This is a genomic window from Janibacter sp. HTCC2649, assembly GCF_000152705.1.
Taxonomy (GTDB): domain Bacteria; phylum Actinomycetota; class Actinomycetes; order Actinomycetales; family Dermatophilaceae; genus Knoellia.
Map to the genome: position 1 here is coordinate 2,115,799 of NZ_CH672413.1, position 56,773 is coordinate 2,172,571.

54 protein-coding genes and 1 tRNA gene (2 of these 55 running past the window's edge) are annotated in these 56,773 nt (G+C 68.3%); 33 read left to right on the top strand and 22 right to left on the bottom strand.

Translation table 11 applies throughout. The features are described 5' to 3' along the window. On the top strand, window positions 1-105 hold the final stretch of the coding sequence (locus tag JNB_RS10115; RefSeq protein ID WP_009776358.1) for a VOC family protein. 264 nt of this gene lie to the left of the window's left edge; only the last 105 of its 369 coding nucleotides appear in the window; its start codon lies off the left edge, out of view; it ends in the stop codon at window positions 103-105. 95 nt (window positions 106-200) lie between these two features. Continuing rightward, window positions 201-2,111 carry a propionyl-CoA synthetase gene (locus JNB_RS10120; RefSeq protein ID WP_009776359.1) on the top strand — a complete coding sequence of 637 codons (1,911 nt, stop codon included), beginning with the start codon at window positions 201-203 and terminating at the stop codon, window positions 2,109-2,111. Here the strand turns inward: JNB_RS10120 and JNB_RS10125 are convergent. Beyond that, complete coding sequence (locus JNB_RS10125) at window positions 2,108-3,304, bottom strand: MFS transporter (RefSeq protein ID WP_009776360.1); 1,197 nt, start codon at window positions 3,302-3,304, stop codon at window positions 2,108-2,110. The two genes, JNB_RS10120 and JNB_RS10125, sit on opposite strands and share 4 nt — an antisense overlap. 36 nt (window positions 3,305-3,340) lie before the next feature. Here JNB_RS10125 and JNB_RS10130 point away from each other — a divergent pair, with 36 nt between their 5' ends. The 6 genes from JNB_RS10130 to JNB_RS10155 are packed head-to-tail and all read left to right on the top strand — an operon-like array spanning window position 3,341 to window position 6,929. Next, the gene (locus JNB_RS10130) at window positions 3,341-3,913 is read left to right on the top strand and encodes a CGNR zinc finger domain-containing protein (protein WP_009776361.1); all 573 of its coding nucleotides are present in this window, start codon (window positions 3,341-3,343) and stop codon (window positions 3,911-3,913) included. 46 nt (window positions 3,914-3,959) lie between these two features. Further along, window positions 3,960-4,883, top strand: a complete 924-nt coding sequence (locus tag JNB_RS10135; protein ID WP_009776362.1) for an AEC family transporter — start codon at window positions 3,960-3,962, stop codon at window positions 4,881-4,883. A gap of 18 nt (window positions 4,884-4,901) precedes the next feature. Beyond that, on the top strand, window positions 4,902-5,357 hold the full coding sequence (locus tag JNB_RS21515) for a DUF4870 domain-containing protein (protein WP_009776363.1): 456 nt from the start codon (window positions 4,902-4,904) through the stop codon (window positions 5,355-5,357). Window positions 5,358-5,412: 55 nt separating this feature from the next. After that, a complete protein-coding gene (locus JNB_RS10145) occupies window positions 5,413-6,039 on the top strand; it encodes a CDP-alcohol phosphatidyltransferase family protein (protein WP_009776364.1) in 627 nt (208 codons plus the stop codon). Further along, window positions 6,029-6,493: a VTT domain-containing protein gene (locus JNB_RS10150; protein WP_009776365.1), complete on the top strand. Its 465-nt coding sequence runs from the start codon at window positions 6,029-6,031 to the stop codon at window positions 6,491-6,493. Before JNB_RS10145 ends, JNB_RS10150 begins: the two co-directional genes overlap by 11 nt. A gap of 40 nt (window positions 6,494-6,533) precedes the next feature. Beyond that, entirely contained in the window at window positions 6,534-6,929 is a 396-nt protein-coding gene (locus tag JNB_RS10155; protein WP_009776366.1) for a hypothetical protein, read from the top strand. A gap of 90 nt (window positions 6,930-7,019) precedes the next feature. Here JNB_RS10155 and JNB_RS10160 read toward each other — a convergent pair whose 3' ends face one another. The 9 genes from JNB_RS10160 to JNB_RS10200 all read right to left on the bottom strand — a co-directional run bounded on the left by JNB_RS10160 (window position 7,020) and on the right by JNB_RS10200 (window position 17,777). Continuing rightward, window positions 7,020-8,702, bottom strand: a complete 1,683-nt coding sequence (locus tag JNB_RS10160; protein WP_009776367.1) for a helicase HerA-like domain-containing protein — start codon at window positions 8,700-8,702, stop codon at window positions 7,020-7,022. Window positions 8,703-8,775: 73 nt separating this feature from the next. Further along, window positions 8,776-9,240 carry a DUF2231 domain-containing protein gene (locus JNB_RS10165; protein WP_009776368.1) on the bottom strand — a complete coding sequence of 155 codons (465 nt, stop codon included), beginning with the start codon at window positions 9,238-9,240 and terminating at the stop codon, window positions 8,776-8,778. 105 nt (window positions 9,241-9,345) lie between these two features. Continuing rightward, window positions 9,346-10,515: a xylose isomerase gene (gene xylA, locus JNB_RS10170; RefSeq protein WP_009776369.1), complete on the bottom strand. Its 1,170-nt coding sequence runs from the start codon at window positions 10,513-10,515 to the stop codon at window positions 9,346-9,348. Further along, the gene (locus JNB_RS10175; protein WP_040884590.1) at window positions 10,515-11,531 is read right to left on the bottom strand and encodes a sugar phosphate isomerase/epimerase; all 1,017 of its coding nucleotides are present in this window, start codon (window positions 11,529-11,531) and stop codon (window positions 10,515-10,517) included. The genes xylA and JNB_RS10175 overlap by 1 nt, the downstream gene beginning before the upstream one ends. 144 nt (window positions 11,532-11,675) lie before the next feature. Continuing rightward, on the bottom strand, window positions 11,676-12,797 hold the full coding sequence (locus JNB_RS10180) for a sugar phosphate isomerase/epimerase (RefSeq protein WP_009776371.1): 1,122 nt from the start codon (window positions 12,795-12,797) through the stop codon (window positions 11,676-11,678). Between the two features lie 102 nt (window positions 12,798-12,899). Then, the gene (locus tag JNB_RS10185) at window positions 12,900-14,099 is read right to left on the bottom strand and encodes a Gfo/Idh/MocA family protein (protein WP_050766602.1); all 1,200 of its coding nucleotides are present in this window, start codon (window positions 14,097-14,099) and stop codon (window positions 12,900-12,902) included. A gap of 20 nt (window positions 14,100-14,119) precedes the next feature. Then, on the bottom strand, window positions 14,120-15,172 hold the full coding sequence (locus tag JNB_RS10190; RefSeq protein ID WP_009776373.1) for a substrate-binding domain-containing protein: 1,053 nt from the start codon (window positions 15,170-15,172) through the stop codon (window positions 14,120-14,122). A 71-nt stretch (window positions 15,173-15,243) separates the two neighbouring features. After that, window positions 15,244-16,299: an ABC transporter permease gene (locus JNB_RS10195; protein ID WP_009776374.1), complete on the bottom strand. Its 1,056-nt coding sequence runs from the start codon at window positions 16,297-16,299 to the stop codon at window positions 15,244-15,246. Beyond that, window positions 16,296-17,777, bottom strand: coding sequence for a sugar ABC transporter ATP-binding protein (locus JNB_RS10200; protein WP_009776375.1), 1,482 nt, complete (start codon window positions 17,775-17,777; stop codon window positions 16,296-16,298). The genes JNB_RS10195 and JNB_RS10200 overlap by 4 nt, the downstream gene beginning before the upstream one ends. 147 nt (window positions 17,778-17,924) lie before the next feature. Here JNB_RS10200 and JNB_RS10205 point away from each other — a divergent pair, with 147 nt between their 5' ends. Next, on the top strand, window positions 17,925-19,154 hold the full coding sequence (locus JNB_RS10205) for an ROK family transcriptional regulator (RefSeq protein ID WP_009776376.1): 1,230 nt from the start codon (window positions 17,925-17,927) through the stop codon (window positions 19,152-19,154). A gap of 29 nt (window positions 19,155-19,183) precedes the next feature. Here JNB_RS10205 and JNB_RS10210 read toward each other — a convergent pair whose 3' ends face one another. Beyond that, window positions 19,184-20,239 (bottom strand): SIS domain-containing protein, encoded by a 1,056-nt coding sequence (locus JNB_RS10210; RefSeq protein WP_040883688.1) that lies wholly within the window; start codon window positions 20,237-20,239, stop codon window positions 19,184-19,186. A gap of 12 nt (window positions 20,240-20,251) precedes the next feature. After that, on the bottom strand, window positions 20,252-20,572 hold the full coding sequence (locus tag JNB_RS10215; protein WP_009776378.1) for an ABC transporter substrate-binding protein: 321 nt from the start codon (window positions 20,570-20,572) through the stop codon (window positions 20,252-20,254). 490 nt (window positions 20,573-21,062) lie between these two features. On the opposite strand from JNB_RS10215, the gene JNB_RS10220 reads away from it, so the two are divergent. The 12 genes from JNB_RS10220 to JNB_RS10275 all read left to right on the top strand — a co-directional run bounded on the left by JNB_RS10220 (window position 21,063) and on the right by JNB_RS10275 (window position 30,665). Then, window positions 21,063-21,791, top strand: coding sequence for a FadR/GntR family transcriptional regulator (locus tag JNB_RS10220; RefSeq protein WP_009776379.1), 729 nt, complete (start codon window positions 21,063-21,065; stop codon window positions 21,789-21,791). A gap of 119 nt (window positions 21,792-21,910) precedes the next feature. Beyond that, window positions 21,911-22,204: a type II toxin-antitoxin system VapB family antitoxin gene (locus JNB_RS10225; RefSeq protein ID WP_009776380.1), complete on the top strand. Its 294-nt coding sequence runs from the start codon at window positions 21,911-21,913 to the stop codon at window positions 22,202-22,204. 9 nt (window positions 22,205-22,213) lie between these two features. Further along, a complete protein-coding gene (locus JNB_RS10230; RefSeq protein WP_009776381.1) occupies window positions 22,214-22,795 on the top strand; it encodes a LytR C-terminal domain-containing protein in 582 nt (193 codons plus the stop codon). A 2-nt stretch (window positions 22,796-22,797) separates the two neighbouring features. After that, entirely contained in the window at window positions 22,798-23,661 is an 864-nt protein-coding gene (locus JNB_RS10235) for a CHAD domain-containing protein (protein ID WP_158306135.1), read from the top strand. Next, complete coding sequence (locus tag JNB_RS10240; protein ID WP_009776383.1) at window positions 23,658-24,803, top strand: mannosyltransferase family protein; 1,146 nt, start codon at window positions 23,658-23,660, stop codon at window positions 24,801-24,803. The genes JNB_RS10235 and JNB_RS10240 overlap by 4 nt, the downstream gene beginning before the upstream one ends. A 75-nt stretch (window positions 24,804-24,878) precedes the next feature. Next, window positions 24,879-25,616 carry a DUF3105 domain-containing protein gene (locus JNB_RS10245; protein WP_237700642.1) on the top strand — a complete coding sequence of 246 codons (738 nt, stop codon included), beginning with the start codon at window positions 24,879-24,881 and terminating at the stop codon, window positions 25,614-25,616. Then, on the top strand, window positions 25,613-26,266 hold the full coding sequence (locus tag JNB_RS10250; protein WP_009776385.1) for a DUF305 domain-containing protein: 654 nt from the start codon (window positions 25,613-25,615) through the stop codon (window positions 26,264-26,266). Before JNB_RS10245 ends, JNB_RS10250 begins: the two co-directional genes overlap by 4 nt. A gap of 71 nt (window positions 26,267-26,337) precedes the next feature. Beyond that, a tRNA-Ser gene (locus JNB_RS10255) sits at window positions 26,338-26,427 on the top strand. A gap of 385 nt (window positions 26,428-26,812) precedes the next feature. After that, a complete protein-coding gene (locus tag JNB_RS10260) occupies window positions 26,813-27,394 on the top strand; it encodes a nuclear transport factor 2 family protein (protein ID WP_009776386.1) in 582 nt (193 codons plus the stop codon). Window positions 27,395-27,556: 162 nt separating this feature from the next. Beyond that, a complete protein-coding gene (locus JNB_RS10265) occupies window positions 27,557-28,465 on the top strand; it encodes a TIGR03619 family F420-dependent LLM class oxidoreductase (protein WP_009776387.1) in 909 nt (302 codons plus the stop codon). Window positions 28,466-28,482: 17 nt separating this feature from the next. Beyond that, window positions 28,483-30,054 carry an acyl-CoA synthetase gene (locus JNB_RS10270; RefSeq protein WP_237700643.1) on the top strand — a complete coding sequence of 524 codons (1,572 nt, stop codon included), beginning with the start codon at window positions 28,483-28,485 and terminating at the stop codon, window positions 30,052-30,054. After that, on the top strand, window positions 30,051-30,665 hold the full coding sequence (locus tag JNB_RS10275) for a cysteine hydrolase (RefSeq protein ID WP_009776389.1): 615 nt from the start codon (window positions 30,051-30,053) through the stop codon (window positions 30,663-30,665). The genes JNB_RS10270 and JNB_RS10275 overlap by 4 nt, the downstream gene beginning before the upstream one ends. On the opposite strand, the gene JNB_RS10280 is transcribed toward JNB_RS10275, so the two are convergent. The 5 genes from JNB_RS10280 to JNB_RS10300 form a co-directional block, all read right to left on the bottom strand. After that, the gene (locus tag JNB_RS10280; RefSeq protein WP_009776390.1) at window positions 30,628-31,725 is read right to left on the bottom strand and encodes an acyl-CoA dehydrogenase family protein; all 1,098 of its coding nucleotides are present in this window, start codon (window positions 31,723-31,725) and stop codon (window positions 30,628-30,630) included. The two genes, JNB_RS10275 and JNB_RS10280, sit on opposite strands and share 38 nt — an antisense overlap. Continuing rightward, the gene (locus tag JNB_RS10285; RefSeq protein WP_009776391.1) at window positions 31,722-32,864 is read right to left on the bottom strand and encodes an acyl-CoA dehydrogenase family protein; all 1,143 of its coding nucleotides are present in this window, start codon (window positions 32,862-32,864) and stop codon (window positions 31,722-31,724) included. The genes JNB_RS10280 and JNB_RS10285 overlap by 4 nt, the downstream gene beginning before the upstream one ends. Beyond that, a complete protein-coding gene (locus JNB_RS10290) occupies window positions 32,861-33,661 on the bottom strand; it encodes a crotonase/enoyl-CoA hydratase family protein (protein WP_009776392.1) in 801 nt (266 codons plus the stop codon). Before JNB_RS10290 ends, JNB_RS10285 begins: the two co-directional genes overlap by 4 nt. Further along, window positions 33,658-34,833, bottom strand: a complete 1,176-nt coding sequence (locus JNB_RS10295; protein WP_009776393.1) for a thiolase family protein — start codon at window positions 34,831-34,833, stop codon at window positions 33,658-33,660. Before JNB_RS10295 ends, JNB_RS10290 begins: the two co-directional genes overlap by 4 nt. A 459-nt stretch (window positions 34,834-35,292) precedes the next feature. Then, window positions 35,293-35,742, bottom strand: coding sequence for an SRPBCC family protein (locus JNB_RS10300; protein ID WP_040883689.1), 450 nt, complete (start codon window positions 35,740-35,742; stop codon window positions 35,293-35,295). 185 nt (window positions 35,743-35,927) lie between these two features. Here JNB_RS10300 and JNB_RS10305 point away from each other — a divergent pair, with 185 nt between their 5' ends. Together JNB_RS10305 and JNB_RS10310 are read left to right on the top strand one after the other, a co-directional pair. Continuing rightward, a complete protein-coding gene (locus JNB_RS10305) occupies window positions 35,928-37,406 on the top strand; it encodes an aldehyde dehydrogenase family protein (RefSeq protein WP_009776397.1) in 1,479 nt (492 codons plus the stop codon). A 22-nt stretch (window positions 37,407-37,428) separates the two neighbouring features. Further along, a complete protein-coding gene (locus tag JNB_RS10310; RefSeq protein ID WP_009776398.1) occupies window positions 37,429-39,024 on the top strand; it encodes a GMC family oxidoreductase in 1,596 nt (531 codons plus the stop codon). 90 nt (window positions 39,025-39,114) lie between these two features. Here JNB_RS10310 and JNB_RS10315 read toward each other — a convergent pair whose 3' ends face one another. Next, complete coding sequence (locus JNB_RS10315) at window positions 39,115-40,287, bottom strand: amidohydrolase family protein (protein WP_009776399.1); 1,173 nt, start codon at window positions 40,285-40,287, stop codon at window positions 39,115-39,117. Window positions 40,288-40,456: 169 nt separating this feature from the next. On the opposite strand from JNB_RS10315, the gene JNB_RS10320 reads away from it, so the two are divergent. Then, on the top strand, window positions 40,457-40,735 hold the full coding sequence (locus tag JNB_RS10320; protein WP_009776400.1) for a hypothetical protein: 279 nt from the start codon (window positions 40,457-40,459) through the stop codon (window positions 40,733-40,735). 18 nt (window positions 40,736-40,753) lie between these two features. On the opposite strand, the gene JNB_RS10325 is transcribed toward JNB_RS10320, so the two are convergent. After that, window positions 40,754-42,325 (bottom strand): class I adenylate-forming enzyme family protein, encoded by a 1,572-nt coding sequence (locus JNB_RS10325; protein ID WP_009776401.1) that lies wholly within the window; start codon window positions 42,323-42,325, stop codon window positions 40,754-40,756. A 161-nt stretch (window positions 42,326-42,486) separates the two neighbouring features. Between JNB_RS10325 and JNB_RS10330 the strand changes: the two genes are divergently transcribed. From JNB_RS10330 to JNB_RS10370, 9 genes are all read left to right on the top strand, one after another. Then, a complete protein-coding gene (locus JNB_RS10330; protein WP_009776402.1) occupies window positions 42,487-43,713 on the top strand; it encodes a CaiB/BaiF CoA-transferase family protein in 1,227 nt (408 codons plus the stop codon). Window positions 43,714-43,721: 8 nt separating this feature from the next. After that, window positions 43,722-44,591 (top strand): SDR family oxidoreductase, encoded by an 870-nt coding sequence (locus tag JNB_RS10335; protein WP_237700644.1) that lies wholly within the window; start codon window positions 43,722-43,724, stop codon window positions 44,589-44,591. Then, a complete protein-coding gene (locus JNB_RS10340) occupies window positions 44,591-45,499 on the top strand; it encodes a VOC family protein (RefSeq protein WP_009776404.1) in 909 nt (302 codons plus the stop codon). The genes JNB_RS10335 and JNB_RS10340 overlap by 1 nt, the downstream gene beginning before the upstream one ends. Window positions 45,500-45,631: 132 nt before the next feature. Beyond that, entirely contained in the window at window positions 45,632-46,801 is a 1,170-nt protein-coding gene (locus JNB_RS10345; protein WP_009776405.1) for an acyl-CoA dehydrogenase family protein, read from the top strand. Further along, window positions 46,798-47,238, top strand: a complete 441-nt coding sequence (locus JNB_RS10350; RefSeq protein ID WP_009776406.1) for a Zn-ribbon domain-containing OB-fold protein — start codon at window positions 46,798-46,800, stop codon at window positions 47,236-47,238. Before JNB_RS10345 ends, JNB_RS10350 begins: the two co-directional genes overlap by 4 nt. Continuing rightward, window positions 47,235-48,380: a thiolase family protein gene (locus tag JNB_RS10355; protein WP_009776407.1), complete on the top strand. Its 1,146-nt coding sequence runs from the start codon at window positions 47,235-47,237 to the stop codon at window positions 48,378-48,380. The genes JNB_RS10350 and JNB_RS10355 overlap by 4 nt, the downstream gene beginning before the upstream one ends. Before the next feature lie 14 nt (window positions 48,381-48,394). Next, on the top strand, window positions 48,395-49,534 hold the full coding sequence (locus JNB_RS10360) for an acyl-CoA dehydrogenase family protein (protein ID WP_009776408.1): 1,140 nt from the start codon (window positions 48,395-48,397) through the stop codon (window positions 49,532-49,534). Continuing rightward, window positions 49,531-50,691 carry an acetyl-CoA hydrolase/transferase C-terminal domain-containing protein gene (locus tag JNB_RS10365; RefSeq protein WP_009776409.1) on the top strand — a complete coding sequence of 387 codons (1,161 nt, stop codon included), beginning with the start codon at window positions 49,531-49,533 and terminating at the stop codon, window positions 50,689-50,691. The genes JNB_RS10360 and JNB_RS10365 overlap by 4 nt, the downstream gene beginning before the upstream one ends. Before the next feature lie 37 nt (window positions 50,692-50,728). Beyond that, the gene (locus JNB_RS10370; protein ID WP_009776410.1) at window positions 50,729-52,981 is read left to right on the top strand and encodes an acyl-CoA dehydrogenase; all 2,253 of its coding nucleotides are present in this window, start codon (window positions 50,729-50,731) and stop codon (window positions 52,979-52,981) included. 59 nt (window positions 52,982-53,040) lie between these two features. Here the strand turns inward: JNB_RS10370 and JNB_RS10375 are convergent, their stop codons facing one another. The 3 genes in view from JNB_RS10375 to JNB_RS10385 are tightly spaced (each overlapping or abutting the next) and all read right to left on the bottom strand, a layout consistent with a single transcriptional unit that may run on beyond the window. Further along, window positions 53,041-54,486 carry a class I adenylate-forming enzyme family protein gene (locus tag JNB_RS10375; protein WP_009776411.1) on the bottom strand — a complete coding sequence of 482 codons (1,446 nt, stop codon included), beginning with the start codon at window positions 54,484-54,486 and terminating at the stop codon, window positions 53,041-53,043. Beyond that, window positions 54,483-55,595: an acyl-CoA dehydrogenase family protein gene (locus tag JNB_RS10380; RefSeq protein WP_009776412.1), complete on the bottom strand. Its 1,113-nt coding sequence runs from the start codon at window positions 55,593-55,595 to the stop codon at window positions 54,483-54,485. The genes JNB_RS10375 and JNB_RS10380 overlap by 4 nt, the downstream gene beginning before the upstream one ends. Next, a protein-coding gene (locus tag JNB_RS10385; RefSeq protein ID WP_009776413.1) for an acyl-CoA dehydrogenase family protein crosses the window boundary here: on the bottom strand, window positions 55,592-56,773 show its 3' portion. 111 nt of this gene lie beyond the right edge of the window; the window shows 1,182 of its 1,293 coding nt (coding positions 112-1,293); its start codon lies off the right edge, out of view; its stop codon occupies window positions 55,592-55,594. The genes JNB_RS10380 and JNB_RS10385 overlap by 4 nt, the downstream gene beginning before the upstream one ends.

A 56,773-nucleotide genomic window follows, 5' to 3' on the forward strand; every position in this document is an offset into this window, starting at 1 on the left:
CTCGGCGGGACCCTCCCCGACGAGCAGCCCGGAGAGACCTGGCGCGTCCTGCTCGACCCGAGCGGTCACCCCTTCTGCCTCACCAAGGCCGAGAACTGGGGCTGAGCCGCCCACCCATTCGCCGCAGCCTCGACGCCGCTCGGCCAGCCGGTTCACGTGAACCTCTGGCCGAGCGGTCCGCAACGGGCCACGATGGCGAGATGACCCACGACGGCTACGCGGCGGCATACCGGCAATCCCTGGACGACCCGGACACCTTCTGGCGCACGGCCGCCGAACGGATCGAGTGGATCACTCCCCCGACGACGATCCTCGACAGCTCGAACCCGCCGCTCTATCGCTGGTTCACCGGCGCGACGCTCAACACGTGCTTCAACGCGCTCGACCGTCACGTGCGCGACGGCCGCGGCGAGCAGCCCGCACTCATCCACGACAGTCCCGTCACCGGAACCCAGCAGACCATCACGTATGCCGGCCTGCTGGGTCGCGTGGCGACGTTCGCCGGTGCGTTGGCGAGCCTGGGCGTCGGATCAGGCGACCGCGTCGTCATCTACATGCCGATGGTGCCGGAGGCCGTCGTCGCGATGCTCGCGTGTGCCCGGCTCGGGGCCATCCACTCGGTGGTGTTCGGTGGGTTCGCACCGGCCGAGCTGGCGGCGCGCATCGAGGACGCGCAGCCCAAGGTCGTCGTGGCCGCGAGCTGTGGGATCGAGCCGACGCGGGTCGTCGAGTACAAGCCGATGCTCGACGCCGCCCTGGACCGCAGCTCGCACAAGCCGGAGTCGGTCATCGTCTTCCAGCGCGAGCAGGCCCGGGCCGCGGTCGGTGAGCGCGACACCGACTGGGAGGAGATGGACTGGGACGAGCTCGTCTCCGACGCCGAACCCGCTGACTGTGTCGAGGTCGCGGCGACGGATCCGCTCTACGTCCTCTACACCTCCGGCACGACCGGCCGCCCCAAGGGGATCGTCCGCGACAACGGTGGTCACGCCGTCGCCCTGCGCTGGTCGATGGACAACATCTATGGCATCAACCCGGGCGACGTGTGGTTCACCGCGAGTGACGTCGGCTGGGTCGTCGGCCACTCCTACATCGTCTATGCGCCGCTGCTCTCCGGCGCGACCACCGTTCTCTACGAGGGCAAACCGGTCGGCACCCCCGACGCCGGCGCCTTCTGGAGACTCATCGCCGAACACAAGGTGCGGGCCATGTTCACCGCCCCCACGGCATACCGGGCCATCAAACGGGACGACCCGAACGGTGAGCTGATGCGCGAGCACGACCTCTCGTCCCTCGACACGGTCTTCCTCGCGGGCGAGCGGCTCGACCCCGACACCTACGAGTGGGCGACCTCGATGCTCGGCGTGCCCGTCGTGGACAACTGGTGGCAGACCGAGACGGGCTGGCCGATCGCGTCGAACCTGCGCGGGCTCGAACCGATGCCGCTCAAGCCGGGTTCTCCGTCGGTTGCCGTGCCGGGGTATGCCGTGGCGATCCTCGACGAGTCCGGTGCGCCTCTGCCGGCCGGCCAGGAAGGTGCGATCTGCCTCAAGCTGCCGATGCCGCCGGGGACGTTGCCGACGCTGTGGGGCGACGACCAGCGCTACGTCGATGGGTATCTGTCGACATTCCCGGGCTACTACGTGTCGGGTGATGGCGGGCTCGTGGACGAGGACGGCTACCTCTATGTCATGGGGCGGACCGACGACATCCTCAACGTGGCCGGACACCGACTGTCGACGGGCTCGATCGAGGCGGCGCTGGCCGGTCACCCCGACGTCGCCGAGTGCGCGGTCATCGGTGTCGCCGATGAACTCAAGGGACAGGTGCCGCGTGGGCTCGTCGTCCTCAAGGGCGGCATCGATGGGACCGGCGCGGAGGGTGAGCGGATCTGTCGCGAACTCGTCCAGCGGGTCCGTGACGAGGTCGGTGCCGTGGCCGCGCTGCGGCAGGTCGACATCGTCGCCGCGCTGCCCAAGACGCGCTCCGGCAAGATCCTGCGCAAGACGATGCGCGAGCTCGCCGACGGTCGGACGCCGGTGGTGCCGGGCACGATCGAGGATGCCTCCGTGCTCGACACTCTCGCCCCGGTGCTGCGGAAGTCGAACTAGCTCACGTTCGCTCGCGGCCGTGGTGCCCAGAGTGTGCGGGCCGAAAGGTGCTGTGCCACACCGGTGGTCAGCATTGCTGAGGAGGCGACGAGCCAGAACGTCCGCGTTCCTTGGTCCAGCATCAGCCCCATCACGGGTGGCCCGAGAGTCAGGGCGATGCCCCACGTGATGCCGTAGGCGGCGAAGTAAGCGGCCTTCGCTCCGGGCGGAGCCAGCCGCGCCACGAGCGTGTAGGCGTAGCCGAGGAGGAGCGCGTCGCCGAGCGCGACTACCGCGGTCGACAGGGTGTAGCCGATGGTCGTCGGAACGACCCCGGCGATGGCGAGTCCGGCCGTGAGGAGCACGTAGCCGCCGACCATTCGTCGGTGTGGATCGTCGTGGCGTCGCAGGAGTGGTTGAGCCGCGAGGATGACGAGCGCGGCCAACGTCGCGAGCAACCCCGCATCCGAAGGCGGGCGACCCGCAGCGGCGAGAGAGATGGGCAGGGCCATGGGAATGGCGAGGTAGACCGTGGCGAAGCTGGTGCCGGTGGCCATGAGCACGAGAAGGCGGCGATCGGACCGGGGTCGCGAGGGCGCGCCCAGCTCCCGGGCCGGACGCGGGGTGGGCGGCATGGTGGTGGCGACGAGCAGCGCACAGGCCAGTGCAGTGACGGCGTCGATGGCGAACAGCCACTCGAGCCCGAGCCGCCCGACAGTGGCGGCGATGACGCCGGCCACAAGCCCTGCCGCCGACAGGGTCACGCCGAGCAGACCGTAGGCCGACGGCAGGAGGTGGTCGGGCGTGACATCGGCGATGAGGCCCTGACTCGCGGGCTCATAGATCTCGAAGCAGAGCCCGAGCAGGATCGCCCCGGCGAGAGCGACGCCCAGGCCGGGTGCAGCGGCGATGACGAGCTGAGCGGCTGCCGTGCCGATGAGACCGATGATCACGGCGGCCTTCGACCCGACCTCGCCGACCAGTCGCCCACCCAGGAGACGCGAAGGGATGGTCGCGGCCCCGAACGCCCCGACGACCAGACCCGCGACAGTCACGGATGCCCCGTGGTCCTGCACGAGGAGCACCGCGAGGAAGGGCATCGAGAACGCGCCCAGCCGATTGACGAACCGCGCCACCAACAGCACCTTGACCGACCGCGGCAGTCCACCTCCCAGTGAGGCGAGGCGACTGGTGATGGGGCTTTTGTCAGTCATGGCTCCGACGCTAGAGCCAGGGCGTAACCTGTTCAAATGCGTTTTGACAGTCACGTCGTGGACCTGCTCCGGGTGGCGACGAACCTCGTGAACACGCAGACCTGCCGCCACGCCGGAGGTCGCCCTGCGGAGAGCCCGACCGGGGCAGCGTTGCGCCGGGAGCTGGCCACCGTCCTCGTGCGCGAGGGGCGGGAGCCGCGCGTGGAGGAGCGCGACGCGAAGGTCCTGGCCCGGTTCGCGCGCGACGCCCGGCGCGTCTTCGAGGCCGCCGCCGACGAGGATTTCGAGCGGGCCGCGGCTGCGACCAACGAGCTCCTGGCGTGGTCCCGCCCGGCACCCCGACTCGACCAGCACGGCTCGGTCTGGGACCTGCACTTCCACGGACCCACCGACCGCCTCGGCGACGGCTGGGCAGCAGGGTGTGCGGCAGCGCTTGCCCTGGCGATCGGCAGCGAGCGCGCGGGGCGGCTCGGCGTCTGCAGCGCACCCGAATGCGACCGCGTCTATGTCGACCTCTCCAAGAACGGCAGTCGCAGCTTCTGCTCCGTCACCTGCCAGAACCGCGTCAAGAACACCCGCCACCGACTCGTCCGAGCACCCGGCCGCTGACGAGACGGCCACGCACCCCCGGGCCGTGCGGCTCTAGCCTGACCGGGTGCAGGGAGTCTTCACGGGGTTCGCGACGATCGCCGTCGTCATCGGCGTCGGCGCCCTCCTCGCCCACCTGCGCATCCTCGACCTGACCGCCCAGCGGATCCTGTCGCAGGTCGCGTTCTTCGTCGGGTCGCCTGCCCTCATGGTGGTGACCCTGAGTCGGGCCGACGTCCACCAGGTCCTGTCGGCCAACCTCGTCGCCACCGCCGTGGCCGTGCTCGTCCCGCTCTCCATCTATGCCGGGCTCGCCCGGTTTGTCTGGCGGCGACGCCTGGGTGACGCGACCATCGGAGCCCTCTCGGCGGCATACGTGAATGCGGGAAACCTGGGTATCCCGGTGGCGAGCTACGTCCTGGGTGATGCGTCCTACGTCGCGCCGACGCTGCTGCTGCAGCTGCTCGTGCTGCAGCCCATTGCGTTGGCGCTGTTGGATGCTGACGCGTTGGGCCGGTCGCCGTCGTTCGTGCAGCTCCTGACCCGACCGTTCAAGAACCCGCTCACCGTCGGCTCGCTCATCGGGGTGCTGCTGTCGGTCACCGGGTGGACGCTGCCGGACTTCGTCGGCAACCCCCTCGAGCTCCTCGGCAACCTCGCGGTGCCGTCGATGCTCATCGCCTACGGGATCGCGTTGCGGCTCGGCCCCGGCCTCGGCGCCGCCGGATCGGTGAGCGAGCTCGCCACGACGTCGGCGCTCAAGCTCGTCGTCCAACCCGTTGTCGCGTATGCCGTCGCGCATTTCGCGCTCGGAGTCGACGGTCACGCCCTGCTCGCCATCGTCGTCTGCTCGGCCCTGCCCACGGCGCAGAACATCTTCGTCCACGCGACGCGCTACGAACGGGCAACGGTGCTCGCGCGCGACACCATCCTCATCACGACGATGGGTTCGGTGCCGGTGATCCTCGTCGTCGCCGCGCTTCTCGGCTGATCGACCTAATCTGGCCGGATGGGGAACGGTCCTTTCTACCAAGACGCCCTCCGACAGGGGGAGCATCCGCGTGGCGCCCCGGTCCCACGACGTCCGGGAACGTGGCGAACCGACGGACGGGTCATCGCCGGCCTCGTGCACCTCGCGCCGGTGTTCCTCGGCCCGCTGTTCATCGTCTCGCTCGCCATCCATCTCATCTCGCGTGGAGACAAGCGACCTCTCGTGACCAACGCAGCTGGTGGGGTGTGGCGCTTCACCCTCAAGGCTGTCGTGGTGCTGATCCTGGCCGTGTTCGGGCCCCTGCTGGCCGGGCGGACCGACCTCGTGGGACCGGCCGCCGCGACCGTCGTCGGCCTGTGGGCCCTGACCAACCTGCTCGCGGCCGTGTGGACGTGGACGACCGGGCGGACGTTTCGCTACCCACTGGACGGGCTCAGCCTCCGGTCGCGGCGACGAGGATCGCGACGGGGTTGAACCCATGATCCTCATCGGCACTCCCCTGCCGGAGTGAGCGACCTATCCTGAGCCGATGTGGGGATCTGCGCTCTTGGGGGAGCACTCGACTGATGTCGGGATCGGCCATGAACGCCTGTGGACGGGCGCGACCGTCATCACGGCCGTGCGCACGATCGCGTCGGCGGGGGTGGCTGCCTGGGCGGTGCACGACCGCAGCCTCACCCTGCTCGTCGTCGCCCTCGGCATCTACTGGGTCGGCGACATCGCTGACGGGGCGTGGGCGCGACGTCGAGGGTGCGAGACGCGGATCGGTGCCGTGCTCGACATCTTCTCGGACCGGCTCAACGCGGGCGCCTTCTACTTCGGCCTGGCCTGGCTGCAGCCCGAGCTGGCGCCGGCGGTCTTCGTCTACCTCGCCGAGTTCATGGTCGTCGACTGCTTCCTGTCGATCGCGTTCCTGGCGTGGCCGATCCGCAGCCCCAACTACTTCTACGTCGTGGACCGCCAGATCTGGCTGTGGAACTGGTCCAAGCCCGCGAAGGCCGTCAACAGCGCGCTCTTCGCGGTGCTTCTGCTCGTGACCGGCTGGATGTGGGTGGGGCTGGCCGTCGCCGTCGCACTGCTCGCCATGAAGTCCTGGTCGTTGACCCGGTTGATGCGGGTCGGACTACCCGTGCCGGGCACAACGCATGTGGCTTGAGGGCCTGACGACCGCCGGTCTCGGCGTGGCCTCTGCGATCGTGCCGGTCATCAACATCGAGGCACTCATCGTCGTGGCCGCGGCCCAGGACCGGGCACCCACCTGGCTCCTCGTGGCCGCGGCGACGATCGGGCAGATGGCGGGCAAGCTGCTCTGGTACTACGGCGGTCGAGAGCTCGAACGCTTCCCCTTCGTCGCGCGTCGCATGCGCAAGCCCAGGGCGAGCGCGGCGATGGAGAGATGGCGCGCCCGCACGGAGGGCCGACCGTGGTTCATGGCCGGGCTCCTGCTCGTGTCGGCTGCCGCCGGCCTTCCTCCGTATGCCGTGCTCGCCGTGGTCGCCGGCGCCCTGCGGGTGCGGCTGTCGGTCTTCCTCATCACCGGGCTGATCGGACGGGCGTTGAGGTTCTGGGCCGTCATCTCCGGGACGGCCGCAGTCCTCACCTGGTGGTGAGACCGCAACGTCCGCGTGCGAGTCGGGTCATGATGGGGCGATGATCAGCCTCGAACTCGCCCGCCGCCTGGCCCACGACGCGGGAGTCCTGTGGGAGCCCGCGACGGGTGACCGGTTCGTCATCGACACCGCAAACCTCGCCGACGAGGTCTTCTGGATCAGCAACCTGACGATCGAGCCACAGCACTTCGCGGACCAGACCGTCCTCGGTTTCAACGGCACCACCGAGTGGGCGCTCGACTCGGTCAGCCTGGACCAGTCCCTCTGGCTCCCCCGCGAGGACCAGCTGCGCGCGCTGCTCGGCGACCGGCTCGAGTCGCTCCGCCGAGTCGGGGACGGCTGGCAGGTGACGTATGCCGCGGGCGACGGCACGCGGCATACGCTCACGGATTCGGACGTCGAATGTGCCTACGCGAGGGCCCTGCTCACCCTCTGAACAGCAGACTTCGTGTTCGGCGGAGCAGTTGTTGGTGAGACGACCAGCTGGAGCTGGTCGCCTCACCAGGAACTGGTCGTCTCGAGCGGATCAGCGCTTGCGGGTGCCGAAGATCGAGCGGGTGATCTCGCGGCCGAGAACCGTGCCCGCCGAGCGCAGCGCTGACCTGAAGGCACTGGACTTCACGACCTGGCTCACCAGACTCGGGTCCTCCTTGGGCGCAGCGGTCTTCTTGGCTGCGGTGGGGGCCGGCGCCTGCTGCGGGGCTTCGGCTGCCGGTGGTGCCTGGACGCGGGCATTGAGCTTCTCGTAGGCCGACTCGCGATCCGCGACCGCGGCGTACTTCGAGGCAATGGGCGACGCGGCGATCGCGGCATCGAGCACGGCGTCGGACGACGGTGCCATGAGCGACAGCGGTGCACGCATGCGGGTCCACGCCACCGGGGTGGGTGCGCCCTTCTCGGACAGGACCGTGACCACGGCCTCGCCTGTGCCGAGCGAGGTGAGCAGCTCCTCGAGGTCGTAGGCACTGTGCGGGTAGGTGCCGACTGCCGCCTTGAGAGCCTTGGCGTCGTCGGGCGTGAAGGCACGAAGAGCGTGCTGCACCCGGTTGCCGAGCTGGCCGAGCACGCCCGAGGGAACGTCCTTGGGCGACTGCGTCACGAAGAACACGCCCACACCCTTGGAGCGGATGAGGCGGACGGTCTGCTCGATGGCTTCCTGGAAGGACTTGCTCGCGTCGGCGAAGAGCAGGTGCGCCTCGTCGAAGAAGAAGACGAGCTTGGGCTTGTCGATGTCGCCGACCTCGGGCAGGTCGTGGAAGAGGTCCGCGAGCATCCACATGAGGAAGGTCGAGAAGAGCGCCGGCCGATCCTGCACACCCGGCAGCTCGAGGCAGGTGACGAGCCCCTTGCCGTCGGCGGCCGTGCGGATGAGGTCGCTGGTCTCGAACGCCGGCTCACCGAAGAACGCGTCGGCGCCCTGGTCCTCGAAGGCGATGAGCTCGCGCAGGATGACGCCGGCCGTCGCGGACGAGAGGCCACCGAGCGCCTTGAGCTCCGGCTTGCCCTCGTCACTCACGAGGTGGCTGATGACGGCGCGCAGGTCCTTGAGGTCGAGGAGCAGCAGGCCGTTCTTGTCGGCGTAGTGGAAGACGAGTCCGAGGCTCGACTCCTGGGTGTCGTTGAGGCCGAGCACCTTGGAGAGCAGGGTCGGTCCGAAGTCGGTGATGGTCGCGCGGATGGCAATGCCCTTGCCCTGACCACCGAGAGACAAGAACTCGGTCGGGTATGCCGTGGGCTGCCAGTCCTGTCCGACATCCTTGGCTCGCGCTGTGGTCCGGTCGCTGGGCGCTCCGGGGCTGGCCATGCCGGACAGGTCGCCCTTGATGTCTGCGAGGAAGACGGGAACGCCCTGGCCGCTGAGCTGCTCAGCCATCAGCTGGAGCGTCTTGGTCTTGCCGGTACCGGTGGCGCCGGCGACGAGGCCGTGGCGGTTGAGGACGGCGAGGGGGATGCGCACCGGAGTGTCCGGGTGGGCGACGTCGTCGATGACGGCCGCGCCGAAGTCGAGGGCCGGGCCATCGAAGGCGTAGCCGGCGCGGATCTCATCGAGGTGGGCGCTGCTCTCGGCGGGCACCTCCTTCGCGGCCGGAGCCTGCTCTGCTGGGGCCGCGGGTGCCGTCTCCGCAGCGGGAGCAGCCTCCTCCGCGACGGGGGCGGGAGCCGCGGGTGCGTCGGCTGAGGACTGCTCTGGCGTCACGTTCTCGGTCACCCTCGGCACTCTAGTGCGAGCGCACGGCGAGTCGACGGCATACGCCGTCGTGAAGGCACGTGGGCTTGCTCGCTCACGGAGACGTCACCTGGTCGGCCCAGGCGGCACGTGCCCCGGAGTCACCGACGCGATAGACCTGCACCGCGCAGGCCACCGAAGACACGATGGCCAGAGCGGCGACGGCCTTGAACACTGCGGGTCGAATGCTGTCGGCTCCAGAGGCGCGGCGGCGTTCGAGGAGGACCAGAGCGATGGCGAGGATCAGCATCGGGAGGGCGAACCACAGCAGCTGGTCGCCGAGCTCGGCGTGCTCCCCGGGGTCACCGACGCGTCGCTCCAGCGCCTCACCACTCTGGGTGGCGATCGGGATGAGAACGGTCCCCGCCGCCGACACGGCGACGACGAGGTGACCGTAGCGGGTGCGCCAAGCCGGCCGAAGCGCGATGGCGATCGTGGCCAGGACCGCCAGTGGCACGAGCACAGCGACGCCGTGAACCACCAAAGGGTGCACGGGCAGTCCGTTGAAGAGATCGAACACGTGAGTCCTCCGTCAGTCGGGAGACCTCAGTATGGAGGCGGGAACCTGAGCAACCACTGAAGGAGCGCGGGGCATCTGGAGAGCGGGACGGCGAAAGACCTCGCGTCACCGGATCCCGTAGAGGTGCTCGAGAGCGAGCTGGTCGAGGTGCTCGAAGGCCATGCCGCGGGCGGCTGCCTCCTCCGGGTCGAAACTCTCCGCGCGCAGGGCATCGAGGCCCTCGCCCGGCGACAGGGTGGGGGTGGCGAGCTGGTCGAGGCGGGAGGCCTTGAGAGCCGCCTGGACCTCCGGGTCGACACGGAAGGCGCGCGACTTCTCGCGCAGGATCAGGTAGTTGCGCATGCAGCCGGCGGCCGACGCCCACACCCCGTCCATGTCCTCGGTGCGGGGCGGTTTGAAGTCGAAGTGGCGCGGGCCGTCGTAGCCACCCTGCTCAACGGTGTCGACGGTCCAGAAGGCGCCACGGGCGTTGCCGGCCCCGAAGCGGAGGTCCTGGTCGAAGCGGGGACCGTGCTGACCGTTGAGGTCGAGGTGGAAGAGCTTGCCGTGCCACAGCGCCTGGGCGATGCCGTGGGCGTAGTTGAGCCCGGCCATCTCCTCGTGTCCGACCTCGGGGTTGAGGCCGACGAGCTCGGGGTGCTCGAGCTCGTTGATGAAGGCGAGGGCGTGGCCGATGGTCGGGAGCAGGATGTCGCCGCGAGGCTCGTTGGGCTTGGGTTCGAGAGCGAACTTGAGGTCGTAGCCCTGCTCGAGGACATAGGCGCCGAGGACGTCGAAAGCCTCCTTGTAGCGGTCGAGGGCTGACCGGACGTCCTTGGCCGCACCCGACTCCGCGCCCTCGCGCCCACCCCAGGCGACGAACGTCGTGGCACCGAGCTCGACGGCGAGGTCGATGTTGTCGGCGACCTTGCTGATCGCAAAGCGGCGGACGTCGCGGTCGTTGTTGGTGAAGCCACCGTCGCGGAAAACGGGGTGGGAGAACAGGTTTGTCGTCACCATCGGCACGACGAGCCCGGTGTCGGCGAGGGCCTTGCGGAACGGCGCGAGGTGGTCGAGCCGCTCCTGGGTGCTCGCCCCGAAGGGGATGACGTCGTCGTCGTGGAAGGTGATGCCCCAGGCACCAAGGTCAGAGAGTCTGTGGACCGCTTCGGCCGGGTCGAGCGGAGGGCGGACCGCGCCGCCGAAGACGTCGACGCCCTGCCAGCCGACGGTCCACAGGCCGAACGAGAACTTGTCGTCACGGGTGGGCGTGAAGTCGTGGGCGGAGGTGGTCATCAGGCGTTGTCCTTGCTCGAGCTGAAGGCGGCATCAAAGGCGGTTGCGGGTGGTTCGAAGGCGAGCCGGCGCACGAATCCGACGGCTTCGGCTGCTCCCACGAGGCGGTCCATGCCGGCGTCCTCCCACTCGATCGAGATGGGCCCGGCGTAGCCGATCGCTCCGAGGGTGCGGAAGCAGTCCTCCCACGGCACGTCGCCGTGTCCGGTGGAGACGAAGTCCCAGCCGCGGCGGGGGTCGTTCCAGGGCAGGTGCGAGGACAGACGACCGTTGCGGCCGTTGCCGACTCGCATCCGCACGTCCTTGCAGTCGACGTGATAGATCCGGTCCTGGAAGTCCCAGATGAAGGCCGCCGGGTCGAGGTCCTGCCAGACCATGTGCGACGGGTCCCAGTTGAGGCCGAACGCGGGGCGGTGGTCGATGGCCTCGAGCGTGCGCACCGTCGTCCAGTGGTCATAGGCGATCTCGCTCGGGTGCACCTCGTGGGCGAACCGCACACCGACCTCGTCGAAGACGTCGAGGATCGGGTTCCACCGGTCCGCAAAGTCCTGGTAGCCCGCCTCGATCGTCTCCGCCGACACCGGCGGGAACATCGCGACGTACTTCCAGATGGCCGACCCCGTGAAGCCGATGACGACATCGACGCCCAACAGTGCAGCGGCCCGAGCGGTGTCAGCCATGCGAGCCGCAGCCCGCTGCCGCACCCCCTCGGGATCACCGTCGCCCCAGATGTCGGCCGGCAGGATGTCCTGGTGCCGCTGGTCTATGGGATCGTCGCAGACCGCCTGTCCGACAAGGTGATTGGAGATGGCCCAGACACCAAGTCCATGGCGTTCGAGGATCTCGCGACGCCCGGCGACGTAGTCGTCCTCGGCCAGAGCCCGATCGACCTCGAAGTGGTCGCCCCAGCAGGCGATCTCGAGGCCGTCGTACCCCCAGGAGGCGGCCAGACGGCATACCTCCTCGAAGGGCAGGTCGGCCCACTGTCCCGTGAACAGGGTGATCGGTCGTCCCACGATGTCCTCCATGCTCCATCTTTGTCGGGTTCCACGAACGTAGAATCCGGGTCACGTCTCGATTGTCGAAAGTCGGGTCGGAAGCCGGCATCCGGTGCGGTCCGCTGCTGCAACAGTGGACCGCACCGGCACCGGTGACGAGCTCTAGCCGCGAAGTGCGGCCATGTTGGTGTAGCTGACCTGGGCAAGGTCGAGCGACTGTCCCGGGTTGGCAGTGCCCCCGGGCGCGGTGTCCTGCTCCCACATCGCGTTGTGCGAGCCCTTGGCACCGACGCGGCGCAGGAACGTCGAGTAGTCGATGTCGCCCTGTCCGAACGGCGCCATGACGTAGCCGTTGGCCTGGGTGGCGTCCTTCTTGCCGTCCTTGGTGTGGAACAGCGGGAAGCGCTTCGTCTGCGCGGCGACCACGCCGGCCGGATCGAAGATCGAGGCCACCGTGCTTCCGTCCGCAGCTGTGTATGCCGTGTGCTTGTACTGAGCGACGTGGGCCCAGTAGATGTCCATCTCGAGGAAGACATTCTTGGGATCCGTGTTGGCGAGGAAGTACTCGAGGCGGCGGATGCCGGACGACCTCGTCGGCCGACCCTGGTCATCGAGCGGTCCGCTGTCGAGCAGGAAGCTGTAGGCGATGTCGTGGTTGTGCGTGTAGAGCTTGAGCCCGTGACCCCTGGCCCGCTCACCGAGGATGTCCCATCGCTCGGCGGCCGCAGCCCAGTCCGCGACGTAGGCGCTGTTGGTCGGGTCACTGCCCGTGCCGATGTGGCCCATGCCGAGAATGTTGGCCACCTCGCAGGCGTTGTCGAACTGTGCCAGTGACGCTTCGGTGATGGTCGAGGGGATGCTGCCGTGGTTGCCCTCTGCCTCAATTCCGTTGTCGTCCAGCCACGTTCGCAGCAACTGGGCGCCGGCCACGGTGTTGACGTTGCCGCCAGGTGCGTTGGCGTTCTGGTTGAATCCCGCGAACTCCAGCTGGCTGTAGCCGATGCGGCCGAGCTCCTCGATGACGGCCTTGAAGCCGGAGGCGAAGGGCGACGTCGCCGGGTCACGCGAGATGGCGTCGCGAACGGTGTAGAGGATGATGCCGCGCTTGGCGGCCGGGATGAGGACACCATTCGGTCCGGGCGCGGCGCTGGCCGCGGCGGCCAGCGGCACGCTGGAGACGGCTGCGGCTGCGGCCATCCCGGTGGTGGCCGCGAAGAACTGACGTCGGTTGAGACCGAGGCCCTTGGCGAGGGCGAGGGGGTTGGGGTTGTGCTCGGTGTTCATGCTGCTCCTTGGTCACTGCAATGACGGGGGGTGAAGCGGGACGAACTGACGTCTCTCCTTCCAGGGATGGTGGTGGGCGCGGGCCGGGCTGGCTGACAGGAATCAGCTGACAGGGACCGGCTCGATGGGGGTCCAGGTGGCGCCGTTGGCGGCGCTGCTCTCGACGGCTTCGAGGACACACTGGATGGCGAGTCCGTCGGCGAACGAGGGTGTGGGGTCGCGGTCCTCGGCGATCGCCGAGAGGAAGTCCGCGGCCTGGTGGGTGAAGCCGTGCTCGTAGCCGAGCCCGTGGCCCGGTGGCCACCACGCGGCCACGTAGGGGTGGTCGGGTTCGGTGACGATGATGCGGCGGAAGCCGGGCTGGTCGGCGTCGGCTTCGTACATCTCGAGGACGTTCATGTCCTCGAAGTCGAAGGCGATGGTGCCGCGAGTTCCGTTGAACTCCAACCGAATCGAGTTCTTGCGGCCCGTGGCGAAGCGGGTGGCCTCGAACGAGGCCACCGCCCCGCGCGCGAACCGGCCGATGAACACGGTGGCGTCGTCGACGGTCACGGGCCCGGTGCCCGAGCCGACCGTGGCCGACAGACCGCTTGAGCTCGCCGGCAACGGGCGCTCCTTGACGAAGGTCTCGGTGAGCGCGCTGACCCCGGCCACGAGGTCGCCGGTGACGAACTGGGTCAGGTCGATGATGTGCGCGCCGATGTCACCGAGCGCACCCGACCCGGCGCGTTCCTTCTGGAGCCGCCACGTGAGCGGCGACTCCGGATCGACGAGCCAGTCCTGGAGATACTGAGCGCGCACGTGGCGCACCTCCCCGATCCGACCGTCGGCGACGAGCTGGCGCGCGAGCGCGATGGCCGGCACCCGCCGGTACGTGAACCCGACCATGCTGCGTATGCCGTTCTCCCGAGCCTGTTCCGCGGCCTCGGCCATCGTGGCGGCCTCGTCGACAGAGTTGGCCAGGGGCTTCTCGCAGAGGACGTGCTTGCCGGCAGCGAGGGCCGCCAACGCGATCTCGGCGTGGGTGTCACCGGGGGTGCAGATGTCGACGATGTCGACGTCGTCGCGCGCAATGGCTGCGCGCCAGTCGGTCTCGACCGACTCCCAGCCGAAGCGGCGGGCGAGGTCGCCAGCCGCCTCGGCATCGCGGCCGCATACAACGCGCAGTTCCGGCACGACCGAAGGGTCGAAGAAGCTGCGGGCGTTGCGCCAGCCCTGGGAGTGCGCCTTGCCCATGAATGCGTAGCCGATGAGGGCCACGCCGAGCCGTTGAGGCTGCGTCGGGTCAGGTGTCCTGGTCATCTGTCGATCCCCGCGCCGGCTCAGGACTCGAAGCCGAGAGGCAGGTACTTGTCGACGTTGTCCTTGGTGACGACCGGTGCGTTGAGGACGATGCGGCGCGGCACCTCGACCTGGACGAGGTCGGTCATGCCCTTGTTCTGCGCGAGCAGGCGGGCGAGTCGGACACCGTCGGCCGCCTGGGTCGGCGGGTAGATGACGGTCGAGTCCATCTTGCCCTCCTTGATCCAGCGCATGGCGTTCGCGGATCCGGCGCCGCCGATGAAGGCGAACTCCTTGCGGTTGGCGTTGTCGAAGGCGGCCATGACGCCGACACCCTGGTCGTCGTCGTGGTTCCAGATGATGTCGATCTTGGGCGCGGCCTGCAGCAGGTTGGACGCAACGCTCTCGCCGGACGCGACGGTGAACTCGGCGGCCACGCGGTTGTCGACGGTCTGGTTGCACGTCTTCAGGGCGTCGGCGAAGCCCTTGCTGCGGTCCTGTGTCAGGGGTAGGGCATCGATGCCCGCGATCTCCGCGATGACGGGGTTGGTGAGCTTCTTGTCGGCGATGACCGTGCACGCACGGGTGCCAGCGCTCACGCCCATGCCGTAGTTGTCGCCGAGGACGGTGGTGCGTGCCGCGAACGGGCTGGAGAACTCACGGTCGACGTTGACGACGATGATGCCGGCCTGCGTCGCCTTCGTCGCAACCTCGGTGAGTGCCGCACCGTCGGTCGGGAGCAGGACGATCGCGTCGACCTTGTCGTTGATGAAGGTCTCGATCTGCGAGATCTGCAGGCTCGCGTCGTTGGTGCCCTCGGCGAAGCGGAACTCGACGTCGCTGTACTTCTTGGCCTCGGCCTGGGCGGAGGAGTTGATGGCCGCGAGCCAGCCGTGGTCGGAGGCGGGTCCGGAGAAGCCGATGGTGACCTTCTCGCCGGGCTTGGCGTTGTCACCGGCCGGGGCCGCGTTGCTGGCCGAGTCGTTCGAGGTCTCGGGAGTGTTGCTCGTACATCCCGCGGCGACGAGGGCGACGACGCCGAGCGCTGCTGCGGTCCGGACGGGCCGGGTGAGGGTGAGGCGGGAACGGTTCATGAAGTGCTCCTGGGTCGTGCCGAAGGGATGGGAGAGGGTGGATGGACGTGCCGAGGTGATGGGTGAGGTGCCTAGGGACTGGCTCGACGAGAGGCCAGGCGCTGCTGCAGCAGGACGGCGGCGACGATGATCACGCCCTTGGCCACGGCCTGGGTGGAGGTGTCGAGGTTGTTGAGCGTGAAGACGTTGGTGAGCGTCGCGAAGATGAGGACGCCGAGGACGGTGCCGACGATCGTTCCGCGTCCGCCGCTGAGGAGGGTGCCGCCGATGACCACGGCGGCGATGGAGTCGAGCTCGAGCAGCTGCCCGTGCGTCGAGGTGCCGGTCGTCGTCCTGGCCATCAACATGACGGCCGCCAGTCCGCAGGCGAGACCGAGCAACACATACAGGTATGCCGTTTGGCGCTGGACCTTGATCCCCGCCAGTCGCGCTGCCTCCGGGTTGCCTCCGATCGCCAGGGTGCGTCGCCCGAAGGTGGTGCGGTTCAGCAGGATCCAGCCAGCAACGGCGACGGCCGCGAAGATGATGACGAGCACCGGGATGCCGAGGACGCTGCCGCCGAAGAAGTCGATGAACCCTCGGTCACGGATGATCTGGGTCTTGCGCTGGGCGATGATCTCGGCCAGTCCTCGGGCACCTGCGAGCATCGCCAACGTCGCGATGAAGGCGGCCACCTTGCCGTAGGCGATGAGCAGACCGTTGACGAGCCCACACGCGGCGCCCACGAGCAGGGCGGTGCCGACCATGACAATCCAGTGGGTGTTCTCGGCCATGGTCTGGGTGGCGAGAGTCGTCGCCCACACCGACGAGAGCGCGACGATGGCGCCGACGGAGAGATCGATGCCGCCACCGGAGATGACGAAGGTCATCCCGATGCTGACCACTCCGATGACCGAGGCGAACCGCAGGATCGTGAGGATGTTGTCGAAGCTGGCGAACCGGTCGCCGCCCGTCGCGACCCCCACGATGAAGAGCACCGCGAAGGCGATGACCAGGCCGAGGTTGCGGGTGGCCGAGCTCCCCACGAAGCGACTCAGCGCACTGGCCGACGCCGCGGGCGCGGCCGGACTGGCCATCTCCTGGGTGCTGTCGGGGTCGGGAGCAGTTCGGGGTGTGTCGACGCTCATGCGGCGTCTCCTCTCATGATGATGTCGAGCACGCGGTGTTCGTCGAGGTCAGTGGAGGGCCCCTCGTGGAGCACCTGTCCGTCACCGACGACGAGGACTCGGTCGGCGAGACCGAGGACTTCCTCGATCTCGCTCGAGACCACGACCACGGCGACGCCGTCGTCGGCAAGGCGCCGGACGAGGGCATAGATCTCGGAGCGGGCGCCGATGTCGACGCCGCGCGTGGGTTCGTCCAAGAGCAGGACGCGACAGCCGCGCAGCAGCCACCGCGCGAGCACGACCTTCTGCTGGTTGCCGCCGGACAGGGTGCGCACTTCGCGCGTGACGCCGGTCGGACGGAGGTCAAGGTCGGTCGCGAGCTCCTGGGCCGCTCGCCGCTCGCCGCCCTGGTCGAGCCAGCCTGCCTTCGCGAACCGCGTGAGGGTGGCCATGGTGATGTTCGAGGCGACACTGTTGCCGAGCACGAGGGCCTGGCTCTTGCGCTCCTCGGGGCACAGACCGATGCCGGCGTCGACTGCCGCACTGACCGACCCGGACCTCAGGTGCTTGCCGCCCACCGCGATGGTCCCGGCATCTGCCCGACGGGCACCGAAGACGGTCTCGACGATCTCGGACCGCCCGGCGCCGACGAGTCCGGCAAGGCCGAGGACCTCACCGGGCGAAACGGTGAAGCTGACGTCGGTGAACTCGCCGCGGCGGGTCAGGCCGGCGACCTCGAGGAGCGGCTCGCCCTCGGGCACGACGTCCTTGGCCGGGAAGACGTACTCGATCGAACGTCCGGTCATGAGCTTGATGACCTCGGAGGTCGGCGTCTCCTTGGCCGAGAGGCCCGTGGCGACGGTGCGCCCGTCCTTGAGGACGGTGACCCGGTCGCCGATGACCCGGATCTCCTCGAGGCGGTGGGAGATGTAGACGACGGCCACGCCCTGGGCAGTGAGGTCGCGGATCACGTCGAACAGACGCTCCACCTCTCCGCCGTCGAGCACGGCGGAGGGCTCGTCCATGACGATGAGTCGGGCGTCGCGCGACAGCGCACGGGCCATGCTCACGATCTGCTGCCCGGCTGCGGACAGCTGACCCACCTCGGTGGACGGCGAGATCTCGGGGTGACCCAGTCGGGCGAGCAGTGCTGCCGTCTCGGCCCGCGCCACCGACCGCTGGGAGAAGCCGAAGCGCGAGCGCTCCTGGCCCAGGAAGATGTTCTCGGAGACCGTGAGTCCCTCGACGAGATCGAGCTCCTGATAGATGGTCGCGATGCCGCGGTCCATCGCGGCCTGCGGGTGCGCGAGGGTCACGTCCTCGCCGTTCCAGGTGATCGCGCCCTCGTCGGGCTGGTGGACACCGGCGAGCACCTTGATGAGCGTCGACTTGCCGGCACCGTTCTGGCCAAGGAGGCAGTGCACCTCTCCCGGCCGCACGTCGAGGTCGACACCTCCGAGCGCGGTCACACCTGGGAATCGCTTGACGATCCCTGCCATCACCAGAAGAGGTGAGGCGTCATTGCCTCTGATCATGGCGTGGACGCTATTGCCCTTTTGTCGGCGCGTCAAGCAAAAGTTTGTATGCCGTGACATTCTTCCGTTTCTCGGCGTGCCGGAAGTCGTGCGTTGTGCTTCACTACGAACGTGAGTGGACCCACCAGCATCAAGGCACCCGGCAGCACCGGGGCGTCGCCCGCACCCGGCACCGGAGCCCCCGGCGCAGGAGCCCTCCTGCAGCTCATGCGAGACGGCCAACCCCGCACTCGCGCGGAGCTCATCGAGATCACCGGTCTTGCCCGGTCCACCGTCGGCGCACGCGTCGAATCGCTGCTCGCCGCAGGCCTGCTCACGCCTGCGGGTGAGTCACGATCCACTGGCGGACGGCCACCCACGCGGCTCGCCTTCAACCCCGAAGCCGGCTTCGTCCTCGGCGCCGACCTCGGCGCGACACACGTGACCGTCGCCCTCACGGACCTCGGCGGCCGAGTCGTCGCGGAGACCTCCGAGGCGCTCGACATCCGCCAGGGACCTGAGGTCGTCCTCGACGCCGTCGTCGAGATCGGCAAGAGCCTGCTGCGCTCGGCCGGCCACACGAAGCGCCGGCTCGTCGGCGTCGGGCTGGGCCTGCCCGGACCGGTGGAGCACTCGACGGGTCGACCGGCCTCGCCGCCGATCATGCCGGGCTGGGACGGCTACGACGTTCCGGCGCACGTCTCGGCCAAGCTCGGTGGACCCGTTCTCGTCGACAACGACGTCAACATCATGGCTCTGGGCGAGCACGCGACGAGCTATCCCCACGTTGAGCACCTCGTCTTCGTCAAGGTCGCCACCGGCATTGGCGCCGGCATCATCAGCAGCGGCCAGCTCCACCGCGGGGCGCAGGGTTCGGCCGGGGACCTCGGCCACGTCGCGGCCCCCCACGGCGAGGGCATCATCTGCCGCTGCGGCAACGAAGGATGCCTCGAGGCCGTGGCCAGCGGTCCGGCCATCGTCGCGCGGCTCGCCGAGCAGGGCATCGAGGTCAAGGACAGCCGCGCACTGCTCGAGCTGTCCCGCTCCGGCAGCCCCGAGGCCGTCGCCGCGCTCCGTCAGGCAGGCCGCGAGATCGGCGCCGTCCTCGCCTCGATCGTCAGCCTGCTCAACCCGTCGGTGATCGCCATCGGAGGGCTGCTGGCCCAGTCCAACGACGGCTTGCTCGCGGGCATCCGCGAGGTCGTCTACGGACGCTCACTCCCCCTCGCGACCGGCGAGCTCCAGATCGTCGCGGCCCGCACCGGCGACCACGCGGGCGTCATCGGCGCGGCGACGATGGTCATCCAGCACGTGCTGTCCGCCGATGAGGTCGAGCGCCACCTCGCCTCCTGGGCCTCCTGATCGACTTATTGCGCAATACGTCGGGGCTTTCAGGTGGTGCGGGTGACCTTGCTGAGGCCGCGGGGTGCGTCCGGATTCTCGTGCCGGGCGAGCGCCATGGCGTGAGCGAGACGCTGCATCGGGATGATCTCGATGAGCGGGCTGACCTCCTCGGCCACGCGCGGCAGGATGATCGCGGGCTCCTGACCAGCCGACTCGGCGTCACCGACGACGGTGAGGTCGGCGCCGCGGTCACGCAGTCGCTCGAGCACCGGACCCATCGCGCGACCCGCCACGCCGTGCGGCACGAGGGCCAGCACCGGGCGCTCCGAGTCGACCATGGCCAGCGGGCCGTGGAGCAGGTCCGCGCCCGAGAAGGCGTGCGCCGCGAGGTACGACGTCTCCATGAGCTTGAGCGCTGCCTCGCGCGCCGTCGGATAGGCGTAGCCGCGTCCTGTGAGCACGAGCTTCTCGACGAAGCGATAGTGGCCGGCCACCTGGGCGACACCATCGAGCGACACCGCCGCTTCGGCTGCCGCCACCAGGCCCGGGCCATCGACCTGGCGTCGGTCGCTCCAGGCATCGACGAGCAGCCACAGGGTGAGCAGCGTTGCCGTGTAGGTCTTCGTCGCAGCCACAGCCTTCTCGTGGCCGGCACGCACGTCGAGGTGCAGCTCCGCCGCCGCAGCCAGGGGCGAGTCGGGGTTGTTGGTCACCGCGAGGGTGAGGGCTCCCGCACGACCCGCGGCCCGAGTGGATTCCAGAAGGTCGGGAGATCCGCCGGACTGGCTCACCGCGACCCAGAGGACGTCGCGCAGGTCGGGTTCGGCGCCGTAGGCCGTCGTCGTCGACGGTGACGCGAGCCCACACGGAAGTCCGAGGACGATCTCGACGAGGTACTTGAAGTACAGCGCCGCGTGGTCGCTCGTGCCGCGTGCCGCGATGAGGACGAACCGCGGCGCGGTCTCCCGGATCCGGGCTGCGACGACACCCACGTCACCGAGGCCCTCGGCGAGAATCCGGTCGAACACGGCCGGCTGCTCCGCGATCTCGGCTGCCATCAGTGCACCGGGAACCGCTGCGGCAGTGGGCTGTTCGAAAGTCATCATGTCTCCTTGTCAGTACGGCTCGCGGGTGCGGGGGGCCGCATCCCAGAGGGACTCGTACACGTGGTTGTGGGCGGCCATCGCGAACGCCGAGCCCGTGTTGTGCGGGTCCCAGCTGCTGTTGTTGTTGTAACCGATGGCGACGTCGATGTGGTCGAGCGTCTTGGCGTCGCCCTGTCCGGCGTTGCTGCTGGAGGCGGGGCCGCTGCAGGCACTCACCGAAGCGGTCAGGGCTGCGCCGAGTGACAGACCGCCGGTGACCCGCAGAAAGTTACGACGGTTGACGTTGACCTGGCCGAGGCCGGTCGCCGGGGCGGGGGACTTGGTGCTCATTGCGGGGGGACCTCCGGGGCGTTTTGAGGACGTCCATGTCCTCTGGGTCGGTGTGGCACAGGCTCGTCTGACATCTGACGTCTTATGCCGTTGCCGAGACTGTGCCCCAGCCCGTCGGCGCAAAGCAAGGGATTCGGCGAAATCCACCCAGGCAAATTTCCCCCTTGTGCGGAGGTGATCGGGGGAATAACGTACGTCATACGTCAGATGTCGGCTGTCCGCTGCGCCGAACGTCTGGACGCGGAAACCCCACCATCCAGTGGGAACTTCAGGACCAGCGTCTGTACTTCAGCCGGCTTCCCCTGAGCTGGCTCACCGACTCCAAGTCCTGAGGGACGCCGTCGGGCCGGATCCCCCGGCCCGACGGCTCGTCACTCGACCTGCGCACTCGACACACACGACACGACACCAGTTCAGCTAAATGTATGACGTCTGATATCTGACAGCGACTACGCTGGCGGCACATGATCCATGAGAAGAGGGTTTGGGCATGACAACACTTGCAGGGTCCGCACGCACCACCCGGTCCGGACACCGACGTCAAGAGGTCGCGAACGGGATCAAGGACTACATCCTGACCCATCAGCTCAAGCCCGGCGACCCCTTGCCCACGGAGACCGAACTCTGTGACGCCGTCGGGGCGAGCCGCTCAAGCGTGCGCGAGGCCGTCAAGACGCTGAGCGCTCTCGACATCGTCGAGGTCCGCCACGGCCACGGCACCTACGTCGGGCGCATGTCCCTCGCCGCCCTTGTCGAAAGCCTGGCCTTCCGTGGCCTGCTCAGCAGCGAGGACGACCACCTCGTCCTCGGACAGGTCGTCGAAATCCGCCAGACCATCGAGCAGGGTCTGGCGCCCCGCGTGGTGGCCGGCCTCGATGCGGACCAGCTCATCCGACTCCGCGCACTCGCCACCGGCATGGCCGAGGCGGCCGCCCGAGGCGAGGAGTACCTCGAGCTCGACCGCGAGTTCCACCTGCTCCTCATGGAGCCCCTCGGCAACGACCTCATCCAGCAGCTCACCGGAGCGTTCTGGGAGGTCCAGTCGATCGTGACTCCCACTCTCGGGCAGGACCACCGCTCCGCGCTGAGCCTCACCGCAAGCCTGCACATGGCCATCGTCGATGCTGCCGAGGCCCGCGACATCGAGGCCCTCCAGGAAGCAGTCGCCGCCCACTACGCCCCCATTCGCGAGCTCATCCAGAGCGTGCGCAAACCCTGACTTGAGATGCGACGCACAGGCGAGCGGACGGCATACCTGCTCGTCGTCGGCAGGTCACAGTGCGCTCACGACCCGAGAGGCGACGCGCTTCCGGTGACGCGGCCCCATACAGTGGCGGCGTGATCTTCAAGGCCGTCGGCGACACGCGTCCGTACCCCGAACACGGGTACAGCACGCGTCAATGGTCGAACGTGCCCCCGCGCCTCGTCCGTCTCGACGACCTCGTGACGACCAAGCGCACGCTCGACCTGGGGATGCTTCTGTCGGAGGACTCGACCTTCTACGGCGACCTGTTCGCCCACGTCGTCGAGTTCGAGGGGACGCTCTATCTCGAGGACGGACTGCATCGCGCGCTCCGCGCTGCGCTGCACCAGCGACCCACGCTCCACGCGCGCGTCCTGGTCATTGAGTAAGGGCCCCACATGCCGCAACGCGAACTCACCTCCGAGCTGAGGCACCGTCATCAGCAGCGCCGCACGACAGCGACCATCCTCGTCGTCATCCTCATGCTGTTCTTCGCGTTCTGGTACGCCTACTCCTACTACCGCAGCTCCACTGGCGAGGCGGCACCGCGCAGCACCAGTTCCGCGTGCACGCCCTTCAACCCCAAGGTCGCGACCCCCGCGAACACCACGGTCAACGTCTACAACGCCACCACCAAGAAGGGCCTCGCGGCCCGCACCGCCACCGAGCTCAAGCGCCGCGGTTTCACCATCGGCGACGTGTCCAACGACCCGCTGAAGCGCAAGGTCGCTGCCACTGAGGTCCGCTTCGGGCCGTCCGGCAAGTCGCGCGCGCAGCTCCTCGTCCCGCTGGGCGGCAAGGGCACGACCCAGGTCGCCGACAAGCGCAAGAGCGTCACGATCGACCTCGTCCTGGGCACCAGCTTCACCACCCTCGCACCCGCGCCCTCCCCGACGGGCAAGCCGATGTGCGCCTCCCCGAGCACCGTTCCCACCTCCACCCCGTCAGCCTCCCCGTCGGCCTCCTCGTCTGCGCGCTGATCGTGCCGGCTCCTCCGGCGGCGATCGTGCTCACCCGCGACCTGTCGACCACTCAGGCGCTCGACGTCATCGTGCGCTCCTGTGGGCGCCAGGTCCTCGACCAGGTGCATCCCCTGCTCGACACCCGCGACCCGGTGGCCCTGCACGACATGCGGGTGGGGATCCGCCGCCTGCGCGCGGCCCTGTCCCTGCTTCGTCGGCCCCTCGGCGACGGCGAGAAGATCGCCTGGGTGAGCATCGAGACCCGCGACCTCGCCGCACCGCTCGGCCACGCCCGCGACCTCGACGTCGCCGTGCGCGATCACGGCGATCGACTCACCGGCAGTTCCCGACGCAAGCTGCTCGAGCTGCGCGAGGGTGCCTACGACGAGGCGCTCGCGGTCGTGGGTTCGGATCGCTGGCACGACCTCACCGCCCACCTCGACCGGTTCCTCCGCAAGATCCACGACGACGTTCCGGTCGACCCGCCCATCGCCGACGCTGCGGGCGAAGCCCTGGACCGGCGGTTCCGTCGCGTCTCGCGGCGCGGCGCCCTCATCGAGCGATCGCACGCCCCGGAGCGCCACCGGGTGCGCATCGAGGCCAAGAAGCTGCGCTACGGCGCACAGTTCTTTTCCACCCTGTATGCCGTCACGCCCGGTTCCGACTCGGCCGCCGGTTCCGCTGCCGAGGACTTCACCCACTCCGTGGCTGCTCTTCAGGACGCGTTGGGCGACCTGCGCGACATCCAGACGACCCGCCACATCCTTGACCTGGTCGGCGCCACGCCGCCGCACATCGAGACCGCACCCCTGGTCGCCCGCGCCGTCGCCGCGCACGCCGACATCGTTGCCCGCGGCCCCTTCTGGCGACCCCCGCTGCGGTGAGGACCCTCCGCTCGAGCGGCGCGGTCCGAGCCGGCGCAGCCTTCTTCGCGTCGCGGATCCTCCTCGCCCTCACGGTCCTTGTCGTCGCGGGCGCCACCGGCCAGGGCGCCGTCCATCACCAGTGGGCCACGGGAATCTGGTGGCTCGACCGCTTCTCGGTGTGGGACAGCTACCACTTCATCCGCATCGCCACACTGGGCTATCTGCCTCCGGGGCTGGACTGCTGCGACCAGGCCTACTTCCCCGGTTATCCACTGCTCATGGCCGCCGTCGCTCCCCTGACGGGCGGAAACATCACTGCCGCAGGCCTGCTCATCAGCCTCGTGGCGGGAGCCGTCGCCGCCGCTCTCCTGTGGATGCTCGTCGCCGAAGACGCGCGAGGAGGCAAGGTCGCGGCCCGACGGGCGGTCACCCTGCTGGCCCTCGCACCGACCGGCTTCTTCTTCGTCGCCGTCTACACCGAGGCGCTGTTCCTCGCGCTGGCCCTGGGCGCCTGGCTGCTCGCCACGCGCCGCCACTGGTGGTTTGCCGGGATCCTCGCCGCCTTCGCCACGGGCGTGCGCGTCAACGGTCTCTTCCTCGCCGCGGCCCTGGCCGTCATGTATGCCGTCCAGTGGCATCACGACGGCCGCCCCCGACCGCGCCTCGACGTCCTCGCTCTCGGCCTGCCCGCCGTGAGTGTCGCAGCCTTCATGACCCACCTCCACGGTCGCACCGGCTCCTGGGATGCCTGGCGTGAGGCCGAGCACGAAGGCTGGGACCGTGCCACCGCGTGGCCGTGGGAGGGCCTGTCCACGGCTTGGCGGTCGCTGCTCGACAGCCCCGACGCGTGGCTCGCGGCCAGCCGAGCCGCCGACATCGCGGCAGTCCTGCTCGGTGTCGCCCTGTGCATTCTCCTTGCGAGACAGCGCCGTTGGCCAGAACTCACGTACCTCACCCTCACGGTCGGCGTCGTCCTCTGCTCCAACCTTTGGGTCTCCACGCCCCGCTACGCCTTGACCTGGTTCCCCGCCTACCTGGCCATCGCCACGATGCGGGACCACCCGGCATACCGGCGCGTGTATGCCGTGGGGCTGGGACTGTCGGCCGCCCTACTTCTGGGTGCCACGTGGGCCGTCGCGACGCGACACTGGGTGGCCTGACACGGACTCGCGCAGCCGGCATACAGGTGCATGAGTCACAATCTGTCGACATCGATCGATCTTCAGGAGTGTCTCGTGGCCCCGTCCGGCAGTGGCAGCAAGAAGGTGCGCGCCAACCAGCGCAACGCCTCCGACCGCGTTTCGCAGATGCGCAAGGAACAGCAGGCGAAGGACCGTCGTCGGCTCATCGCGATCTGGGGTGCGGCCGCCGTGACCATCGCGATCATCGTCGGCGCGGTGACCTTCGCGGTCATCCACAGCAACGCGAACAAGCCGAACCTGTCGGCCGTGAAGTCCTACAAGTACGACGCGGGCGCGCACACCAAGGACCAGGTCACCTACAAGGAGTCCCCGCCCGTGGGTGGAGAGCACAACCCCGTGTGGCTCAACTGTGGTGTCTACACAACGCCAGTGCCCAAGGAGAACGCCGTCCACTCGATGGAGCACGGCGCCGTGTGGATCACCTACAAGCCGGACCTGTCGGCGGCGGACATTGCGAAGCTCAAGGAGATCACTCCTGACACGTATGCCGTCCTGTCGCCCTACGAGGGCCTGACCTCGCCCGTCGTGATCTCGGCGTGGGGCAAGCAGCTCGCCCTCACTGGTGTGAACGACAACCGGCTCGAGGCCTTCATCAAGGAGTACCGCCAGGGTCCGCAGACGCCGGAGCCCAACGCGCTCTGCACCGGTGGCACTGACGGCACCGACGAGAACGCCACGCCGCAGACCCCGGTCTCGCCGAGCGCCTCGCCTTCGGCCACGCCGTCCACCTCTGTCTCGCCGTCGGCCACTCCCTCGCCGTCGAAGTCGTGACCGACGCTTCCTTGCAGGACCCGACGACCTCGTCCCGTTCACGGGGTGAGGTCGTCGGTCTGTCGGTGCTCCTCGGCGTGATGTGCCTGCTGGCCGGGCTCGTCCTCGGGTGGGCAGTGTTTGGTCGCGGTGGCTTCCCGTTGGACAACTCGGCCGAGGCTGGGTTCTCCCGCGACATGCAGACCCACCACGGGCAGGCAGTCCAGATGTCACTGCTCATCGCCGAGCGCACCGAGGACCCCGCGGTGCGCACCCTGGCCAACGACATCATGACCAGCCAGCAGGGCCAGGCCGGTCGCATGTCCGGTTGGCTCGAGGTGTGGGGGCTGTCCCCCACGGGCTCGGAGCCGGCGATGGCGTGGATGGGCTCTGAGCACCACGGCGCCACGGCTGGCGCGGCCGAGTCCGTGGCCATGCCCGGAATGGCGTCGGCGACCGACATCGCCAACCTCACCGCTGCGCGTGGAGTCGATGCCGACCGGATCTTCCTGTCGCTCATGATCGAGCATCACCGCGGCGGCATCGAGATGGCCGATGCCGTTCTCGCGCGCTCGAAGCGCACCGAGGTCGTGACGTTGGCGGGCGCGATGAAGTCGGCCCAGACGTCCGAGATCGCGGTCATGGAGCAGATGCTCGCCGGCAAGCCCTGACGCTCTGCTCGACTCACCGCCTGGCCGGGCCCGATTTCGCTCCCGCCGCGTCGTTGCGTATTCTGCTTCGCGGTGGTGTGTCCGAGCGGCCTAAGGAGCACGCCTCGAAAGCGTGTGAGGGTGAAAGCCCTCCGTGGGTTCAAATCCCACCGCCACCGCCAACTGGAATTGCCCCGGGAGCTTGCGACCGGGGCTTTTCCTGTTGGCGCGTGGCGAGGGGATGCCGGGAGCGCGGACTCGGGGATGCGACGCAGGAGCAGACGCGATCCGCGCGGCTCCCACCGCCACCGCCGCTGATCAGCTGTTCGCCAGCGTTCGTCATCGTCCAGGCGCGTCCGTTTCGACCACAGCTGACGCGAGGAACACGCTCCCAAAGCGTGCTCCCTGTCGACCCACCGGCCTGCTCAACAGTTGGCCGACGGCGCCACGATAGAGCCGGGCCCTAACGGGAAAGTTGACGATACTGCCACCCCCTTACTTGATCACTTCTGAGCACGATTGCTTCGACTCTTGAGGTATCGGACTGCTACATCTAACGTAAGTGTCATGTACTCACGCGCGGAGATGGAAGAGCAGTTCAGGCACTACTACATGGTCGGTCCTGTGATGGAGGACTGGGTGGGCTGGGCCAACCTCTTCACGGAGGACGCAACCTATTTCGACCACTTCTACGGGTCGTTCACCGGGCCAGACGAGATCGCGCCCTACCTCGAAGGCACCATGGGCGGCTCGCCCTGCGTCTATACCGTCCTCAAGTGGTATGCCATCGACGGCAACCGTGTGGTCTACGAGGCACTCAATCGAGCGGACAACCCGGAGCCGGGCGGTCCGCCGATCGACTTTCCGTCGTTCCAGGTCATCGACTACGCCGGCGACGGCAAGTGGAGCTACGAGGAGGACATCTGGGTCATGGGTGAGATGAAAGCCTTTGCCCAGCGATACGCCGAGGCGGAGTCACGATTTCCGCAGAGTTTGGAGCAGAAGCTCTCTCGCAAGGACTGGGGTCCGTGGGTGGACTGGGCTCGACCCGACGATGGCCACGTGGCTCGTCCCTCGTGGTACGAGAAGGAAGGCTTCGCGCCCTTCACGAGTCTGCGCGACATCGATTTTGGATCCCGCGCGTTCTGATCCGGACGATGCCAGGACCTTGCGTGGCCTGCGACTGAGTTGTGGCGTCAGGCATCGGGCCGAGCCCGCGACCGTGAGCCTTGATCGACTTTTTGACGGAAGTGTCATAAAGTACATATCGCTCACTGATTGAGTGATTTGCGGCACCGACAAGGAGGTCAGGTGAAGTTTGCCTTCGAGTACGTGGTCGACAGCACGGCCGACGGTGGATCCCTTGCGAGTGCGGACGGGCTGGCGACGGTGGTCCGCGCCGCCGAAGGGCTCGGATACTCCGCAGTCGCACTCCCCGAGCACCCTGCCCCCTCCCTGAAGTGGCTCACGCACGGGGGGCACGAGACCTTCGATCCGATGACGGCGCTGGCCTATGTGGCAGCACTGACCACGCGACTGCAGATCATGACCCACCTGCTCGTGGTCCCCTATCGCAACCCCTTCCTTGCCGCGAAAGGTCTTGCCACCCTCGACCGACTCTCCGGCGGCCGTCTTGTTGTCGGGGTCGGTAGCGGCTACCTCGCATCGGAGTTCCTCGCTCTGGGAGTGGACATGGAAGAGCGCAACGCCCTCTTCGAGGAAGGCGTCGAGGTGATGCGCGGTGTCTGGTCGACGAGTCCGTACGACCACGAGGGCGACAACGTCACCGCCCGAGGGGTTGCCGCAGTCCCCGGACCACTCACTCCGGGCGGTCCGCCGATCATCGTCGGCGGCAACAGCGGCCTGAGTCGGCGGCGCGCCGCACGCCTCAACGGCTGGTCTCCCATGCTGCTGTCGGAAGAGGTCGCTGCCTCGACGCGCACCCGCGCCCTCACCTCGATCGCTGACCTGGCCAAAGGAATCTCCGAGGTCCGTCGACTCGCCGAGGACAACGGCAACCCCGGGCCCATCATCTTCAACGCGGCGACACCACACCTCGAATTTCCCAGCACCGGGGGTTCGGTCGAGGAGCACCACGACCACCTCGGCCAGCTTTCAGAGGCCGGGGTGGACCAGTTCCTGGTTCGGCCCTCCCCTCGCGGCACCGACGCGGCCGTGGAGTCCCTCCAGAACTACGCAGCCCTCGTCGGCCTGACCTGACCACCCAAGGAGCCCCCATGCCGCTACCGATGGACCTCACCGTCCTTGCCGATGACCTCGGTGACAAGCCCGCCTACGTCCTCGCGGACACGGGTGAATCCCTGAGCTATCGGGAGCTGGAGGAGAGCTCGAACCGCGTTGCCCACCTTTTCCGCAACCTGGGACTCAGGCGCGGCGATCACGTAGCCATCCTCATGGAGAACCGCCTCGACGCCTTCCCCATCTATTGGGCAGCCCAGCGAACGGGCCTCTACTACACGCCAGTCAACTGGCACCTCACCCGGGACGAGGCGGCATACATCGTCGACAACTGCGAGGCCAAGGTTCTCGTCTCCTCGGTCGACCTCGAGGACATCGCTGCACATGCAGCTGCGACCGCCACGCACCTCGAACAGCGATATGTCGTCGGCGGCGAGGTCGATGGAGTCGACTCCCTCGAGTCGGCGGTGGCAGTCCTCCCCACGACCCCAGTCGAGAACCAGTCCGAGGGCTACTACATGTTCTACAGTTCGGGCACGACCGGGCGGCCCAAGGGGATTCTGCCGGCGATGGCAGATGTGCCGTTCGGCACGGGCCTGACGCTCGACCATCAGTTGCCGACGTTCGGCTTCTCCCACGCGGCGACCTACCTCAACACCGGGCCGCTCTACCACGCGGCGCCCGTCGGTTGGTCGATGGGCACCATCCGCAACGGTGCAACAGCCGTGTTCATGAGTCGGTTCGATCCCGAGCTCACCCTGCGGGTCATCCAGGATCTGGGGGTCACTCATGCGCAGTTCGTGCCGACCATGTTCGTCCGGATGCTCAAGCTCCCCGACGAGGTTCGACAGGCGTACGACGTCTCCTCGCTCATGGTGGCGATTCACGCTGCCGCTCCCTGCCCCATCACGGTCAAGGAAGCGATGATCGACTGGCTGGGGCCCAAGATCGTCGAGTACTACGCGGGCAGTGAGTCCAACTGCTTTTTCGTCATCACCAGCCCCGAATGGTTGGAGCACAGGGGATCCGTGGGCAAGGCCGTCATCGGCACTGCCCACGTGTGCGACGCGCATGGACACGAGTTGCCCTCCGGGGAAATCGGCCAACTCTGGTTCGACGGACCCGACTTCGAATACCACCAGGACCCCGACAAGACAGCGTCGGCGCACGACGCACGCGGGTGGAGCACGCTCGGCGACCTCGGCTGGCTCGATGACGAGGGCTACCTCTATCTCGCGGACCGCCGAACCGACCTCATCATCAGCGGGGGCGTCAACATCTATCCGCGTGAGATCGAGGACGCTCTCGCCCTACACCCCGCTGTCCAGGACATCGCCGTCATCGGTGTTCCCGACGACGAGATGGGCCAGCGCGTCCACGCCATCGTCCAGGTGGCAGATGGCGTCACGCCGGGTGCCGAACTCGCGGCCGACCTCGCGCAAGAGGCATCGAGTCGGATCGCGGGCTTCAAGCTTCCGCGCACGATCGAGTTCGTCGATGACTTCCCGCGGCTCCCCAGCGGCAAGGTCCTTCGTCGGAAACTCATCGCCGACTACTCCCCCGCCCGAGCCCTCACCGTCCCCCGAGCAGCAAAGAAGGTCCAGACATGAGCCCCAGGCCCCGACTGGGAGAGCCCACCCGGACAGCCGTCGTCGTCGTCGAGTGCCAGGAGGGCGTGCTCGGCACGACCTCGGTACTGCCGGACCTCGCCGGCCCGGCCGAGTCTCTCGTTGGGCCCCTGAGTGAGCTGCTCACCTTCGCACGTACTGCTGGCGTCCCGGTCATTCATGCGACGTATGCCGGACCGCTGGGTGGGACGGCCATGGGCACCGCGCCGCTGTGGCGGGCTCTCGCGCCGGTCACCGATGTCTGGGACGACGATCACCCGGGAACCCGGGTCCTCGCCGCGCTGCTCGGTGAGGGTGATCTCGTGCTCCCTCGGCACCATGGCCTCAACCCGGCCAAGGGCACCGAACTCCTCCCTGTCCTGCGTGGCAAGGGTGTCGACACGATCATCCTCACCGGGGTCTCGGTCAACCTGGCCCTGCCGCTGGTCGCCGGCGAGGCGACCGAAGAGGGCTTCCACGTCGTCGTTCCCCGCGATGCCGTCGCGGGCACCCCGACGGACTACGCCGAGCAGGCGCTGCGCCATACCCTCGGAATGCTGGCGGCCCTGACGACGGTCAGTGACCTGAGGGAGCACTGGCAGTCTGGTCGCTGATCAGCGACCAGACGCCACCCGCGGCGGCGGATGTCAGGTCGGTTGGTGAGTTCGTTGCCGCGGCCTCGGCGGACAGCGCGGCGCGGGTGAGCACCGTGTCGAACTCGCCGACCGTGCCGTACTCATTGACCCAAGCCATCGCGGGGACAGTGAGCAGGTGCAATGCATGCTCCTGAGTCGTTCCGATGGCCCCATGCAGTTGGTGGGCTGCGCGCACGACGACCGAGCTGGCGTGGCCGGCGCAGGATCGAGCAGCAGCGATCGACACCGTCAGACCACCACCGGTGAACTGGGTCGCGACCGCTTCGTCAAGTGCGGCCCGGGTAGCCGCGCGCGCCAGGGCGGCCTCGGCTGCGGCATCCGCGAGCCGGTGCTGCACCGCCTGGAACTGGGCCAGGGACCGCCCGAACTGGACGCGTTCACTCGCAAAGTCAACTGTGGCGGAGACCGCGGCATCAAGCGCCCCGCACACCTGGATGGCGCGGATCAGGGACGCCCGATGCCTCAGCGCTTCGACCAGATCCGTGCCGACCTCGAATCGGCGCGAGTTGAGGGTGTCGAGTCCCGAGATCGTGTCCCGGGTTTCACCGGCGAGGTTGCGGCCCGGGTCGAGAGACACCTCACCTGGTGTCACCACCTGGAGGTGGCGAGGTCCCTGGCCCTGCCCTCGAAGGAGAAGAATCTGGTCGGCAACAGCGGCCCAGGGCACGGCGTGAGCTGCGCCATCGGCACCCACGTGGCCGAGCGTCGTGAGACCACCGGGGAGATCGAGCCCCAGCTCCTCGAGCAACCAGCAGGCGAGAAGGTCGTGCTCGGCGAGCGGCAGTTGGAGTCCGTGGGCGGCCACCTGCTCATGGAGGAAAGCCGCGTCGTACCAGTTCGCACCTGACCCGCCCGAGGCCTCGCCGCCGGTCAGCCGGCTCAGTCCGAGGCCCTCGAGCAGTGTCCAGAAGTCACGATCGAGGACTCCCGACTCCCGAGTGGGATCGGGGCGGTGCTTGCGCAGCACCTCGGTGACAAGAGCGACGAACTCGGGGTCGGCCTGTTGTGGCGTGCTCATCGCAGTCCCATTCCTCGGGCGATGACACCGCGCAGGATCTCACTGGTGCCACCGCGAAGTGTGAAGCCCGGCCGCTGGAGCAGGCCCGCGGCGAGCAGGGGGTCACTGTCCGGCAGCCCTCCGCCGAGCTGGGCGGCCTCGACGAGGTCACCCTCAAACGAGGTGCCGAGCACCTTGACGACAGCGGCTGCAGTGTCCGCGCGGTCACCCCGTTCGACAGCGGCGTTGACGGCCATCGACATGTGGTGCAGGCCGCGGAGCCGGGCGAGTGCGCGGCCGATCGCAGGGTCGGCCGGAGTTCCTTCGGGTTGCGCGGCAGCCCTTCTCACCTGGGCGCGAAAGAGCGGGAAGGTGGACAAGAAGCGCTCGGGCCCACTGCGCTCATAGGCGAGCTCCGACGTGACCTGGTGCCACCCTGCGCCCACGTCTCCCAGAACACGGGCATCGGGGACGAAAACGTCATCGAGGTGGACTTCGTTGAAGTGATGCTGCCCGGTCATCGAGACGATCGGTCGCACCTGCACTCCGTCCGAGCGCAATTCGACGATGAGCTGGCTCAGGCCGGCGTGACGCGCACTCGTGTCCAGAGGGCTGGTTCGGGCGAGGACGAAGAACGCCTCTGCCGCGTGCGCGCCGGAGGTCCAGACCTTGGTGCCGGTGACAGACCAGCCACCGTCGACGCGACGGGCGCGGGTGCGGACGCTGGCCAGGTCCGACCCGGAGTCGGGCTCGGACATCCCGATCGCAAAGAAGCACTCCCCCGCTGCGATGCGTGGCAGGTAGTGCTGCTTCTGCTCCTCGGTGCCGAAGCGGAGAAGGCTGGGCGCGGCTTGGCGGTCGGCCACCCAGTGGGCGGCGACCGGCGCACCGGCAGCCAAGAGCTCCTCGGTCACCACGAATCGCTCCACGAAGGTCCTGCCGTGTCCCCCGTAGGCAGCCGGGACGGTCATCCCGACCCAGCCGCGCGCGGCCAGCTCCCGGGAGAAGTCCGGGTCCCAGCCCGTGATCCAGGCGTCGACTCTTGGGGTGAGGGAACCGTCTGCGATGCGGGAGTTGAGGAAGGCGCGGACCTCGTGGCGAAGTTCAGTGAGGGCGGGAGTCTCGGGGACCCCTGCGGGCACGAGATGGTTCACGGTCATTCGCCGATGAACCTGGGACTGCGCTTCGCAAGCATCGCCTCCACGGCTTCCGTGTGGTCCAGGGAACGCTGCGCCAGCGGCTGCAGGGCGGCAGCCAGCTCGAGATTCGAGGCGAGGCTCTGGTGGTCCTGTTCGCGCAGGAGCCGTTTGGCCATGCGCACGGTGGCGGGTGGGTTCGCGGCGATGAGGTCGGCGAGCGCGTGGGCTCGCTCGAGGAGCTGCTCGCCGGGAACCACCTCGGACACCAGCCCCCAGTCCAGCGCGGTGACGGCGTCAATCGACGCACCGGTGAGGGTCAGCTGGGCTGCGCGGGCCGCCCCGATCGCACGGGGCAGGAGCCACGCGCCACCATCACCGGGGATCAGTCCCACCCGCACGAAGCTCTCGGCGAAGGTCGCAGAGTGCGACGCGATGCGGAGGTCGCAGAGGAGTGCCAGGTCGAAGCCGGCGCCGATTGCGGGACCGTTGACCGCGGCGATGAGGGGCACTTCGCACCCGTGCAGGGCCAGGGGGATTTGCTGTATGCCGTGTCGGTAGCCGTTGCGTGCGCGGCTGAGTGGTCCTCCGAAGGGAACCTCGTCACTGCGCACCTGGTTGAGGTTGGCGCCCGCCGAGAAGGCGCTTCCGGCGCCGGTGAGGATCACCGCGCGGACGCCCGGGTCGTGGTCGACGCGGGCGGCGTGGCTGACGATCGCCTCGATGGTGTCACCGTCGGAAACCGGGTTGCGTTGCTCCGGTCGGTTCAGGGTCCAGGTCTCGACGAAGCCCTCGCGTTCGACGAGGACGGGCTCGTTCATGACGTGGGAACCTCGATGACGACGGCCCCGCCCTGCCCGCCACCGGCACACATTGCAGCGACTCCGATGCCTCCCCCTCTGCGGCGCAGTTCGTGAATGAGGGTGGTGAGCATCCGGGCGCCGGTGGCCGCGACGGGGTGCCCGAGGCTGCAGCCGCTGCCGTGGACGTTGACCTTGTCCTCGTCGAGGCCGTGCACGCGGCTGGCAGCGAGGGGGACGGAGGCGAACGCCTCGTTGATCTCCCACAGGTCGACGTCCTGCACCTGCAGCCCGGATCGCTGCAGCACCTTGGGGATGACCTCGACGGCGCCCATTCCGGTCCGCGCCGGGGACACTCCGATTGACGCCCACGCCCGGATCCGGGCGAGGGGCTCCAAGCCGTGGCTCGCGGCATACGCCGCGTCGGCCAGGACGAGGGCGGCAGCAGCGTCGTTGACGCCGCTGGCGTTGCCAGCCGTCACACTGAAACCCTCGATCTCGGGGTGCAAGGGCGCGAGACTTGCCAGACGCTCCAAGGACGTGGTGCGGCGCGGCATCTCATCGACGGCGAAGCTCCCCTTCATCCCATCGACGCCGGTGATGGGCACAGCGACGATCTCGTCGTCAAAAGTGCCGGCATCGATCGCCGCGATCGCGCGCTGGTGGGACCGGAACGCCCAGGCGTCGACGTCCTCGCGGGAGAGTCCGACCTCCTGAGCCGGGGCCCAACCAGTGGTGAGGGTGACATCGTCGGTGACACCCTCGGCATACGGGAAGGTGGGTGGCATGCCCGCGTGGGTCTCGTCCGTGCCGGGAGTGCGCCACGTGAGCTGAGGCATCAGGGAGGATGACATCACGCCTCCCGCCACCACGACCGTGTCCATTCCGGCCGCGATGCTTCCGGCCGCGTTGGCCACCGCGGTCAGGCTCGCGGCGCAGTGCCGGTTGACCGCTTGGCCGGGGACGGCGGTGAGGCCAGCTGCGACAGCAGCGTGCCGGGCGAGGTCGCCGCCTCCGTACATCGACTCGGCGAGGACGATGTCGTCGACGTCCTGGCTGTCGACCTTGGCCCGGTCGATGGCCTCGGTGACGATGAGCCGCGCGAGGTCCTCGGCGGGCACGTCACGCAGGCTTCCCTTGAAGGCGACGCCGATGGGCGTGCGGACGGCGCTGAGGACGACGATGTCGGTCATGGGGGTACCTGACTGTGTGGCGAGACAAGAAGTTGACGATTTCGTCAACTCAGCCTAGATCGGCAGAGAGTGGACGTCAAGGAACGGCGCCGCCACTGATGAGCTCAAGGATCGCCGGCTTCACCAGCTTGCCCATCGGGCTGCGGGGAAGGCCATCGACCAGGTGCAGGACTGGCACGCGCTTGAAGGGCGCCAGTCTGACGTCGTCCTCTGCTGCCGCCAGGTCCTCTCGTGTCGGTGGGTCCAGCGTGCTCGGCCCAAGGGCGATCCGCCGTGCGTCGCGAGACCTCGGTGAGCCAGTCCGGCCTGGGCCTCATCCTCAGGGCGATGTTCGAACGTGCCTGACTCCTCGACCAAGCCCTGAGACACCCGGCCAACCGACACGAGTCGATCGCCGCGAGCGCCACCGTCCTCCATTCCCGGATCGACTGAGCAGCATCAGGGCGTTCGATGCCCGCGTCAGGAGCTGCTCGTTGCCGCAGCTTCCGCTCGCGCCGCCAACGCCTTGAGCATGTCTTTGACCCCCTTGAGGGTGAGCTGATCGACCATGAAGCCGGGCAGCGGCCAACTCACCGTGAGTGCCTGACTGACCGTCACCCGACTTGAGTCCACACCCACGGGATCGGCCGAGAAGGTGAAGTCACTGCTCGTCATGAGGTCGCCCTCAACGAGGTGATATTCGAAGGACGTAGGGGAGGTGTAGGCGTAGCGCACCGTATAGCTCGCCTTTTGGCCCATTGCGGACACGTGCACCTTGGCCAGTGCCGGGCGGCCACCAGCGTCCGTCTCGAGCAGATCGATCCGCTCGATCTCGCGCTGCCACGTGTGGTGGTCGGCGACGTTCAACATGATGTCGATGAGGGCGGCCGGGGTGGCGGCGATCTCGGCGGTGCGTTGAACTGTGGTCACGGGCTTCCTCATCTCGAACGGATTCCTGGCGAAACCGTCATGTTATATCGGCTACAACGCCGACGAGACCCAGGGGTTCAGTTGAACAGCCTTACGTCTCAATCAATCTGCGCCATCCGATCTGGCTGTCGACACAATTGATGCTAGCGTCAAATTCTCGTGATCGGCGAAGAATCGGAGTCAGTATGGATGCAGTGACGGGAGAGTCGCGGCTGCTGATCGACGGGCAGCTCACTCCGGCAGCGAGCGGGGCGACCTATGACAATGTCAACCCCGCCACCGAGCACGTTCTGGGCGACGTGGCCGATGCCGGGAGTGCGGACGTCGAGCGTGCCATCGCGTCAGCGCGTCGCAGCTTCGACGAGGGCCGCTGGGCGACCGACCACGCCTTCCGACGACACTGCCTGCTCCAGCTCCACGAGGCCCTCAACCGCGAGCGTGAGGAGATCCGCTCCGAGATCGTCGCCGAGGTCGGGGCTCCCATCTCGATCACGTATGCCGCGCAGGTCGACTGGCCGCTCGATGACGCGATCCGCTGGCCGGCCGAGCAGATCCCCGACGGCGGGTGGGAGCGCGAGCTGCCCGACAGTGAGGCCTTCGGCATGGACAGCCACCGCGTGCTCTGGAAGGAGCCGGTCGGTGTCGTTGCCGCCATCAGCCCGTGGAACTTCCCTCTCGAGGTCACCCTCGGGAAGGTGGGATCGGCCTTGGCCGCCGGAAACACGGTCGTCGTCAAGGCTGCACCCGACACCCCGTGGAACGCCACCCGTCTCGGCCGGATCGTGGCTGAGGAGACCGACATTCCCGCGGGAGTCCTCAACGTGCTCACGTCGTCTCGGAGTGCCGTCGGCGAGCAGCTGGTCCTCGACGACCGCGTCGACATGATCTCCTTCACCGGGTCAACGGCGGTTGGTCGACGCATCGCCGGACTGGCTGCGCCACGGATGAAGCGCCTCCTGCTCGAGCTCGGTGGCAAGTCGGCCATGATCGTCCTCGACGACGCCGACCTCGAGTCGGTCGTGCCCGGTTCATCCCTGATGTGCATGCACTCCGGTCAGGGCTGTGCGCTGCAGACTCGCCTGCTCGTTCCCCGATCGCGCTATGCCGAAGCCGTGGAACTGGCCACCGAGTCGTTCCGACAGATCGGCATCGGTGATCCCACGGATCCCACCAACATGGGAGGGCCGCTGATCAGTGCCCTGCAACGTGACCGCGTGCTGGGTCTGATCGAGACGGGTCGGAGGGAGGGAGCTCGGGTCACGGTCGGAGGCGGACGGCCCAAGGGCATGGACCGTGGCTACTACGTCGAGGCCACGGTGCTGGCCGACGTGGACAACCGCGCCACCGTCGCCCGCGAGGAGATCTTCGGACCAGTCCTCGTGGTCGTCCCCTTCGACGACGAGGACGACGCGGTGCGCCTGGCCAACGACAACCCCTATGGTCTGTCCGCGGGCGTGTTCTCGGGGGACGGCGCTCGCGCACTGTCCGTGGCTCGCCGATTGCGGGTCGGGAGCGTCATGGTCAACGGCGGCCTGTTCTATGGCGCGGATGCTCCCTATGGCGGGCGTGGCAGTTCTGGCGTGGGGCGCCAGAGCGGTCTCGAGGGCTTGGACCAGTACCTCGAGACCAAGTCGGTCGGCTTCACCGACGACATCCACGAATGACCCCCGGACCAGGAGCGTCTCGATGACCATCCACGACTACATCGTCGTCGGCGCCGGCTCCGCCGGATGCGTGCTCGCCAACCGCCTGAGCGAGGACCCGTCGTGCCGGGTGCTGCTCATCGAGGCCGGAGGCTCGGATCGCAATCCCGTCTTCCACATCCCCAAGGGCTTCGCCTTCACGATCCACAACCCCAAGTGGTCCTACACCTACGAGACGGTGCCCTACGGACCTCTCGGGCAGACGGAGATCTGGTCGCGAGGGCGTGTGCTCGGCGGCTCCAGCGCCATCAACGGGATGGTCTACAACCGCGGATGGGCGCCCGACTGGGACGAGCTCGTCACGCAAGGCAACCCCGGCTGGGGATGGGATGACATCGTCGGCGCGTACCGGGAGATCGAGGACCACGAGCTCGGACCCTCACCGGTCCGTGGTGTGGGCGGCCCCCTCAAGGTCACCATTCCCACCTCCGGGGAGCAGGTCAGTGAGGCCATGATCGGCGCCTCCGAGGCGATCGGACTGCTGCGCGTCGATGACCTCAACGGATCGGACGACGAGCGCGTCGGCTACTCCCCCGCCACCATCCACGGTGGTCGGAGGCAGAGCGCTGCCCGCGCGTTCCTCCGTCCGGCGATGACCCGTCCGAACCTCACCGTCGCCACCAAGTCACAGGTGACGCAGTTGCTCTTCCGCGGCGACGCGGTGATCGGGGTGAAGGCGATCGTCGGGGGCTCCGTCGTCGAGGCGCACGCCGCCAAGGAGGTCATCCTCTGTCTGGGCAACCTCGAGACACCCCGGCTCCTCGAGCTCAGTGGCATCGGTGGCGCGGACGTCCTTCGGGCTGCCGGCGTGGATGTGCGGCTGCAGCGGGAACGTGTCGGCGAGAACGTCCGGGAGCACCGCTACGTCCCTCTCCAGGTCAGGCTCGCCTCCCGCATCGGCTACAACCCTCTGCTCAGCTCGCCGTGGGGGCAGGCCCGATCTGCGCTGAGGTACGCGGTGACCGGAAAGGGGCCCATCGGCACACCGGCATACGACCTCCTCGCCTTCCTCCGGAGCTCGGCGGAAGCCGAACGACCGGACGCGCAGCTCCTGCTCACCCCGTTCGCCATGGGCGCACGCCCCCTCGACATCAGCCTCGAGACCCGGCCAGCACTGTCAATCCTCGGCTACCCCTTGCGGCCGACGAGCCTGGGTTCCAGCCACATCACCGACCGTGACCCCGACGCCCCGCTCAGGGTCGACCCGGGCTATCTGCGCACCCAGCACGACCGCGACGTCACCATCGCCATGTTCCGTCGGATGCGCGACATCGTCGCCCAATCCCCCCTCGCAGAACTCGTGGTGGGCGAGACGCAACCGGGCGAGGCGCTCCAGGATCCTCAGGGGATCATCGACCACGCTCTGATCAGTGGCGGGACGAGCTTCCACGCCGCTGGTGCGTGCGCCATGGGACCCGACGACGACGCCGTGGTCGACGCCGACCTGCGTGTGCGCGGTGTCGAGCGGCTGCGCATTATGGACGCCTCGGTCCTGCCGACCATGGTCGCCGGAAACCTCAACGCGCCGCTCATGGCGATGGGTGTGCTCGCGGCCCGCAGGATCCTCGCCTCGGCCTGACTCCCCCGGGCTCCCACCGACTCCTTCTGTCCTTGGGCATGCGTTGGCCCGGCCCCAGCACGCGGCTGGGACCGGGCCGATGTCGTGGGCTCAGCTGACCCTCGGGAAGCGGAGCATCGTGCGGGCGTTGGTCTCGGTGATCTTGGCGACCTCGTCGTCGGGCACGTTGGCGAGAACTTCGGAGGCTCGCTTGCGGCTGTTGGGCCAGTTCGAGTCCGAGTGCGGGTAGTCGATCTCGAGCATGATCCTGTCGACGCCGACCTTGTGACGGTTCTCGACTCCGAACTCGTCATCGATGAAGCAGCCCCAGAAGTGCTTGCGGAACAGGTCCGAGGGCGGGGTGTCGAAGTCGATGTTCTTCATGTAGTGGCGGTGCCGATCCCACACGAAGTCTGCGCGTTCGAGGATGTAGGGGATCCAACCGATGCCGCCCTCAGCGAGCGAGAACTGCAGCTTGGGGTACTTCTGGAGAATTCCCGAGAACATGAGGTCGACGGCGGACCACATGAGGTTGGACGAGAAGAGGGTGATGGCCACGGCAAAGGGCGCCTCCGGAAGCACCATGTTGTTCGTCGCCTGGGTCTGCATGAAGGAGAAGCCCGGCACGTAGCTGCTGGAGCCGAAGTGGAGCGAGATCGGCATGTCCGTCTCCTCGCACGCCTCCCACAACGGGTTCCAGTGGGCGTTGTGGAAACTGGGCAGACCCAGCGGGACAGGGCTGTCGGGGAAGGTAATGGTTCGCGCACCCATGGCCGCTGTGCGACGGACCTCGGCGACCGCGAGTTCGATGTCCCACGTCGGGAGGATCGCCATCGGAATGAGACGCGCGGGGTCGGTGGCGCACCACTCTTCCACGTTGAAGTCATTCCACGCCTGGACGCACTTGAGGGCCAGGTCCTTGTCCGGTGCGCGGTGGAAGGTGCCACCGGCGAACCCGGGGAAGGAGGGGAAGGCCAGCGTGGCCTCGACACCGTCGGCGTCCATGTCCTTGAGTCGCTCGATCGGGTCATAACACCCCGGGATCATGTCCTCGTAGCGGACGGGGTCCATGCCCCACTCCTCCACCGGCTTCCCGGCGACGGCGTTGAGGCCAATCGTGGGGGCCACCATGCCGTCGTAGTGCCACAGGTGCATGCCGTTCTTCTCGACGATGCGCGGCCCCTTCTCCTGATCGGCCTTGGACAACCGGTCCTGCCACACTTTCGGATGCTCGATGAGGTGGTCGTCGACCGAGATGATCTGGTGGCTTTCCTGAAGCGGCATCCGAAGCTCCCTTGCTTCCCTGCGGTGAGTGTGTTCCTCGCACGATAGCCCGAGTTGACGAAACTGTCACCTCTTTGACTGGTGCTCAAACCCTGGAATCTCTGGCCATCTCGAGGCGCACGGCGTAATGTTCTGACGGAATCGCCAATCCAGTGGAAGGGAACCCGACATGCCCCCGATCACCGACGAGCCGACGCCTGAGCGCGAGGACGAGGACGACCACGACCTCCTGACCTACGGCGAGGTCAGGGTGCGGCTCCACGAGGAGGTCCGGGCCCAGCGCGCGCTGGTGGCGGAGCTGGAGTCCGCGGGTCGGGACGTGACCGCGGCCCAACGCCGGCTCGACGCCCTGGTGGACGCCACCGATCGCAACACCCGCAACCGGATCAACGACGAGAACTTCGAGAAGTTCTTCGGGTATCGAGGGACCGCGAGACGCAACACCTGAACCCGGTTCGCAGGCTTGTCAGATGGCGCCGTGGGTGGCACGCAGCTGAACCTTGTCCACCTTCCCCGTGACCAGCACTGGGAGTGACCCGACGAAGATCACCCGCTTGGGGACCTTGTAGCCGGCGATTCGTGCGCGCACGTGCGCAGTGACCTCCTTGGCGCTCACCTCCGCGACAGCCTCGACGCCTGACCCGCGGACCACGACCGCACACACGGCTTCGCCCCATCGCGGATCGGGAACACCGATGACCGCACAGCCAGCGACGCCCGGATGGGACTCGACCGCCCTCTCGACTTCGGGGCAGTAGACGTTCTCGCCGCCGGAGATCACGATGTCCTTGGTCCGGTCCACCAGATGCAGCAGCCCCTCCTCGTCGAACCTTCCGACGTCGCCCGTGCGGAACCACCCGTCGCGCACCTGGGTCGCCGTCGTGTCCGGGTCCTGCCAGTAGCCGCGAAACATGGCCTCGGTCCGCACGGTGATCTCCCCCGGTGCGCCTTCGGCCACGTCACGGCCTTCGGGGTCGGTCAACCGAACCTCACACTCGGAGAACGGGATTCCAACGCTGGACAGGCGCCGGTGCGTCGTCGGATCGTCAGCGCTCGAGTGCAGTTCCCGAGGCAGACCGGAGGTCATGATCTCGGTCTGCCCGTAGAGGTTGAGGAACCCAGCGTCAGGCATGACCCTCATGGCTGCGCGCAGGGTGGGCAGAGTCATCGGTGCCGCCGAATAGAGAACAGTCCGGACCCCGGCGAGATCGGCCGGCGCGGGGTCGGCGTCCAGCACCGCCTGCACCATCGTCGGTGCGAGGTGAAGGACGGAGACGCGCTCGGCCCGGCACCGACCGGCATACGCGGCCGGGTCGAACGCCTCCTCGATGACGGCCGCCCCACCGTGGACGTGGAGGCCAAGAGCGATCGCCATGGCACCGATGTGGAACAGCGGCATGACGAGCAGTCCCACGTCCTCACAGCCGGTGCGCATCTGGTGGGCCATCTCCTTGGCGAGCAGGCGCAGCTCGCGGTGGCCGAGCACGCAGCCCTTGGGCGTCCCGGTCGTGCCGCTCGTGAAGATGAGGAAGGCAATGTCTTGTGGCGAGGAGATGAAGGGCAACTCCCGGCCACGACCTCGGTCGAGAAAGTCTTCGTACCCAACGGTCATTGCTGTGCTCGGCGCTTCGCCCAGCGCGACGATCAGCTCGAGCCCGGGCAGTTCCTGCCGCAGGATCGACACGAGCTCGAGATGGTCGGGTCCGCAGAACAGCACTTTGGGGTCGGCGGCGCGCAGGATCTCGACGATCTCCGGCGCCGCGAGACGGAAGTTCACCGTGGCCACCACGATCCCGCTGACGTGGGCCATGGAGAGCACCTCGCCGAACTCGATGCTGTTTCTCGCCAGAATCGCCACCCGGTCCTGGTGGCGCACGCCGTGATCGGCGAGGGCCGCCGCGAGTGCCACTGCTCGCTCATGGAGCTCACCATGGGTGCGAACCCTCGCCTCTTGGACGTAGGCGGGCCGGTTCGCGTGGTGCCGTGCGTTGGCAGAGGTGGTCGCACCGAGAGCCTGTCCGGTTGTCAAGGTGTGCATCGCAGCTCCAAGAATATGACGATTACGTCAATCGACCGTAGCGCCGGAGCGAACGCTGAGGCAAGGGCTCGCCATGGACCAACTTCCCCAGCTCCTTGGCAGTTTCGTCAACTTCGGCTTTACTGGGACCCAAGAACCCCAACTACACCCTAAGGTGAAGCATGAGCAACGACGCTCAGCAGGTCCTGTCCGGGATCAAGGTCATCGAGCTGGCCGCCTGGACCTTCGTCCCCACTGCAGGGGCGGTACTCGCCGACTGGGGCGCCGACGTCCTCAAGATCGAGCATCCGGAGACCGGAGACCCTCAGCGTGGTCTCATCAACTCGGGCATGGTGAGCGGTGCCGGCGGGGTGAACCACTTCATCGAACAGCCGAACCGTGGCAAGCGCAGTGTCGCCATCGATGTCTCCCATCCGGACGGTCTCGAGTTGCTGATGAAGCTCGTCGAGCAGGCCGATGTGTTCGTCACGAACCTCCTTCCGGAGAGCCGCGAGCGCCTCGGCGTGGACGTCGATGCGATCCGGGCCCGCAACCCCAAGATCATCTATGCCCGCGGTCACGGCTACGGCTCCAAGGGTGAGCAGATCAATCGGGGCGGTTTCGACCTCGCCGCCTTCTGGGCGCGCGGTGGAATCGGCGAGGCCTACACATCGTCAGCGCCGGACGCCTACCCGCCGGTGCAGCGCCCGGCCTTCGGCGACGTCGTGGCCGGGTTCGCCATCGCCTCCGGCATCGTCGGCGCACTGTTCAAGCGCGAGCGCACGGGTGAATCGTCGGTCGTGGACGTCTCCCTGCTCAACATGGCCATGTGGCAGTTGGCACCCGACATCGTCGGCGCCGGAGTCACCGGACAGAACGTGCCGAAGTTCAACCTCGCGGAATCACCGAACCCCGCGGTCGGCTTCTTCCCCACGAGCGACGGGCGCCACCTCGCGTTCGTGCTCCTGCAGTCCGACCGTTTCTGGGAGGACTTCTGCACCCGGATGGTCCGCGAGGACCTCATCAACGACGAGCGCTACAGCGACCAGAAGGTGCGGTTCGTGAACCGCAAGGACTGCATCATCGAGATCCGCAAGGCCTTCGGTGCCCACCCTCTGGCCCACTGGCAGGAGAAGTTCGCCGACTTCGACGGGGTGTGGGACGTCGTCCAGTCCGCGCTCGACGTCCACAGCGACCCACAGGCCCAGGTCAACGGATATCTGCCGCGGCTGACCAACACCAGTGGGGTCGACTTCGCCGTGGTGGACTCCCCGGTGCAGTTCGACGAGCGGCCCAACGCGTCACGTCGCGCTCCCGAGCATGGGGAGCACACCGACGAGGTCCTCCAGGAGCTCGGGCTCGACTGGGACGAGATCATCGCCCACAAGTCGAGCGGCGCCATCCTGTGACCGATGGCATGACCCCGACCATGCGGCCTGCGAGCACGGACACCTCCGTGCTCGCAGGCCGCACGGCCATCATCAGCGGGGCGAGTCGCGGGATTGGGGCAGCCATCGCCACGGCTCTGGCCGCAGCAGGCGTGAACGTGGTTCTGTTCGCCAAGTCCGGGACCGACACCCCCGGTCGACTGCCGGGCTCCGTGCACGACGTCGCGGACGAGATTCGCGCACTCGGTGGCGCCGTCCTGCCGCATGTCGGCGACCTGCGCAACGATGCCGACATCGAGGCCGTGGTCGCGGCTGCGGTGGTCGAGTTTGGGGGCCTCGACATCGTCGTGAACAACGCCGCCTCCTTCGACATGACGCCGACCGCGAAGATGTCGATGAAGCGCTACGACCTGCTCCACCAGATCAACACCCGCGGCGCCTTCGCCCTCACCCGCGCCGCCCTGCCGCACCTGGTCCAGTCCGACCATGCGCACGTCCTCACGATCTCACCACCCCTGACCCTCGACCCGAAATGGCTCGGCCCGCACACGGCATACACCGTCTCGAAGTATGCGATGAGCCTGATGACTCTCGGGTTGGCCGCCGAGCTCGCGTCGACACCGGTGGCGGCCAACTCGCTGTGGCCCAGCGTTTCCGTTGCGACGGAAGCGATCCGGACCATCCTGGGCGATGAGGTCGCATCGGCGCGTTCGCGCACCCCGCGAGTGATGGCTGATGCGGCCCTGGAGATTTTGCGACGCAGCCCATGCGACCGCACGGGCCAGCTGATGACCGACGAGGATGTCCTTCGTGGAGCCGGGGTGACCGACCTGAGCGTCTACCGGCTCGGTGACGCCGAGGACGACCTCTCCCCGAGCTGGTTCCTCCCGGAGGCCTGATGAGCACGTCACCTGCTCCCCAGCATGCGCACGCCGCGATGCACTGCAATCTCAACACGGTCAACCTGCCCGCCGCCGAAGCGTTCTATCGCGTCGTCGCCGGGCGCGAACCCCGGTTCAGATCGGTCGGCACCGATCAGGACGCCAGCGCCATGGGTCTGGGTGAGCGGACCTCGAGCGTCACCGCGTTCGTGTGGGACGAGCGTGGCCCGCGGGCGGCGCCAGCCCTCGAGCTCGTCGGCTGGTCGGACCCGGCGACAGTGCCTGCCGACGATCACCCCCGTGCTGGCTTCACCACGATCGGCTACCGCGTCCGCGATCTCGTGGCAGCCCGGCCAGCTCTTGAGGCCCTCGGTGCGAGCCTCACTCGGGCCTCGGTGCGCGGCCACAGCCTTCCGGCCCTCCAACTCGTCGACCCCGACGGGGTCCGCGTCGAAGTCGTCGAAATCGCCGACGTCTCGGCGCCTACCGCTCACGGTTCCGACGGGAGCGGGCCGGCCCTGGCTTACGAGCGACTGCGCGTCACCGACCTCGGGCGCTCGCTCGACTGGTACGCCACCATCGGTTTTGCGGTGCTGCACCGCGATGGGGTGAGCGCATCCATCACGCTGCCCGAGGATCCGACCTTCTCGCTCGAACTCGAGGAGCACTCTGAACTGGCTCCCTCGCCGGATCGGGCCAACGAGCAGGGCCTCTATCGCATCGCGCTCGGGGTCGAGGACGTCGTCGAGGCGGCGACTGCCCTTCGGGCAGCGGAGCCCACCACCCCGGACCCGGTCTTCATCCCCATGGTGGACACTCCCACCGGCGGCTTCACCGTGCTCTTCCTGACGGACCCCGACGGGACGGTCATCGAGCTCGTGGCCCGCCCCCGCTCCGAAGTGAGACGGCCTCAACAGCCTGTTTGACGAATTCGTCAGATACGAGGCGCTGTTGAAGCGCCAGACCGCCGAGGACACCATTCATAGGCTCGGCAGCCCGCATCCACATAACTTGACACTTTCGTTGACAACGCTCAATCAGCGCCCTAATCTGACGATGTGACCCCACTCGCTGAGGACGACCTCGCAGACCTGCGCTCCTCGGTGCGCGGGGTTCTCGACCGCTCCTGCGGTGAGCCCGCGGTACGCGCCACGATGGCCACGGAGGCGGGTGTCGACCTACAGCTGTGGCAGTCGCTCGTGCGCGAGTTCGACCTCCCGGCTCTCGCGGTCCCGACGGACTGGGGCGGTGCAGGTGTCGGCTGGTCGGCCCACCGGGTGGCCTTCGAGGAGCTCGGCCGAGCCCTGGCCTGCGTTCCGGCACTGTCCGTCATCGGCCTGGCCCTGCCGGCCCTGATCGCCAGCCAGGACGACACCGCCTGCGACGAGATCATCCCCGCAATCCTGGCGGGCGACACCATCGCCACGGCCGCCCTGCTCGGCGCCGATCCCGTCGCGGCCTGTGCCGTGCGTGCGGTCCACGAGTCCCCGTCGGAGCCTGGTTGGTCACTGTCCGGTGAGGTGCGGCACGTCCTCGACGGGCAGGTGGCGGACCTCGTGCTCCTTCTCGCCCGCACCGAGGACGGCGCAGTCGGCCTCTATGCGCTCGACCCTCGCGCGGCGGGCGTCACGATCGACACGCGGGTGACATCCGACCTCACCCGTCGCATCATCGGACTCTCACTCAACCGCGCCGTCGCCCGACGACTGGGCGACGCCGACGCGGGAGCACGGGCGGTGTCCTCAGCCCGGCCGCAGGCCCTGCTCGCCCTTGCGTGCGAGCAAACCGGCGGCACAGCTTCCGCTCTCGACCAGTCCGTGGCGTATGCCGGGCAACGCACACAGTTCGGCCGCCAGATCGGTTCCTTCCAGGCGATCAAGCATCGCCTCGCGGACGTTCTCGTGTCCCTCGAGGAGTGCCGATCGGCCACGTGGGCCACGGTCCGCGGAGTCGATGACGATCAGGCCGACGTCGAGCTTCTCGCTCGAGCCACGGCTGCCGTCTGCGGCGACGCCTACGTCAAGGCCGCCTCGGGCAACGTCCAGGTCCATGGCGGCATCGGCTACACGTGGGAGCACTCGGCACACCTGCACGTCAAGCGATCCCGAGGATCCGCAGCCCTCTTGGGCACCCCGGCCGAGCACCGTGCCCGCATCGGCGCACTGCTGCCCCTCCTGACCGAGACCGACGAGGCCCACGCGTGGGCAGACGAAGGAGCACTTCGATGAGCCAGGTCCCCGTGGCCGAAGGCCTGTTCACCTGGCCGTCCGACGATCCGGCGCTCCTTGCCGGCAGGGGGAGTGACGGTTCGCTCGTCTTCCCCTTCCGCGAGCACCGGCTCATCGGCGGTGTTCGGGAGCGACTCGAGCAGGTCGAGCTTCCCCGTCGGGGCACACTGTGGACCTTCACCACCCAGCTCTTCCGCCCGACCTCTCCGCCGTATGCCGGTGACGACACCCCGGAGACGTTCCAGGGTTTCACGGTCGGCTACGTCGAACTGCCCGGAGCGCTGCGAGTCGAGGCCCGGCTCACCGAGCCCGATCCGGCCAAGCTCCAGATCGGCCAGGAGATGGAGTTGCGGATCGTGCCCCTCGGCAAGGACAAGGACGGGAACCAGACGATGATCTATGCCTTCGCCCCTGTGGACCGGGAGGCCTCGGCATGAGCGCACCGGACGTGGCGATCATCGGCGTCGGCATGCATGCCTTCGGACGCCACGGCGACAAGTCCGCCCTCGAGATGGGCGAGGACGCAGTCATTGAGGCCCTCGGTGACGCCGGTGTCGCGTGGAACCAGGTGCAAGAGCTGTGGGCCTCGAGCATGGAGGTCAAGAACCCCGAGGCCATCACGGGACTGCTCGGCATGACCGGCATCCCTGCACGGTCCACCTTCACTGGTTGCGCCTCGGGTGCGACAGTCCTTGCCCAGGCGGCCAACGCGATTCGGCTCGGCCAGGACATCACCGTGGCCGTGGGACTCGATAAGCACCCACGCGGAGCCTTCTCCGCCGACCCCTCCGTGTCCGGACTCCCCCTCTGGTACGGCCAGGCGGGCCTCTTCCTCACAACCCATTTCTTCGGGATGAAGATCAACCGCTACATGCACGACCACGGGATCACCGAGTCGGCGCTGGCCAGGGTGGCGGCCAAGAACTTCCGCAACGGCTCGCTCAACGACAAGGCATGGCGGCGTACGCCCATGAGCCAGGAGGAGATCCTCGCCTCCCAGTACCTCAACTACCCTCTGCGCCAATACATGTACTGCGGCCCCGATGAGGGTGCCGCCGCGGCCGTCCTCTGCCGCGCAGACATCGCACACAAGTACACCGACACCCCGATCTACCTACGGGCCAGTCAGCTCGTGTCCCGCCGCGACGGGGCCCTGGAACTCATGAGTCCGTCGCTGTCCCTCGATGACACACCGAGCCCGACGATCTTCGCCTCGCGTCAGGCCTACGAGGAAGCGGGCATCGCGCCCGAGGATGTCGACGTGATCCAGTTGCAGGACACCGACGCCGGGTCCGAACTCATCCACATGGCCGAGAACGGCTTCTGCGCCGATGGTGAGCAGGAGAAACTCCTCGCCGAGGGAGCCACCGCCATCGGCGGCAGGCTCCCGGTCAACACTGACGGTGGCCTCATGGCCAACGGTGAGCCGGTCGGCGCCTCCGGGCTGCGTCAGGTCTACGAGCTTGCCAACCAGCTGAGGGGCCGGTGCGGCGACCGTCAGGTGCAGGACGCCAAGGTGGGATATGCCCAGCTCTACGGCATGCCCGGCACCGCGGCCGTCACGATCCTGTCGACCTGAGAGGGCGACCCGAGATGGCGACCGCGACACCCGGTGAGGACTTCCGCATGGAGGTCCGCGACTGGCTGGACACCACCCCCCGACCGGAGGGGTTGCACGACTACGGCCCGACCCCCACGCCCGACGACATCACGGCCGGTCGAGCCTGGCAAGGACTGCTCGCCGAGGCGGGCTACGCCTGCCTTCACTGGCCGAAAAATCGGGGAGGCCGCGAGGCGTCCGTGGCCGACCAGGCCGCCTTCGCGGAGGAGTGCGCCCTTGCCGGTGTTCCGCGCCAGTTCCATCTCGTGGGACCGGATCTCGCCGGCCCGGTCCTCATGGCCCACGGTTCTGCGCAACAGTGCGACGCCTTGCTCGAACCGATCCGGACCGGCGAGCACCTGTGGTGTCAGCTCTTCTCCGAACCCGGTGCCGGATCGGACCTCGCGAGTGTGCGCACGCGGGCATTGGCGAGTGACAGCGGCTGGGTCGTCGACGGGCAGAAGGTCTGGACGAGCGGCGCCGCCGACGCCCAGTACGGCCTGCTCCTCGCGCGCACGGGGGGTCCAGGGCATGCGGGACTGTCCGCCTTCGTCGTCCCGATGGACACCGACGGGATCACCGTTCGCCCACTGCAACAGATGAACGGCGAGAGCAAGTTCAACGAGGTCTTCCTCGACAACGTTCTCCTCCCCCACGACTCCCTCATCGGCGCCGAGGGCGAGGGCTGGGCCGTGGCGACGGCCACCCTCGGTCGCGAGCGACTGTCCCTGGGCTCCAACGCCGTCGGCATGCTCACTGCTCTCCAGGAGATCGTCACGGCGGCTCGCGCTCGGGGTCGACTCGATGACCACGTGCGGGGCGAGGTGGTCAACGCCTGGCTCGGAGTGTGGCTCCTGCGCTCGACGTGGGAGCGTGCCATCGCCGAGGGAACCCCGCCGGGTGGGCCTGCCTTCTCCGTCCTCAAGCTGATCAGCACGCGCACCTACCAGGCGATCGGGGACCTCGGGATGGAGGCGCTGGGTCTGGATGCGCTCACCTCCGAAACCGTCGAGCCGCTCGTCGACCGGATGCTCGTCGCCCATGCCCAGACGATCCTCGGCGGCACGACCGAGATCCAACGCAACATTCTCGGCGAGCGGATCCTCGGTCTTCCTCGTGAGCCCAAGCCGTGAACTTCAGGACCGGCAGCCTCGCTGACCTGCTGACGCCGGGGTGTCGCGTGGCTCTCGCCGACGGCATCGGTATGCCGCGCGGCATCCTCCCGGAGTTGGCTGCGGCTGCGCGGTCGGTCGGTGGGGTACGGCTGGTGGTGGGCTGGTGCCCTCAGGCAGACGACGGACTGGACCCCACGGCATACGCCGATGTGCGCACGATCATGGGCGGGTGGGGACTTCGACGGCACGTCGAGTCCGGCGCCGTCCACGCACCACCACTGCGGCTCTCCGCCGCGCCCGCCCTCCTCGGCGGGCCGTGGCGCCCCGACGTCGTCGTCGTCACCGCCGTCCCCCGGCCGGATGGGTCCCTCGGACTGGGGACCGAAGTCGCCTGGCTGCCTGCCGCCATCTCGAGTGGGGCCACGATCGCCGCTGTCATCAACGCGAACCGGCCGCACTGCGAGGTCGGTCCGGCGCTCCCCTCGGACCGGGTAGTGGTGGTCGGGGAGTCCGACGAGCCACCGATCGATCTCATCGTGGTCGACCCGAGTGAGCCTCACCGGGTGATGGCCGAGCGAGCCGCGGCACTCATCCCGGAGGGCGCCCGGCTGCAGGTCGGCCCGGGCGCCCTGGGCACTGCGGTCCTCGACGCCGTGCGTCGTCCTGTCGCCATCGACTCCGGCCTGCTCCCCGACGCGGTCGTCGACCTGGCGGCCCGCGGACTTCTGCGAGGAGAGCCCGTCACGACCTATCTCGCTGGCGGGCCACGTCTGCTGGAGTGGGCCGACGGTCGCCCGTTGCTCCACCCCCTCGGGCACACCCACGACGGAACGCGCCTGTCGACCGGCGCGCCCCTGATCGCGGTGAACACCGCGATCGAGATCGACGACCAGGGTCAGGTCAACGTCGAGGGGTTCCCCACCTCGGCGGTCGGAGGAGTCGGCGGTCACGCCGACTACGCCGTCGCCGCAACGCGGTCCGTGGGTGGACTGAGCATCGTCGCGCTCCTGACCCAGCACCAAGGCCGACCCACACTCATGGACCGCCTCTCGGTCCCGGTCAGCACGCCGGGCCATGACGTCGACGTCCTCGTCACCGAGAACGGGAGTGCTGACCTGCGTGGCCTGGACCGCGCCGAGCGTTCTCGTGCCATCCGCGCCCTCTGGGGCCACTGATCACCTGCACCCGCCGCACACCGACAGAGGAAGTTTCATGAGTCTGAACCAGGTTGGCGTTCCCGACACCGACGACCAGGCCGCGCTGGTCACAGCGATAGGGGGCGTTCTCGCCCGAGCATGGAACCCGTCCGGCCTGCTCGATCCAGCGAAGCGCACCCTGCCCGAGCAACGGCCGGCGTGGTCCGCGCTCTCCGAGGTCGGGTTGCCCGGACTCCCCGTTCCCGAGGAGCAAGGCGGCTCCGGTGGGACGTGGGCCGACCTCGCCGTCGCCGGAGAGGTGTTGGGCGGCACCGTCGCGGCCACACCCTTCATCGCTGTCGCCGCCGCTCTCGGGTCCCTGATGTCCTTGCCTCCGGACGGGGCTCCGGACGGCGCCTCGGTGAGAGTCGCCCACTTGGTCGAGGGCATTTCGTCCGGCGCGGTCATCCCGGCTGTCGCAGCCGCGGGAGCGCACTCAGAACCCCTGCACGCCAGGGGTTCTGGCGCCCAGCTCGTGATCGAAGGGGAGCTCCCCGCCGTCCTCGGCGCGGACTTCGACCTCCTGTTGGCCTCGGCCACGACGGAATCTGGGACCGTGCTCGTCGCCATCGAGGTCGACCCCGCCGTCGACATCACACGTCTGGAGTCAATGGACCTCACCAGTGAGGTGTCGCGGGTGGTTCTCACCGGCGCCACGGCCCGTGTCCTCGCCACCGGCGAGGATGCCGAACACGCCCTTCGGCGGGGACTCGCGACCGCGGTCCTCGCACTCGGGTCCGAGCTGGTCGGGGTGCAGGGGCACGCCCTCGAGGCTGCCGTGGCGTATGCGCTTGAACGCTCCCAGTTCGGCCAGCCGATCGGTTCGTTCCAGGGCGTGAAGCACCGGTTGGCCGATGTCCTGGCCGGTGTCGAACTGTCCCGGGCCACGGTCCGCCACCTCGCAGGGCTGCTCGACAAACCGGCCATGAGTGCCGGGGCCATCTCCGATGCCGCCGGGCTGGTGCTCGCCTCGGTCGTGCCTGCCTCGGTCGTGGCCGGCAACGCCTACATCCAGGTCCTCGGTGGGATCGGCTACACGTGGGAGCACGAAGCCCATCTGTTCTATCGGCGCGCATGCGCCGCGCAGGGGCTGCTCGGAGGTCCCGCCGCGGGCAAGGCCGCGATCAGCCCCGTGGTCTCGGAGCCCGTGGCACCCTCATCTGCTCTCGCCGATTTCGCGGCCCTCGTCGACGAGGCCCTCCCGGCCCACCGTGCGGAGCACCCGAGCGATGACTACGCCTCGCGTCTGGTCTGGCAGCAGCGTCTGCACGCGTCCGGGTGGATCGCACCCCACTGGCCCGGGCACTTCGGCGGCCGCGGCCTCGGCATCGTCGACCAGGTGGAGTACGACCGGGTGCTCGGCAGCCGCCGCGCACCCGTGACCTTCGCCGGCGTCCTCGGCCTCAACAATGTCGCCCCGACACTGATGCGCTTCGGCACACCGGAGCAGCAGGAGCATCTGTTGAAGATCCAGTCGACCGAGGAGATCTGGTGTCAGGGCTTCTCCGAACCCGGCTCGGGGAGTGACCTCGCCTCCCTGCGTACCCGTGCGCGCATCGAAGGGGACGGTGACGACCGCGAGTTCGTGATCTCCGGACAGAAGGTGTGGACCTCGGAGGGAATGGAAGCAACGCACTGCCTCCTGCTCGTACGCACCGACCCCGAAGCGCCTGCCCACAAGGGGATTTCGGCGCTTCTTGTCCCCCTCGACACCCCTGGGATCACCCGACGCCCGATCACGCAGATCACCGGCGGCGGCGGGTTCGCGGAGATGTTCTTCGATGAGGTGCGGGTGCCGTTCTCCGCCCTCCTCGGGCCCCTCCACGAGGGGTGGATGGTCACGATGACCACGCTCGCCTTCGAGCGAGCCGGTGTGATCATGATGGCCAGCCGTCTCGAGCAGGAGGTGGAGGACATCTTCACCGAGCTCGACGGTAGACAGCTGTCGGAGTCGGCTCGCTCGTCGCTGCTCGACCGGCTCGTCGATGCGCGCACTCTGGGTCTGCTCGGACAGCGGGCACTCGGCACGATCGAACGCAAGGGAGCGCCAGGGCCGGAGCACTCGGTCATCAAGCTCGTCTGGTCCAGGAGTGCTCAACAGATCGCTGACACCCGGCTCGCTGTCGCCGGACCCCTTGCCCTCGCGGGCGATGCAGGCACCGGGGCCCGGCACGGCGCGCTGGAGTCTCGGGCCACCACGATCGCTGGCGGGACGACCGAAGTCATGAAGAACATCCTCGCCCAGCAGGTCCTGCGCCTCCCGCGCTGATCCGGGAACGCGCGGAGGCCAAAGCCCCTGATCCGCGACTTCGGATCAGAGGTCGCGGATCAGCGCGGAAGCGGGACCCAAACTGACTGCTGGCGGACGGCGTGCTTGTCCACTTTGCCAGCAGCGTTGCGGGGCAACGGTTCTGACCGAACACAGACGAACTCCGGCACCTTGAAGGGGGCCAGCGTCGCGTGTGCAACCCGGACGAGCTCGTCCGCGTCGAAAGGCACACCGGCCCGCAGCACGACGCAGGCGCCGACGCGGCTCCCGAGCCGCTCGTCAGGGATGCCCACGACGGCCGACTCCGCGACCGCCGGGTAGGCGGCGAGGGCTGCCTCCACCTCGACGCTGTAGACGTTCTCTCCGCCGCGGTTGATCAGGTCCGTGCGACGGTCGAGCATGAAGACGCGACCCTGGTCATCGATCCGGACGAGGTCACCGGTGTGGAGCCAGCCGTCGACGAGGGCGGCAGCGGTGGCCTCCGGACGTCCCCAGTAGCCCGACATGAGCTGTGGACCACGAACGAGCAGCTGACCGATGCCCTCTGCGGCCTCGGGGCCGACGAGGCGCAGTTCGGTTGCGGCGACGGCGGTTCCGACCGAGCCCGAGTGTGACTGAGCGTCGCCGTCGTGAAGTCCGGTGACGCACGGCGCCTCGGTCAGTCCGTAGCCGGGAGCGAGCCTCGCGAAGGGGAAGGCCTCGCGCAATGCGGTCGCCTGGGCCGGCGGTGTCGGCGCAGCGCCATAGCTGAGGATCCGGATGCCACTCACGTCGAGCTCGGTGAAGTCGGGGTGGCGCAGGGCGTGCCAGAACATTGCTGGCACGCCGTTGAGGACCTCGATCCTCTCCTCACGGATGGCGGACACCCAGGCTCCGACCTCGAACGCCGGCAGGATCACCACGCAGCCGCCCGTGACGAGGGCTGGCACCCACTGCATCCCACAGGCGAGCACGTGGAATAGGGGTGCAGCGACGAGGGCACGCAGTCCGTCGTGAGATTCCAGCGCGTAGGCCAGCCGCACCTGTTCCGCCGCAGACAGCAGCGCACGGTGCGACAACATGGCGCCCTTGGGTGCGCCTGTGGTGCCACTCGTGTAGAAGATCGCGGCAAGCGACTCGGGGTCGTCCCCTGCAATCTCAATCGGCTCACCGTCGGGAAGCTCCGCCTCGATCACGAGTCGGGCTCCGCTGTCCGTGACGATGTGTGCTCGCTCGGGTCCGGTCAGCCGCGGGTTGATCGGCACCGGCACCGCGCCGGCAAGCAACGTGCCGAGGAACGCCAGAATCCACGGTGCTCCGTTGGGCAGGGCCACGCCCACCCGATCACCGGGACCGACCCCACCTCCGACAAGACCGCCAGCGACCCGACTGGCGCGTTGCCAGAGTTCGGCGTACGTCAGGCGCAGACCGGAGCTGAGGTCGATGACCGCTTCGGCATTCGGCACTCGCCGGACCGTCTCCCTGCCCGCTGCGACCAGCGTGGGGGCGATCGCGAGCGGACTCATGTGCCCAACCGGGCCAGGAGGCGCTCTCCACCGACGCCGGGGCCACCGAGGAGCAACTGCGAGGACTTCGCTCGGCGGAAGTACAGATGGGCGGAGTGTTCCCAGGTGAAGCCGATGCCGCCATGCACGTGGATGTTCTCGGTGGCGGTCATCATCGCCGCCTCGGAGCAGACGGAGTGCGCCACCGCTGCTGCGACATCCGCTGGCCCCCGGCCTGACTCCCCGTCCGCGGCATGGGCAGCTTCTTGAGCCGCGGCACCAGCAAGCTGGACGCGGACAAACATGTCGGCGCAGCGGTGCTTCACGGCCTGGAAGGACCCAATCTGACGACCGAACTGCACCCGATCCTTGGCATAGGCCACGCTCGCCTCGAGGCAGGCACGCGCGGAGCCGACCTGCTCGGCGGCGAGAGCGACCATCACGGCGTCAAGGACACGCTCGAGAACCTCGCCGGCCTTCCCCAGCTCACCAATCACCGTGCCCGGCGTGCCGTCGAAGGTGACTGAGGCCATCCGACGGGTGAGGTCGAGCGTGCGCAGCGGCTGTCTCGTCACGCCGTCATCGGACGTGATGACGAACAGGGTGGGCCCGGCCGGGGTCTCGGCGGCGACGACAAGCAGATCTGCGACGGCGCCGTCGACGACCAGGGATTTGGCTCCGCTCAGGCGCCACCCGCCCGGCCCGTCCTCGGCGCGTGTGGCAAACCCGGAGGTCCGCCACGCTCCGTCTGCCTCGGCGAGCGCAAGGGCGGCAAGCGTGTCCCCTTCGGCGATCCCAGTGAGGTATTCGTGGGCGCGCTCGTCACCACTTGCCTCCAGGGCGGTCCCAGCAAGGACGACGGTTCCGAGGAACGGGGTAGGGGCAAGGGTGCGGCCCAGTTCCTCGAGGACGACCGACTGCTCCACTGCACCGAACCCTGCCCCGCCGACGGTCTCCGGAAGGGAGAGCGACAGCGCACCGAGCTCGGCCAGACGCCGCCACAACTCTGGGTCGTGGCCGTGCTCGCTTTCGATGGCGGCCTGTCGTGCCGGGGCGTCAGCCAGAGCGGACAGCAGGTCACGCAGGCTGCGGCGAAGATCCTCTCGCTCCCCCGCGTTCGTGCCGCTCATGATCCCGCCCCAGAGGTACGCAGCTCGCGGTAGGTGGTGGTGGCGTCGATACTGGGTTCCTTGGGCAGTCCGAGGACTCGCTCGCCGAGGATGTTCTTCATGATGTCCTCCGTGCCCCCGAGAATGCGCAGGGCGGGTGTTGAGAGCAACAGTTCGTTCCAGGAGAAGGTGCCCCAGGCGCCGGTGTCGGCAAGCAGTTGGGGACCGACGATCTCGGTGGCGAAATGCGTTGCGCGCGTGAGGTTCTGGGAATACATCAACTTGGACACCGAGGCCTCAGGACCGGGCTGCCCACCGGCGATGAGGTGGTCGAGTGCTTGCCGATTGAGATAGGACGTCGCGAGCTGGTCCGCAACGAGCTCGGCGAGGCGACGGCGCGCAGCCGGATCCTCGAGCCGATCGCGTTCACGCAGGAGGGCCGACAGGAAGGGCAAGGAGATCGCACGCCCCGCGGGGCCGGCGCCTTCGGAGCCGACGCTGGCCCGCTCGTTCATCAAGGTGGTCAGGGCCACGCGCCATCCACCGTCGATCTCGCCAAGACGTTGGGAGTCGGGCACGCGCACATCGGTGAGAAAGACCTCGTTGAACTCCGACCCGCCACTCATCTGGCGCAAGGGTCGGACGTCGACGCCTGGAGAGTCCATGTCGACGAGGAGGGCCGTGATGCCCTTGTGCTTGGGCTGGTCGGGGTTCGTGCGGCACAGTGCCAGGCCCAGCTGGGAGTGTTGGGCCACGGAGGTCCAGACCTTCTGGCCGTTGATCACCCACTCGTCGCCATCACGCACGGCGCGGGTCGAGACGTTGGCGAGGTCAGATCCGGCGGACGGCTCGCTGAACAGCTGGCAGGCGATGACGTCACCGGCATACATCGCCGGAAGGTAGCGAGCCTTGGCCTCCTGCGTGCCATGGGCGAGGATGGTCGGTCCGATCATGCCGAGCCCGATGAGGGAGAGTACACCCGTGTCTGGGGTGTCGTACTCCGCCTCGAGCCCGTCGTAGACGAGGTCGTGGACGGGTGTGAGGCCGCGACCACCGAACTCCGACGGGCCGGTGATCCAGCCGAATCCTGCGTCGTAACGGGCCTTCTGCCACGCTCGAGCGGCGTCAACCTGACGCCGGGCCTCCTCCACAGTGTCGTCACCGAAGTAGGTGATTCGGTCCTCGCCGACTCCCCAGAT

Excerpts from the sequence above, each read along its gene's own strand:
- JNB_RS10120 (WP_009776359.1), top strand. The coding sequence starts at position 201 with ATGACCCACGACGGCTACGCGGCGGCATACCGGCAATCCCTGGACGAC.
- JNB_RS10125 (WP_009776360.1), bottom strand. The coding sequence starts at position 3,304 with ATGACTGACAAAAGCCCCATCACCAGTCGCCTCGCCTCACTGGGAGGT.
- JNB_RS10130 (WP_009776361.1), top strand. The coding sequence starts at position 3,341 with ATGCGTTTTGACAGTCACGTCGTGGACCTGCTCCGGGTGGCGACGAAC.
- JNB_RS21515 (WP_009776363.1), top strand. The coding sequence starts at position 4,902 with ATGGGGAACGGTCCTTTCTACCAAGACGCCCTCCGACAGGGGGAGCAT.
- JNB_RS10145 (WP_009776364.1), top strand. The coding sequence starts at position 5,413 with ATGTGGGGATCTGCGCTCTTGGGGGAGCACTCGACTGATGTCGGGATC.
- JNB_RS10150 (WP_009776365.1), top strand. The coding sequence starts at position 6,029 with ATGTGGCTTGAGGGCCTGACGACCGCCGGTCTCGGCGTGGCCTCTGCG.
- JNB_RS10155 (WP_009776366.1), top strand. The coding sequence starts at position 6,534 with ATGATCAGCCTCGAACTCGCCCGCCGCCTGGCCCACGACGCGGGAGTC.
- xylA (WP_009776369.1), bottom strand. The coding sequence starts at position 10,515 with ATGACCACCTCCGCCCACGACTTCACGCCCACCCGTGACGACAAGTTC.
- JNB_RS10180 (WP_009776371.1), bottom strand. The coding sequence starts at position 12,797 with ATGAACACCGAGCACAACCCCAACCCCCTCGCCCTCGCCAAGGGCCTC.
- JNB_RS10185 (WP_050766602.1), bottom strand. The coding sequence starts at position 14,099 with ATGACCAGGACACCTGACCCGACGCAGCCTCAACGGCTCGGCGTGGCC.
- JNB_RS10190 (WP_009776373.1), bottom strand. The coding sequence starts at position 15,172 with ATGAACCGTTCCCGCCTCACCCTCACCCGGCCCGTCCGGACCGCAGCA.
- JNB_RS10195 (WP_009776374.1), bottom strand. The coding sequence starts at position 16,299 with ATGAGCGTCGACACACCCCGAACTGCTCCCGACCCCGACAGCACCCAG.
- JNB_RS10200 (WP_009776375.1), bottom strand. The coding sequence starts at position 17,777 with ATGGCAGGGATCGTCAAGCGATTCCCAGGTGTGACCGCGCTCGGAGGT.
- JNB_RS10210 (WP_040883688.1), bottom strand. The coding sequence starts at position 20,239 with ATGACTTTCGAACAGCCCACTGCCGCAGCGGTTCCCGGTGCACTGATG.
- JNB_RS10215 (WP_009776378.1), bottom strand. The coding sequence starts at position 20,572 with ATGAGCACCAAGTCCCCCGCCCCGGCGACCGGCCTCGGCCAGGTCAAC.
- JNB_RS10220 (WP_009776379.1), top strand. The coding sequence starts at position 21,063 with ATGACAACACTTGCAGGGTCCGCACGCACCACCCGGTCCGGACACCGA.
- JNB_RS10230 (WP_009776381.1), top strand. The coding sequence starts at position 22,214 with ATGCCGCAACGCGAACTCACCTCCGAGCTGAGGCACCGTCATCAGCAG.
- JNB_RS10260 (WP_009776386.1), top strand. The coding sequence starts at position 26,813 with ATGTACTCACGCGCGGAGATGGAAGAGCAGTTCAGGCACTACTACATG.
- JNB_RS10270 (WP_237700643.1), top strand. The coding sequence starts at position 28,483 with ATGCCGCTACCGATGGACCTCACCGTCCTTGCCGATGACCTCGGTGAC.
- JNB_RS10275 (WP_009776389.1), top strand. The coding sequence starts at position 30,051 with ATGAGCCCCAGGCCCCGACTGGGAGAGCCCACCCGGACAGCCGTCGTC.
- JNB_RS10280 (WP_009776390.1), bottom strand. The coding sequence starts at position 31,725 with ATGAGCACGCCACAACAGGCCGACCCCGAGTTCGTCGCTCTTGTCACC.
- JNB_RS10285 (WP_009776391.1), bottom strand. The coding sequence starts at position 32,864 with ATGACCGTGAACCATCTCGTGCCCGCAGGGGTCCCCGAGACTCCCGCC.
- JNB_RS10290 (WP_009776392.1), bottom strand. The coding sequence starts at position 33,661 with ATGAACGAGCCCGTCCTCGTCGAACGCGAGGGCTTCGTCGAGACCTGG.
- JNB_RS10295 (WP_009776393.1), bottom strand. The coding sequence starts at position 34,833 with ATGACCGACATCGTCGTCCTCAGCGCCGTCCGCACGCCCATCGGCGTC.
- JNB_RS10305 (WP_009776397.1), top strand. The coding sequence starts at position 35,928 with ATGGATGCAGTGACGGGAGAGTCGCGGCTGCTGATCGACGGGCAGCTC.
- JNB_RS10310 (WP_009776398.1), top strand. The coding sequence starts at position 37,429 with ATGACCATCCACGACTACATCGTCGTCGGCGCCGGCTCCGCCGGATGC.
- JNB_RS10315 (WP_009776399.1), bottom strand. The coding sequence starts at position 40,287 with ATGCCGCTTCAGGAAAGCCACCAGATCATCTCGGTCGACGACCACCTC.
- JNB_RS10320 (WP_009776400.1), top strand. The coding sequence starts at position 40,457 with ATGCCCCCGATCACCGACGAGCCGACGCCTGAGCGCGAGGACGAGGAC.
- JNB_RS10325 (WP_009776401.1), bottom strand. The coding sequence starts at position 42,325 with ATGCACACCTTGACAACCGGACAGGCTCTCGGTGCGACCACCTCTGCC.
- JNB_RS10330 (WP_009776402.1), top strand. The coding sequence starts at position 42,487 with ATGAGCAACGACGCTCAGCAGGTCCTGTCCGGGATCAAGGTCATCGAG.
- JNB_RS10335 (WP_237700644.1), top strand. The coding sequence starts at position 43,722 with ATGACCCCGACCATGCGGCCTGCGAGCACGGACACCTCCGTGCTCGCA.
- JNB_RS10340 (WP_009776404.1), top strand. The coding sequence starts at position 44,591 with ATGAGCACGTCACCTGCTCCCCAGCATGCGCACGCCGCGATGCACTGC.
- JNB_RS10350 (WP_009776406.1), top strand. The coding sequence starts at position 46,798 with ATGAGCCAGGTCCCCGTGGCCGAAGGCCTGTTCACCTGGCCGTCCGAC.
- JNB_RS10355 (WP_009776407.1), top strand. The coding sequence starts at position 47,235 with ATGAGCGCACCGGACGTGGCGATCATCGGCGTCGGCATGCATGCCTTC.
- JNB_RS10360 (WP_009776408.1), top strand. The coding sequence starts at position 48,395 with ATGGCGACCGCGACACCCGGTGAGGACTTCCGCATGGAGGTCCGCGAC.
- JNB_RS10370 (WP_009776410.1), top strand. The coding sequence starts at position 50,729 with ATGAGTCTGAACCAGGTTGGCGTTCCCGACACCGACGACCAGGCCGCG.
- JNB_RS10375 (WP_009776411.1), bottom strand. The coding sequence starts at position 54,486 with ATGAGTCCGCTCGCGATCGCCCCCACGCTGGTCGCAGCGGGCAGGGAG.
- JNB_RS10380 (WP_009776412.1), bottom strand. The coding sequence starts at position 55,595 with ATGAGCGGCACGAACGCGGGGGAGCGAGAGGATCTTCGCCGCAGCCTG.